Raw genomic sequence first — 57,671 nt, 5'->3', positions numbered from 1 at the left:
AGCCGCCGAGGCGCTCGGTGCGGCCGAGATGGTGCTTTACGATCCGGACCCGGAACGCCTGCAGGTCATGGTGGACCTCGGCAAGGCCATCGTCCGCCGCGGCGGCGGCCAGCTGCGTCTGCGCGGCGCCACGTCCATCGAGGACACGATCGAGGGCGCGGATTTCGTCCTGAACAGCATTCGTATCGGTGGCATCGCCGGCCGTGCCGCGGACGAGCGCGTGGCGATCAAGCACGGTTACTCCGGGCAGGAAACCACCGGCCCCGCCGGCGTGGCCATGGGTTTGCGCACTATCCCCATCGCCATCGAACAGGCCCGTCTGGTCGAACGGCTTTCGCCGGATGCGTGGCTGGTGAACTTCACCAACCCCGCGGGCCTGATTACCCAGGCCGTGAGCGACCATAGCAAGGCACGCATCGTCGGCATCTGCGATACGCCCACGGAGCTCTTCCACAATATCGCCCGTGCGCTCGGCGAACCGTTCGACGCGGTGGAGTGCGATTACGTCGGCCTCAACCACCTGGGCTGGGTGCGCAGCGTGCGCGTGCGGGGCGAGGAGAAGATCGACACGCTGATCGACAGCGATGAATTGTTGCGCAGCCTGTACCTCGCACCGTTGTTCGACACGGACATGATCCGCACGTTGCGGCTCATCCCCACCGAGTACCTGTTCTTCTACTACGAACGCCAGCGCGCGCTGGCCAACCAGCGCCGGCAAGGAGGGAGCCGTGGCGCCGAGATCGCCACGTTGAACGACGAATTGTTCGCCACGTTGAAGTCGCGGCTGGCGGCCGGGCAGGGCGACGAGGCGGTGGATATCTACGCGGCCTACCTCAACCAGCGCTCGGGTTCATACATGAAGCTGGAGGCGGAAGGCGGCTCGGCCTTCGACGACGGCGTGAGCCTGGACGTGGATCCGTTCCGCGTCGCCACCGGCTACCACCGCATCGCCATCGACGTGATGAGCGCGCTGACCGGGGCGAAGCCCGCACCCATCGTGGTCAATACACGCAACCGTGGCGCCGTGCCGGACCTGCCGGATGCCGACGTGGTGGAAACGTTGTGCGACATTTCGCTCGACCGCATAGAGCCGCGCCCGATTGCGCCGCTGCCGGATGCCGTGGCCGGCCTGGTGCGTGCCGTGAAGGCCTATGAACGGGCCGCCATCGCCTCGGTGCTCGACGGTAGCCGCCTCGGTGCGCGCAAGGCCATGTTGATCCACCCAGCGATCGGCGAGTGGACCCCGACCGCCAGCCTGCTCGACGCGTTGCTCGGCCACGCGAACGAGGACGGCGAGTGCCTGTGCCAGGGGCCGATGCATCGGCCCCTTTGAGCACGGGCGCCGATAACTCCAATCAGGTGAGATGCGCCTTGAGGAACGCCGAGGTGCGCTCGTTGGCCAGCTTTGCCGCGGCCGCATCGTAATGTGCGCCGCCGTGGCGCGAGAAAGCGTGGTTGCACCCGGGATAGGTGTAGATGGTGACGTTGGGCCGGTCGGCAAGGGCCTTCTTGATGGCGTCCTGGGCGCCCTGGGAAATGTATTCGTCGGCGCCGGCGAGGTGCATCAGGAACGGCGCGGCAATGCGGTCGGCCTCATCGAGGTAGCGCTCCGTATCGCCTCCGTGGAAGGCCACGGCGGCGTCGATCTTATGACGTGCGGCGGTGAGGAACGTCATCAGGCCACCCAGGCAGTACCCCATGACGGCAACCTTTCCGTTCGCGCCCTCCATCGTGCGCGCCACCGCCACGGTGGCGGCTACGTCGTCGACGCCCTTGTCCCGGTCGTAGGCCATGTACAGCGCCAGGCCTGCCTTCCAGTCGGCTTCGGACGTGACACTGAGATCGACCCCTCGCCGTTGTCGCCAGAACAGTTCCGGCGCCACGGCGACGAACCCCTGGGCCGCGAGTGCTTCGCAGGTCTGGCGGATGTCGTCGTTGACACCGAAGACCTCATGCAGGACGACCACGACGGGTGCCCTGTCGTTGTCGGGGCGGGCGACATAGGCCTCGAAGTCACCGGAACTTGTCTTGACGGTCATTGCGTTTCGCATGCGGTTGCTCTCTCGTGGCGTAGTCGGTACAGACAAAAAACCTTGCCCTGACCAATATCCCGGTGTCTTGCAGGGCCATGCTGAGCCGCCCTATCCGGGGGCTCATCAGGAATCCTGACATGACTGCTTTCTCGTGCGCGTACTCCGTTCCTCGCAAGCGGCTGGTCCTGCTGGCAGTCGGCCTCCTGGCTTCGTCGGTGGCCATCGGCCAGGCGGCGAAGCCGGTCAGTCCGGTCATCAAGATCAATGAGGCGGCCGCCACCACGCCGATCGAGAGCACGCCGCTGCGAGGACCATTGACCATGTTGTCCGGGTCCGGAGGGAATATCACCGTACTCAATGGAAAAGAAGGGCAGTTGATGGTGGATGCCGGCATCGCGGTTTCGCGTCCGCGCGTGGAAGCGGCCCTTCGGGCGCTCGGACCCGGCCCTATCAAATACGTTATCAACACGCACTACCACTGGGACCACACCGATGGAAATCCGTGGGTTCATGAGGACGGCGCCACCGTCGTCGGCACGGCGGAGACCGCGAAGCGTGTCTCGACCGTGACGCGCGTGGACGATTGGGACTTCACGTTCCAGCCGCTGCCGGCCGGCGGCGTGCCCACCGACATCGTGACGAAGGACAAGGTCTACCACTTTGCCGGGCAGACGGTTGAAGTGAAGGTGTTGCCGCCATCGCATACCGATACCGACCTCTACGTCATCTTCAAGGAGGCCAACGTCGCGTCGCTAGGCGACCTCTTCTGGAACGGTGTCTATCCGTTCATCGACAACGAGAACGGTGGTGGCATAAACGGCATGATTGCCGCGGACGACGCGATCCTTGCCCAACTGAAGGACGATGTGGTCATCGTTCCAGGACATGGGCCGGTTGGCACCAAGAAGCAGCTGCGGGAGTTCCGCGACATGCTCGCCGGCATCCGGGACAACGTGGCGGCCTTGAAGAAGCAGGGCAAATCGCGCGATGAAGTGATAGCGGCCAAACCCACCGCGAAATACGATGCCGTCTATGGCCATTTCGTCATAGGCCCGGACTTCTTCGCGCGCATCGTGTACGACGGCTTGAAATAAGTGATAAGGAGCGCATCCATGCGGTTGAAATCGTCGTTGGTCCTGGCGGGCCTCGGAGTATGTGCGGTATTCGGTATACGGGCAGCCGAAAAGGCCGCACCGCCCGCTGACGACAATGCGTCGCCGGTCTATGGCGTGACCTTGCCCGCGGACTATCGAGGCTGGCAGGTGGTGAGCGTGGCGCACGAGGCGGGCAACATCAACGACATCCGGGTCATTCTTGGCAACGACATCGCCATGAAGGCCTTTCGCAGCGGTACGTTGCCCTTTCCGGACGGCTCCATCATCGCGCGCCTTGCCTGGAAATATGAGTCGTCACCACGCAACAACGCCATTTTCGGCCGTGAGCAGTCGTTCGTGGCAGGCGATCCGACGAACGTGCAGATATCCGTGAAGGATTCCAAGCGTTATGCCGGTTCCGGTGGATGGGGCTACGGGCAGTTCGAAGGCGGAAAGGCGAACCCGGGCAAGGCGCTGATCCAGACTTGTTTTGCCTGTCACCAGAAACTCCCCCAGGGCGACGATTTCGTGTTCACGAAGTACTCGCCCTGAGGTCTCCCGCGGCGCGGAAGGAGCCCCTATGGGGAGCCAGCCTTCCGCGCCGATGTCAGGTCGCGGTAGTCGGGCGCCTTGACCGCCTGCTGTTTCAGCGGTTTGCGGTAGTTGCCTTGCATCACCAGCGACACCTCGCCAAGCCCGCCATCATGCGCGGTGCTCCATGCGGCAATGGCGATGGTGTTGTCGCCATGCTCGTTCAGCAGGCCCGACGGCAGTTCGAAATCGGTTTGCGGTCCGACATCGCTGATATAGCGACCGATTTGCCAGCCGTTGATGAACACGATCGCCCGGTAATGGTGAGGGGCGAGGTCGTGGATGCGCAACGCGATCGGCACGTCCTGTCCCGCAGGCAGGTCGAGATGGAATGTCGTGCGGTACCAGTCGACGCCTGGTTTGTCGGTGCCTTGCGGCAACGTCGCGGCTTTCCATCCCTTGTCGGCGAACCCGGGTAACTGCCAACCCATGCGCTCGCCGTAGAGGCCACCGGCGTTGAACGGTCCGCGCACGGGATCGGCCAGGTCCTCACCGCCGACGTTGCCCTGGATCTTCCAGTGAATATCCGTGGCAGCGCCGGCGAAGGTCGCGGAGAGCAGGCCGCGCGGCTCGCGGAACGTGCCGTTGTGCTCTTCCTGGAGGTGGCCGTGATTGTCGACCAGTACCGAGATGACGTTGTCGCCGTTCTTGTTCAACCAGGTGGGATCGATGGCGAACTGCTGCGCGCCGCTGGGGTTGTTGCCGAGGAAATGACCGTTGAGCCACGCCGTGAAGATGCCATGGTTGCCCAGGTGCACGCCGGTGTTGGCCGCGAGGCGGATGCCCGTTTCCTTGCCTGTGGCGCGGAAATGCCCGCGATACCAGACATTGCCGTGGTGGAAACCGTAGGCATCGCTGTCGAGGATGGGCAGCCTGTGGTTCCAGTACGGATTGGGTGAGCTCGTGCGGTCGGTGGCGAGCCAGCCGCGGTCGTCGAACGAGGGCGCGATTTCCGGTGCGCCGTCGTTGACGCGCCAATGGTCCAGACGTGGAAGCGTGACGGGTGCCGGCCCGTCGACTGGCGCGACGAGGCTGGCGGATGCGGTCGCCACCGCCTTGGCCGGCGCGCCGTTCCAGGAGAAACCCTTGGTGTCGGGAAAGCCGAACAGCTCCATCTCGCCCGCACGGTCGGTGTCGCCGGTGAGAGCGATGGTGGCGCCCGAGCGCATGGCGCCGCGCACGAGGTACGGACCGCGCACCAGTACCGGGCCGTCTGCCGTGTCCAACTGCCAGAAGCGGACCGCCGCCTCGTTGTCGCCGATCAAGAGCAGCAACGACGTGTCGCCCTGGTCGATAGCCACGCGGGCCAGGCCGTCATGGCGATAGTTGAGCCGCAGGGAACGGCTGGCCGCGTCCCAATGGGTCGCCACCGTGCCTTCGACGACACGGACGGTCGGTTCGGCCGGGTAGCGAAGGACGGTTTCGCCGTCTTCGCCTTGACGACCATAGACAACGGCGAGGTCGCGCGTGCCCAGGCGCAACTGGGTCATCAGCTCGGAAGTGGAATAGGCGAGGTCCTGCTTTCCGAAGCGATAATTGGCGAGCAGGACCTTGGCATCGCGGCCGTCGATATGGATGGCCGTGCCCGACTGCTGCGGGATCGTGGTTTCGCTCCCGTCGCCCAGCGCAATCTTCAGGTGCGTGGCATCGTCTGTCGTGTCCTGGGGTTCCGCATGGCGCAGGAAATAGAAGCGCGTGCCGTCGTCGGGATTGATCCGTGCGGTGACCTGCAGGCGCCGATTGTCCGGTACTGAAGTACCGACCGCATCGGTGCGGGCGAGGGGCGCCACGGCGCGGGTCATGTAACCGATGAGCTTCTGCTGGTCGTACTTGGCCGTGAGCTGTCTGCTTGCGGTGATCGCGGCGCCATAGTCGTACGACGTATAGACACCGGGCGACGACAGCCAACCCCAGTTGATCCCGCCGTGCGTCATGTAGAAATTCTGCATGGTCGAGCCGGCGGCCATCATCGACTCGTAGAACACGCGCTCGAAAGCCGGCCCGGTGAGCTTGCGGCAGGCTTCGTATCCCGGGCCGCCCCACACGTCGAAGGCACCACCCTGGTATTCGGGGAAGAACAAGGGCGCGTGGGTCAGTTCACGACGTTCGGCGCTGAAGTCGTAGATGGCGTTCCAGCGTTCCGGACGCGTGCAGTCGAAGTCCAGCGGATAGGAATCCTGGCCGGGGATGTCGGTGGCACCGAGACCCTCCACGAAGTTGCCGTTGTGGTTGCCCGTGAGCGGTACCGCGATGCCGTCGGCGCGTGCCTTGTCCTCGAGCGCCTGCATGTAGCGGCGTGTGTCGTCGGACTCGTCGTAGAGCTCGTTCTCGACCTGATAGAGCAGGACGGTACCGCGCCCGTCGGTTACCTGGTGCCGCGCGATGATCCGGTTGATCTGCGTCATCCATTCACGGTACGCGTCGGTGTATTCGGGGGAGTCCGAGCGTGGCTTGCCCGACGTGGTCACCAACCAGCCCGGAAAACCGCCGGCGTCGGTTTCCGCGTTGATGTAAGGGCCCGGGCGTGCGATGACGTAGATGCCCACGTCGCGCGCCATGTCGAGCAGGCGGTCGACGTCGCGGATGCCGGTGAAATCGTAGACGCCACGCTTGGGCGAGTGGTAGCCCCAGTCGAAGTAGATTTCCACAGCATTGAAACCAGCGGCCTTCATCTTCTGCAGCACATCGAGCCAGAGGTCGGGCGAGGGCAGCCGCCAGTAGTGGAACGAGCCAGACCAAAGGTAGGTGGGTTTGCCGTCGATGACGAGCGAGTAGCGGTCGTAGGTAACGGTGTGCGCCGGCGCCGCCACGGCGCTCGACGCGCCAAGTACCGCCAGCGCAAGGCCAGCCCAACGAAACGAGACCATCCCACCCTCCGATCGATGCCAACCGCCGTGCGGCATCGGCGAAGGATGGGTGACTTTGGGTAGTTATGCAACTTTGTGGGGTTTTACCCTGTGCCCGGCATTCGGGTCCGGCACGTACAGCGTGCACAGGCCAGCGATGAAGAGACTCGCGCCGCCAAGACCGAGTGCCGCAATGGGCTGGCTGTGGAAGCACAGGCGCAGCAGAAGTCCCAGGACGCTGGCCGCCAGCACCTGCGGAATCACGATGAAGAAATTGAAGATGCCCATGTAGACGCCCATCTTCGTCGTCGGCAGATGGTCCGACAGCAGCGCATAAGGCAACGACAGAATCGAAGCCCAGGCGAAACCTACGCCCACCATGGACACGAGCAACCAGCGCGGGTCGCGGATATACAGGAACGAGAGCAGGCCGGCGCCGCCGAGGCACAGGTTGATCATGTGGCTGAGGCGCAGCCCCCACCGGCGCACCATCAGCGGGATGACCACCGCGGCCAGGGCGCCGAAGCCGTTGTAGGCGGCGAACAGCACGCCCACCCAGTTGGCTCCTTCGTTATAGGCGGACGAGCCGGTATCGGTGGTGGCGTACATCGTCTGCGTGACGCCGGCGGTCGTATAGATCCACATCGCGAACAGTGCGAACCAGGAGAACAACTGCACGCCGGCCAGTCGCCGCATCGACCCGGGCATGCCATAGAGGTCGCCCATCACCTCGCGCAGCATGCCCCGGCTGCGCGTGTGACTGAGCCAGGTGAGCAGCAAGCCGAATGCGATCAGGCCGCCCCCCAGGAGATACACCTCCTTTTCCAGCGCGAAGTGCCTGATGGCGAAGATCACCCCCAGGCCGGCTGCCAGAAGCAGCAGGCCGGGCCGGTCGGCACGCGAAACATCCACTCGCGGGCCTTCCGGCACGTTGTCGGTGAACGAGCGCAACTGTGCCGGTGAGTATTCCCGCGTGGTCACCATGGTCCAGAGCACCGCGCCCAGCAGCACGGCGCCGCCACCGTAGAACGCGTATTTCACCGTATCGGGAATGCCTCCGTCCGGTGCGACGTTGGCCACGCCGAATCGCGCCAGCACCCAGGGCAGGATGGACGCGACGACGGCACCGGCGCCGATGAAGAAGCTCTGCATCGCGAAACCGGTAGGTCCCTGTTGCGTGGGCAGTTGATCGCCCACCAAGGCGCGGAACGGCTCCATCGACACGTTGATCGAGGCGTCGAGAATCCACAGCAGGCCGGCCGCCATCCACAGCGCCGGTGCGTTCGGCATCCACAAGAGCGCCAGCGAGGCGAACACCGCCCCGGCCAGGAAGTAGGGGCGGCGTCGGCCGAGGCGATTCCACGTGCGGTCGGAGTAGTGACCGACGATCGGCTGCACGATCAGGCCGGTCAGCGGCGCGGCGATCCACAGGGCGGGAATGTCGTTCACGTCCGCGCCCAGCGTCTGGAAGATGCGGCTCACATTGGCGTTCTGCAGTGCCAGGCCGAACTGCAGGCCGAGGAACCCGAAGCACATGTTCCATATCTGCCAGAACGACAGAGGCGACCGCTCCCTCATCGGGGCGTGGTCCTCACGCGGGCGATGTCGTGCCGCGTGGCCACGGCGGCCACGCGTGTCGACGGCATGCTCAGCGCGCACGCTGCCGGCCTGCGCTTCGGTTGATCCGGGTCATGGGCCTCTCCTCCAGCGACAGTTATGTCATGGGCCCGGGTATCCCGCATGCTGCGCCCGCAGCATTCGGCGTTTTGGTCGCCCTTGTAAACGGCACGGTTCCGGCGGCATAGTCGATCGACAGTGTGATGAACGCGGAGAATCCATGCGGGTACGCCTCGAAGATGTGGCGCGCGCAGCGAACGTATCGCCCAAGACCGTCTCGCGTGTGCTCAACGACGAGGCCAACGTTACCGAGGCCACGCGCCAACGCGTGCGCGCCGCCATGGAGGCCATGGACTATCGCCCGCATCCGTCGGCACGCAGCCTGGCGGGCAATCGCTCGTTCCTGGTGGCGATGCTGTACGACAACAACGACAACCCGTCGTCAACCTATCTGGCGGAAATCCAGGACGGCGTGCTCGAAGCGTGCGATGCGCATCGCTACAGCATGATGGTGCGGCCGCTCCGCATGCGGGACGGCGATTTCATCCGCCGTTTCGATGCGCTCATTTCCGACCACCACCCGGACGGCGTGGTGTTGACGCCGCCGATTACCGACTACGCACCGCTGTTGAAACGGCTGCGCGAACGCAACGTGCCCTATGCCAGCGTGTCGCCACTGCGGCGGGGCAAGACACTCGGCGTAACGATGGACGAGCAACGCGCGGCTCGCGCCGTCGTGGAGCACCTGTTGGAACTCGGTCACCGGCGCATCGCTCACGTGGTCGGCATTGCCAACCATGGCGCCAGCCGCTGGCGGCTGGCCGGCTATCGGGACGCGATGGCCGCCGCGGGCATTCCGGAAGATCCGGCCCTGGTGGTGCAGGGCGCTTTTACCTTCGCCTCCGGCGTGGAAGCGGCGCGGCAGTTGTTCTCCTTGCCCCAGCGGCCGACGGCGGTGTTCGCCGCCAACGACGACATGGCCACCGGCGTGATGTGGGCGGCGGGAGAATACGGCCTGAAGGTGCCGCACGATCTATCCGTCTGCGGTTTCGACGACACGCCGCTGTCGCGCCAGCTTTGGCCGGCCCTCACCACGGTGCAACAGCCGAGCCGCGAAATGGGCAAGGTCGCCGCCGAACAACTCTTGAGTGAGCTGCGCAACCATGGCACCGGCCGGCTGGTCCAGGTGCCGTTCTCGCTGCAGATCCGCGGTTCCACGGCTCCCGCGCCCTGAGTCCACCGGCTGGTGCGGCAACGGGGCCATGTTGCATAGCAAATTGACAGCGCTGTCATTCCTGCCACTATGCGGCCCGGAAGCGTACCGCCGGTATGCCAGCCTGGAGCTCTCACGTGCCGTTGCTGCAGCGATCGAGCGTGTTCTTGCGAAGCCTTTCCGTGGCCCTGACCCTTGCCGGTGCCTTGCCGATGACCGTTCCAGCCCAGGCTGTCGATGCCACCGCGCACCCCGAAAAATGGCCGAAGGCCAAGTCGCCGCTGCCGGCCGACGCTGCGCTCGAAGCGCGAGTCCGCGCCCTGTTGAAGCGGATGTCGGTGGAAGAGAGGGTCGGCCAGATGATCCAGGCCGACATCAAATACGTGACGCCCGACGATGTACGCGAGTACCGGCTGGGCTCGGTGCTGGCCGGCGGAAATTCGAAGCCGCCCGGACATCCGTACCCGATCGCCTCGCAATGGCAGGCGCTGGCCGATGAGTTCTACCGTGCGTCGATGGACACGTCCCGCGGGGGCAAGGCCATCCCCGTGCTGTTCGGCATCGATGCCGTGCACGGTCACAACAATCTCGTGGGCGGCACGCTTTTCCCGCAGAACGTCGGGCTGGGCGCCGCTCGCGATCCGCAGCTGATCCACGCCATCGGCGAGACGACCGCGCGGGAGTTGCGCGCCAGTGGCATCGGCTGGACCTTCGCGCCCACGCTCACCGTGCCGCAGGACGGACGCTGGGGCCGCGCGTACGAGGGCTACTCGCAGGACCCGGCGCTCGTAGCGAAATACGCTGCCGCGGTGGTCGACGGGCTGCAAGGCAAGCCGGGCACGCCCCGATTCCTCGATACCGACCACGTGATCGCGACGGCCAAGCACTTCCTCGGCGACGGCGGCACGCACAACGGCAAGGACCAGGGCGACGCCCAGATCGACGAGGCCACGCTGCGCGACATCCATGCCGCCGGCTATGTACCGGCGATCGAAGCTGGCGTGCAGGTGGTCATGGTCTCGTTCTCCAGCTGGAACGGGGTGAAGATGGCCGGCAACACGTCGCTTGTCACCGGCGTGCTGAAAGAGCGCATGGGCTTCGACGGCATCGTGCTGGGCGACTGGAACGCGCACGGGCAGGTGCCGGGGTGCACGAACGAGGATTGCCCCGTCGCATACAACGCGGGCCTGGACATGCTGGAAGCACCCGATTCCTGGAAGGGGCTGTACAAGAACACGCTGGCCGAGGTGAAGGCCGGGGTGATCCCGATGAGCCGCGTCGACGACGCCGTGACCCGAATCCTTCGGGTGAAGATGCGCCTGGGCATGTTCGAGGCCGGATTGCCCTCGGCCAACGCGCTGGCGGTGAAATCGGCTGAGGTGGTGGGCAGCGCTGCGCACCGCGCGCTGGCTCGCCGCGCGGTACGCGAATCGCTCGTGCTCCTGAAGAACAATCAGAGTGTGCTGCCGATCGATCCGCGCAAGCACATCCTCGTTGCCGGCGATGGCGCCGACAATATTTCGAAGCAGAACGGGGGTTGGACGCTGAGCTGGCAAGGCACCGGACTGACGAACGCGAATTTCCCGGGAGCCACCTCGATCTGGGGCGGCATCCAGGCGCAGGTGAAGGCGGCAGGCGGTACGGCAGAGTTGTCGGTGGAGGGCGATTTCAAGACGAAGCCGGACGTCGCCATCGTGGTATTCGGCGAGGACCCTTATGCCGAGTTCCAGGGCGATCTGCCGAACCTTGCCTATCGCCCGGGCAACGATCGCGATCTCGATCTGCTGCGCAAGCTGCGCGGACAGGGTATTCCGGTCGTATCGGTATTCCTGACCGGGCGACCGCTGTGGATGAATCGCGAAATCAACGCCTCCGACGCGTTCGTGGTGGCATGGCTGCCGGGAAGCGAGGGGGAGGGCATCGCGGATGTCCTGCTGCGCAACCGCGATGGCCGAGTGGCGCAGGATTTCCACGGCAAGCTTGCCTATGCATGGCCGCGGAGCGCCGTGCAGGTTCCGGTTGCCGCCGCCGCACGCGGGGAGCAACCGCAGTTCCCGTTGGGCTTCGGCCTGACCTATGCCGATCGGCGCGACACCGCGGCGCTGCCTGAGGATCCGGGACTCGTACTGAGCAATGCCCAGGCAGGCGTTTACTTCACCCGGGGCAAGCCCGCACGGGATTTCGCGGTGCGGTTGACCGGCGCAAATGGCGTGGCCATGAATGTCGCCGCCGTACCGGCAGCGTCGCCGGACGGTAGCCTGCGCATCGAAGCGCTCGACTACAAGGCGCAAGAGGACGCGCGCAGCCTGAGCTGGAACGGCAAGGGTGCCGGCGCCGCACGCGTGGAATTGGTGGCCCCCGCGCCGCTCGACGTGGAGCGCGAGACCAACGGCGACGTCCTGCTCGTGACGACGTTGAAGGTCGACGCGATATCGCAGGGAGACACGTCGACGATCGGCATCGGCTGCGGAGCCGGATGCGTCGGTAGTGTTCCCATCGGCGCGCAGCTTTCCGCCCTGCCGAAAGGCGAGTGGTTGCGCGTGGGCATTCCGTTGAAGTGTTTCCGCGATGCCGGTGCCGACATGAGCAAGGTCGACCGGCCCTTTGAATGGGCCAGCCATTCGGGCGCATCGATCGCGATCACAGACGTGTCGCTTGGCACCGTGGCTGACCGGACACTTGCATGCCCGTCGCAGGGAGACAAGCCGTGAGGGCAGTGTTCGTGGAATTTCGCTCGGGATCTGTCTTTGCTTCGCAGCAAAACTCGTCGCATGAGAGCGCATTGCAGGTGGGTAGGTAAGCATTTTTAGCTGGAGCGCCGACGTGCTGCCATGCGGCAAGCATTCGTCGGCCCGGCGCTCTATCATCCAGTAATGACAGCGCTGTCATTTGGATGGATGGCGTGCCGATCGGGGAGTCGGGGAAAGCTTTGTCACGGCCGGCGCATGCGGCGGCAACACACTACGAACGATGGATGGGGAGAGCCAGATGAGTCTGCATCGCAATTTGTTGTATGTCGCCGTAGCGCTCGCGATCGCTCCGGGCACGCTGCTTGCGGCGGATCAGGACACGACCGGGCAAGACACGTCGAAGAACCCGACGGGTGCCGACAGGAAGGTACAGAACCTGGACGCCGTCTCAGTGACCGCGACCAAGCGCGAAACGCCGCTGCAAAAAACGCCGGTAGCGGTAACCGCGATCACGGTCGACACGCTCGACAGGGAGCGCGTCATGACGGTGCAGGACCTGACGAAGCTCGTCCCGGGCCTGCAGGGCACCTCGCAGGGCGACCATGGCGTGGTGACGCTCACCCTCCGCGGCATCGGCAACGACAGCGCGAAGACCGAGTACGCCGATCCTGAAGTGGCGACCTTCGTCGACGGCGTGTACGCGCCGCGTGCAGAAGCCGCCTCCGGCTTGCTGCTGGACATGGAGGGCGTGGAAACGCTGCGCGGACCGCAGGGCACGCTCTGGGGCCGCAACTCCACCGCCGGCGCCATCAGCTTCCAGACGGCCAAGCCGGATATCGGCGCCGGCTTCTACGGTAATGCACAGGTGGAAGCGGGCAACTTCAACCAGACCGGCGCACGTGCGGCGTTCAACCTGCCCATCAGCAACACCTTCGCCATGCGCGTGGCGGCGGTGCACCAGCAGCACGACGGCTACGTGGACTACCAGCGGCCCTCCGGCCAGTTGCCCAGCGTCGCCCAGCAGCAACAGACGTACCTCGCCTCCGGCGGCACCCTGGCCAACTTCCGGCCGATCGACCCGGGCCAGTACGTGCAGAATGGCGACAAGTACAACGCGCAGGACCAGTCCGCCGCACGTGTCAGTGCCTTGTGGCAGCCGAGCGACGCATTCAAGTGGAACCTGTCGTACGAGTATTTCACCGATCGCGGCACTCCCAGCCTCAGCCTGATGCAGACACCGCGACAGGGGCAGGACTTCTGGTCCGCGCTGATCGACACCGCGCCGTACCTGCACCGTACGTCGAACACGGTGCGCAGCCGCATGGACTGGAACATCAGCGACGGCATGCAGCTGAGCTACATCGCCGGCTACAACAAGTACTCCGGCAAGAGCGACTTCGACCAGGACGTCGGTGTCAGCGTGCCCACCAGCTTCACCACCAATGGCGTGTACCAGGACGACCGCACCAACGACTCCAACTACAAGAACTGGAGCCAGGAAATCAACCTGAAGTCGGTCGGCGCGCAGACCGTGGATTGGATCCTCGGTGCGTACTACGGCTACGAAGACAACGACATCCGGTTCGACATCCCCATCATGAACGGCACGCGCTACGGCACCGTGAGCTGGCAGGGGTCCTTCATCCAGCCGAAGGAAACCGTGGAATCGTATGCGGTGTTCGGCCAGGCGACGTGGCACCTCAGCGACCACTGGCGACTGACCGGCGGTGCGCGCTGGTCGCACGACACCAAGGAGAACAAGGGCGGCATCAACTGGGGCTGGGCGTACGACCCGACCGTGCCTCAGGTACCGATTTCTCCCGACGTATATCCGGACCCGTCCAACGGCTTCTCCATCTCGCAGCGGAACACTGCGCGCTACAGCAAGAGCAAGCCGACTTGGTTGCTGCGCCTGGATACCGACGTCAGCGAGAACGGCCTGCTGTACGCCAGCGTGTCCACGGGCTACAAGTCCGGCGGTACGCAGGACGCCGGCACGCTGTACAAGCCCGAGACGCTGACCAACTATGAAGTCGGCAGCAAGTTCTCGTTCCTCGACGGCCACATGACGTGGAACTCGGCTGTCTACTACGAAAACTTCAAGAACTTCCAGCTCTCGGCACCCATCGTCTACCCCGACGGCAACCATGGCCTGGGCTTCTCCAACGTGGGCGGCAGCACCAAGGTGCTCGGCTTCGAGACCGAACTGGCGTACCAGCAGACGGACGACCGCTTCAACCTGATCTTCTCCGCCATTCCGAAGAAGGAACTGGGAAAGCTGGTATATGCCGGTTCCAACGATTACCAGGGCCTGCCGGCGTGCCCGCCGGAATCGAACCTCGCCAACTGCGCCAATGTCACCGGCAACGACCTGCCGCATGCGCCGAACGTATCGTTGACCGGCATCTACGAGCACACGTTCCACCTCGCCAACGGTGGACGCCTCACGCCACGCATCAGCGCGCAGTACCAGAGCTCGCAGTGGCTGAGCTATTTCAACCTGGGCTCGGGCGACCGGCAGAAGTCCTATACGCGTGGCGACGTGTCGCTGCGTTATAGCGAGCCGGGCGACAAGTGGTGGGTGAATGCGTACGTGCAGAACGTGTCCGACGGGAAGATCCGTACCAGTGCCGGCCGCTTCCTGATGTCCGACGGGTCGCTGCAATACGTGTCGCAGTACCTGGCACCGCGTACGTATGGCGTGCAGCTGGGCGTCTGGTTCTGATCCCATAGCTGGCGGCCCCACGACGTGCCGGTCGCCTGAAGTTTGCCGTTCCTTCTCTCCCACTGAATGGCGTTTGCCGGGCCCGCGTGCGGCGGCCCGGCAATTCTTTTATCCATCGTGCGACAGCGGCGGGGACACACCATGGCGCGTCTGAAGAAAGTGCTGATCGTCGGCGGCGGCACCGCCGGATGGCTTGCGGCCTGTTACCTCGCCAAGGCGGTCAATGCGACCGATCCGCGGAGCGTGCAGGTGCACCTGGTGGAATCGCCTGACATCGGTCTGCTCGGCGTGGGCGAAGCCACGTTCCCCTCCATTCGCGGCACGCTGGCGGCCATCGGCCTCGACGAGCGCCGTTTCCTCGTCGGTGCCACCGCAACGTACAAGCAAGGCATTCACTATCGCCATTGGGTGCGGCCGCCGGGTGCCCCCGGTTCGGATCACTTCTTCCATCCCTTCAACGCACCCAGCCAGCGCCCTGGGGGCCCCGAGCTACTGCCGTACTGGCTGCTGGGCGCAGCCCCGGAGGGTATGCCGTTCGCCGACGCCGTGTCGATGCAGTCCACCCTGGTCGACCATTCGCGTGCGCCGAAGCGCGCAAGGGATGCCGACTACCAGGGTCCCATGAACCACGCCTTCCACTTCGATGCCGCCTGCTTTGCGCGCGTGCTCGCCGAGCACGGCCAGGAGGCGCTTGGCGTGGTGCGGCACGTGGCCACAGTGGAGCGCACGGAACTGGACGAGCACGGCGCCATCGCCCGGGTGGTGACGAAGGAGGAGGGCGCGCTTACCGCCGATCTGTACGTGGATTGCACCGGCCTGCGCGGCATGCTGATTGGCAACACGATGCAGTCGCCGTTCCGCAGTCGTGCCGACGTGCTGTTCGCCGACCGCGCGGTGGCCATGCAGGTGCCGTACGCCACGCCGGAGACGCCGATTCCGTCGTATACCATCTCCACCGCCCAGGAAGCCGGCTGGATATGGGATATCGGTCTTCAGAAACGGCGTGGCGTGGGTTATGTGTACTCGTCGCGGCATACCGCCGACGATCGCGCGGAGGAGGTATTCCGACGCTACCTCGGCACGGCCGGCGAGGGCCTGAAGGCCATGCACATCAAGTTCGAAACCGGGTACCGTCCCGAGCACTGGCGCAAGAACTGCGTGGCCGTGGGCTTGGCCGGTGGCTTCGTGGAGCCGCTGGAATCCACGGGCATCGCGCTGATCGAGCTGGCGACCTATCTGCTCACGCACCTGCTGCCCGCCGACACCGACCAGATGGAAGGCGCCGCGAGCCATTTCAACGAGATGATGGTGGCCCGCTACGACCGCATCATCGATTTCATCAAGATGCACTACTGCCTGAGCCAGCGGCGCGACTCCCCCTTCTGGATCGACAACGCCGATCCTGCGAGCATCCCGCATACGCTGCAGGACAAGCTTGCGAAGTGGAAGCAGCGCCCGCCGCACCGGCTGGATTTCGTGAGCGACCTGGAGATGTTCATGACCTCCAGCTGGCAATACGTGCTGTATGGCATGGAGTTCAAGACCGATCTCGAACCCATGCGCAGCGCGTATCCGCACGTTGACGCGGCCCGCCGGGAATTCGCCATGATCCAGCAGGCCGCCATCCGGGCGCTCGACGACCTGCCGGACCATCGGGCGCTCGTCGAGCAATTATGCGACGAGTATGCGCGGCTTGGCCGGTCGCAGGCGCCCGGCTCGGCATCCGCCGTCGGCTGACGGTTGGCCCGCCTAGCCGTCGCTGGAACCGGTCAGCACCTCGACCACGTAATGTTCGTGTCCCTGGTCGTCCACGTCCACCAACAGCCCGTGCACGTCCGATTCGAAGCCGGGGAATAGCCGGTTCTGCTCACGGGCAATGCGTAGCGATTCCATGATGGCCTTGTTCTGGCCACCGTAGCGTTCGCCGGGCATGATGGTCGGAATGCCCGGCGGGTAGGGAACGATCATCGTGGCGGCGATGCGCCCCTCGAGCTCGTCGATGCTGGCGTACTCGACCTTCCCCTGCACGAAACGATCGTAGGCCTCGGCGGGCGTCATGACCGGATCGGGCAACTCGACGTACATGTCGTTCATCACCTTTGCAACGCCCTTCTCCACGTTGAATGCGTGCAGGGCATCGCAGAGGTCGCGCAGCCCCAGCGTTCCATAAACGAGCGGGTAGATGCCGGCAAGCGACGGCAGGGCGTTGCGCAGTGGTTCGTTGCGGTCGTACAGCGTCTTGAACGACAGGAGCTCCGTGGCCAGCGTGCTCCACTTGCCCTTGGTTACCCCCATGGAGAACAGGCAGAGGAACGAATAAAGATTCGTCTTCTCGACCGTGACGCCGCGCTCCCACAGGAACTTGGTCACCACCGCAGCAGGAATGCCCTGGTGCGCCGACGAGCGGCCTTCCAGGTCGAGTCCCGACGTAAGGATGGTGACCTTGATGGGGTCAATCATCATGTAGCCTTCGGGCAGCGCACCGAAGCCGTGCCAGGGCGCATCGGATGCCAGCAGCCAGTCTCGCTGGTGCGTTTCGGCGGGGCCGATCGTGTCCAGTTCACGCTCCAGGCGCCTGCGCAGGGCGTCGGGCTGCCATACCTGGAACCACCACTCGTCCCTCGGCATGCCATGCTCGATATGCAGCATGGCACGACGGAAGGCGATGGCCTCGTCGTGGGTTTCCTGCACCAATGACCGGCCGGCCCGTCCTTCCATCATCTTCGAGGCTACGTCGCACGAGGCGATGATGCCGTAATGCGGCGACGTGGACGTGTGCATCATGAACGCCTCGTTGAAGCGCCTGGTGTCCAACGCTCGCCCCTTGCCGTCGCGGACGTGGATCATCGAGGCCTGCGAGAAGGCAGCCAGCAGCTTGTGCGTGGACTGCGTGGCGAACATCACGGCCTGCTGCATGCGTCCGCGGCCCTTGCCCATGGCGTAGTGGTCTTCATACAGCTCATGGAAGGCGGCGTAGCCGTACCAGGCCTCGTCGAAATGGAGGTAATCGACGGCCTCGCCGATACGTTCGGCGATAACCTCCGCGTTGTAGCAAAGGCCGTCGTAGGTCGAGTTCGTCACCGTCGCCATGCGTGCACGGGTCCCGTCCATGCGCGCATTGCGCGCCAGCGGGTGGTTGTCGACGCGTGCCGCCATGGACGCCGGGTCGAACTGATCCAGACTGATGGGGCCGATGATGCCGTGCGCGTTGCGACTCGGCTTCAGCCATACCGGCACGGCGCCGGTCATGACGATCGCGTGCAACAGCGATTTGTGGCAGTTGCGGTCCACGAACACGACGTCGCCCCGGGCGACCACGCCATGCCAGACGATCTTGTTGGACGTGGAGGTGCCGTTGGTGACGAAGTAGGTATGGTCGGCACCGAAATTCCTGGCGGCTTCCTCCTCCGCGGTTTTGATCGGCCCGCTGTGGTCGAGCAGGGACCCCAGCTCCGGCACGGAAATGGACAGGTCGCTGCGCAGCGTGTTCTCCCCGAAGAACTGGTGCAGCGCCCGGCCGACGGCCGACTTCGTGAAGGCGATACCGCCTGCGTGTCCCGGCGTGTGCCAGCTGTAGTTGCTGCGCGCGGAATGGATGATCAGGCCTTTGAAGAAGGGCGGAAGGAGCCGCTCCATGTAGTCGTCGGCGGCACGCAGCACTTGCCGCGCGATGAAGGCCTTGGTGTCTTCATAGAGATAGATGAACCCGTGTACCCGGCCCAGGAGCCGCGTGGGAAGCTTCTCGATGGTGCGCCTCTCGCCATAGAGGAAGACCGGAAGATCCCCGCGCCTCGCCTCCTGTTCGTCCAGGAAAACGAACAGGTCGTCGAACTGGCTCGGGCCTTCTTCCGTGCCGTCGATGGATACGAGGACGGCCGAGGCCGCCGTGTACGTCCGCCCGGCGGCATGGGCGTCCGCCATGCTCAGTCCGCTGAGGACACGCTGGCTGTGCGTGGCGATTTCCTCGGCAAGGGCACGGATGAGAATGCCGTTGATGCGAGGCGAGTCGTAATCGTCGTCGATAATGACGATGGGGTAGTCGAGGGCATTGAAGTACATCGGTCAGCTCCTGGCAGCCGGCGAGGCGATCTTCGCGGCAAGGGTCTTCTGGCGTCGTTCCTCACTGAAGAACGGATAGAAGACGGTGATGAACAGCATGAACAGGAAGGCCCATGTCACCAGTTCGCCTTCGGTGCCGAAAATGGCCCATAGGCAATAGACCACCACGATGCTGGTAAGCACCCAGTACATGCCGACATGGCTGCTGCCGTGGCCCTGTTCCACCACGAAGTAGCAGGCGACGCACGAGTAGATGTAAGGCAGGAGGGTAAGGACCACCGCCGCCGACGTGACCAGTTCGAACTGCGCGGATGCCGACGAAGACGTGGCGGTGACCAGCACCACGAGCGTCATCAAGAGGGCAACGATCAAGAGGCCCACGACGGGTGTGCCATCGCCATTGGTTCGGCTGAAAATGGCAGGGAACAGGCCGTCGTCGCCCGCCGCTTTCGCCGACAAGGCGGTCAACAGGATCCAGCCTCCGAGCGAGCCCGCCGCGCCCAGCGCCGCGCAAAGGCTGACTATGTTTCCGGCGAAGGGACCGATCGCCATCTGCGCGGCGAGTGCGAACGGGGCGTCGGCAACCTTCAGTTCGGCATTGGGCACCATCCCCATGATGACCGCGGAACTGGAGATATAGACAATGGCCGCCAGCGCGACACCGGCGAGCGTGGCGATGGCCACGTTCTTTTCCGGGTTGCGTACTACGGCCGCGGATACCGAGGCGGACTCCACGCCGATGAACGCCCAGAGGGTCAGTGATGCCGATGCAGAGATAGCCTGGAAGTCCGACTTGCCGGAAACGTTGTAGGCCGCCGAGAACACGTCGCCCTTGAACCAGAACCAACCTAAAAGCGCGACGCCGAAAAGGGGCACGAGCGCGAAAGACGTGGTGATCGACTGGATCCTCGTCACCACGTTGGCACCGGCAATATTGGCGAAGGTGAACGACCAGATAAGCGCGATCACGACGGCGGTGCGTATCCAGGGGTTCGCCAGGGCCGGGATGACATAGCTGAAGTACCCGACGGCCGAAATGGGTAGCGCCACGTTGCCGATCCAGTTGGCGAACCAATAGATGGTGTTGGTCTGGAAGCCGACGTAGGGGCCGAAGGCATCGCGTGCGTAGGCGTACGGTCCACCCGCCTTCGGAGCGAGCCTTCCAAGCTTTGCGAATACGAAGGCCAGCAGCAGCGAACCGACGGTGGTGACGACCCACCCCCATATGGATACCGAGCCGAACTTCGCCAGGTTTCCCGGCAGGAGGAACACGCCGGACCCCATCATGTTTCCGGCGACGAGGAACGTGGCAGGTACTACGCCGATTTTCTTATCGCCCGACATCATGCTGCTCCCTTCTACTTTATGAAGTTGTACTGCACCGACCCCTGGAGGCGGGTGTCGTTGGCGCGCGCCTTGCCCTGCTGTTCGAGCGTTCCCCACAAGAGTTCCACGCCCATCGTCCAGGTTGGGGCAGGGCTCCAGATCATGTTCAACGCGGCGTAGTCGCTCATCCTGAAATCGCCCGCATCCAGGCCTTTGCGCGTGGGCACGCGGGCCTGGCCGTACACGGCATTGGAGCGCCAATGCGGCGACCAGTAATGCGTGTACGCCCCGTACCAACCCCAAGCTTTCAGCGGTCGGAGTTCACGATCGTCGCCTATGAGCGCGTCGAGGCCTGAGCCGCTGGTGTCGGAGAGGTACCGGGAAATGCCGCGGCCATAGACGCCGCTGAACATGAAGAGATCCTGCCCGGCAGCCGCGATGGCGCCACTGACGGCCATGCCCCATCCGTTGGCGTAGCCGCTGCGTTGCCCATTCGTGTAACCCAACCGGCGGAGGAGGGCGCCGCCTTGTATATGCCCCCACGAGCGCTCGGTTCGGAGTGCCACGACGAGGTCCGGCACGCGCGTGGCGCCCTTGGCCTCGGGTGCGTCGACGGGAGCGTCAACTTCCGTCTGCGGGCGCTCGCCGGAAATGGTGAGGCTGTTGCCGTCACCGAAAGGAAACGACTGGTGGATGCCAGGCTGCAGGACGTACATCTGGCCGCCCGGTCCCGCGAAATCCAGCGTGTCGGGCAACGCATCCGCGTCCATGAATGCCGAATATCCGTAGCCGGCATAGGTGTTCCCGATCTGGCCGAATGCATGGCGGACATGGAACTGGTAGCTGTTCGGATCGCTGCCGAAGAAGTCGTTCTCCAGGTAGAACCGTAGGCTTCCATATTCCGTCGGCCGGCGGGCCTCGAAGCTGAAACGGGTCTGCCGGGCGTGCATGTTGAAATGGCTGTGGTCGCGGTCATCCGCGCCGGCGGGAAAGAGCGATGGAATGAATTGCTCGTCGTTCCCGGCTGCATGGTTGTCGGCGATGGCGTCGAGCTTCGCGTAGCCGCCGATACGAACCTTCGTTTCGGTACCGGGAATATCGATGAAACCCTTGAGGTCGGGATCAGTCGGTGGGGGTGCGTTGTCGGGACGCGAGGCACCTGCGCCCGGGTCGGAGACCGAGTTCTGCGCTGGTAACCGGCCAGGCGGAACACCTACGGCCGTCGCTGTCGAAACCGCTTCTTTCTGGGGTCCGACTTGTGTTTGGGACCTATCAGCGGGTTGTCGTGGGTTGGCGAGTGCCGGAGAACGTGTGTGCTCGACAGCGTCCAGGCGCGACTCCATGCTTTGCACCGCATGACGAAGTGCATCCACCTCGACACGAAGCCGCGCATTTTCGGCACGAAGCGAAGCGGTATCGGCATCCTGCGCATGCGCGGACACGGCAATCGACAAGCCCAGCAAAAGTGCCAGCCAACGGTTCACACGTGTTCCTCCTGCTACCGTCCGGTGGAGAGTAACTGTCGTATGTGCGGCGATGACTCATGTCCCCAGCGCGGCATCCTAAGAGGCGAATTGTTGGTGTCGCGCTATCGCCAAGTGACGAGGCGAAGACACGTGGAAGCCTGGAGAACGGGCATGTTTCGGTGCATGGCAGGCGAACGCCTGCCATGGTTCGATAAACGAACTATCGCTGCTTCTTTTCGGCACGAAGCCGTCGAAGGGAACGACCGAATGGCTTCCCCGGCACGGCGATTGCCGCGATATCGGTATTTCTATCCCTCGGCTTGAACGAGAGTTTCCGGACAACCTCGCAAGCAGCGCAGCGCCGGGCGCTTATCGGTTCGCCGGCGCTGCACCGTTACGTAAGGACACGCACCGGTTCGAAGGAGCAGTTGCCGGATTTGTCGAACGGTGCGATGAGAGCAAACACTTATTTCGGCATGAGGTGATACAGGCCGCCCGGCGAGCCGTCTTCCACCATCCAGAGCGAACCGTCGGGTGCTTCTTCGATATCGCGCACGCGCCTTCCGACACTCCATCGCTGGACCACCGTGGCTCCGCCCTTGTGGTCGAACGTGACGCGGACGATACCCAGGCTGACGAGGCCGCTGAGCAAGGCGCTGCCGTTCCAATTCGGGAACAGGTTGCCCTTGTAGAACATGATATTGCCGGGCGCGATGACGGGGTCCCAGTAAATGACCGGCTTGACGAGGTCGGGCCGCGTATCGGGTTTGGGAATGGGCACGCCGTTATAGTTGATGCCGTACGAGACCAGTGGCCAGCCGTAGTTCTTGCCGCGCTCGATCAGGTTCAGCTCGTCGCCGCCGCGAGGGCCGTGCTCGAGTTCCCACAACCGGCCGTCCGGTGCAAAGGCGAGGCCGTAAGGCGTGCGGTGACCGACGCTCCAGGTTTCCGCGGGCGTGAGGTTGGGTCCTTTGAAGGTATAAGTGCTGACGACCGGCGCCGTCTTGGCCTGTTCCGTGTCGCGTGGCGGGTCGATCAAGGGAATGGTGCGAGCGCCGACCTTGCCTGCCCATGGATTGCCCGGCGCGGGCTTACCGTCCAGCGTCAGCCGCAGGATCTTACCGACCGGCTGGTTGGGGTCCTGGGCGGGAGTGAATCGCTGGCGGTCGCCTAGCGTGAGGAAGAGGTACTTCCCGTCCGGCGAGAACGCGATCTGTCCGCCGGGCTGGCCACCTTTACCCGTGGGTACTTGGCGCCACAACACCTGGAAGCCTTCCAGTCGCGGCTGCTTGTCGTCGAGCACGAGTTTCCCCCGGCCCAGCGCCACCCCGCCGCCATACTCGCCCGGTTCGACATAGGTGAGGTACACGTTGTGATCGGTGGCGTAATGGGGCGAGAGGAAGACGCCCAGCATGCCGTTCTGACCTTCGTAGTAGCTCGCGGGGACTCCGCCAAGATCGGTCTTGACGCCGTCGGGAGTTACCAGGGCGACACGGCCGACCTTCTCTGTCACGAGCATTCGGCTGTCGGGCAGGAAAGCGATGCGCCAGGGTAGGTCGAGGCTTGCCACCTTCTTGATGGTGAAGGGGAGGTCGGGATCGTCCTTCTGGTCGCCGGCGTTGGTTTGCGCGTGGGCGGCGTTTGCGAGCAAGGCCGCAAGAAAGAGTCCAGTTCCCAGCTTCATCATGCCCACGTTTCCCCGCGCCATAGTGATGCGGACATCTTAGCGTCCGGATGATTGATCGCGAGTGACGGTTTCTTTAATTCGGGGCCGTCCCGGCATGGGCTGAAGGCCTCAGGCCCGATCACCTTGCAATCCGCTCCAGCGGGGCATACAGTGAACCACATGGTTCACTATCAGGCTTCGCTCGACACGACGTTCGCCGCGCTGTCCGACGCGACCCGGCGCGGGGTGCTGGAGCAACTCGGGAATTCGGAGGCCTCCATCTCGGATCTGGCCCAAAGGTTCCGGATGACGCTCACGGGCATGAAGAAGCACGTGAGCGTGCTGGAACAGGCGGGCCTGGTGGTCACCGAGAAGGTGGGGCGCGTGCGCACCTGCAAGCTCGGCCCCCGCAAGCTTGAAGAAGAGGCCGCATGGATCGAGCAGCAGCGCCACCTTTGGAACGCACGCTTCGACGCACTGGACGCGCTGGTCCAGCACATGAAACGCGAGGAGAAAGCAAATGGCCGTAAACCAAAGTAGCGCCGCCGCGGGGAACCGCACCGCGGTGGAACGCAAGGCCGACCGGGAGCTCGTCGTCACACGTACCTTCGATGCGCCCGTGCGCATCGTTTTCGACGCATGGAGCAAGCCCGATCTTTTCAAGCAGTGGTGGGTGCCGAAATCGGCGGGCATGTCGCTGATCGAGTGCACCATGGACATTCGCACCGGCGGCAGCTACCGCCTTGTGTTCCGCCATCCCGCCTTCGACCAGCCGATGGCGTTCTTCGGCACGTACAAGGAAGTGACACCGCTGAAGCGCATCGTGTGGACGAACGAAGAGAGCGAAGAGGGCGCCGTGACCACGGTGACATTCGAGGAGCAGGGCGACAAGACGCTGGTCACCCTTCATGAGCTCTACCCCACCGAGGCTGCCCGCGACGAAGGCATCGCCGGCTCGGCGGAAGGCCTGCCGGAGCAGTTCGCTCAGCTCGACGAGTTGCTCGCTGGCCTGTCGTAAAGATACGCTACGGCACGATGTGGCGAAGGAGAAATGTCCTTCGTCGCTCGTGCCCGGTACGTATATATCAAGGGGAAAACATGCGCGCACTTCCGCTTACCGTGACGGCGGCCATCGGTGTGCTCTCGGCTGGCACCGCGCCATGACCCATCAGGAGCCGGGCCGCATGACTTACTTACGTCTTAAAGCCGTTTGGGACTTGGGGGGGGTACTACCCTTGGCCACTTCAACCTGAGTCGGGCCAGGTGACGGCATTGGGGCGCGCGAATTCGCCAGCGGCTCGCGGTCCTCACTTTGCGTTCGTCGGTCGGCGAGGATGCGTTATCGCCAGGCGACTGCCCATCATACTTTGGTGTCGGTTTTGGCAGCATACCGATGAACCGGCCGACACCATGGTGCAATAGTGGCCGAGCCGACCTTCTGGTCAGATCGCTCCTGCAAAAGCATGTGTCGCGGATGCGCCACGTTACTTGCAGCAGCTTTCCCTTCCAGGAGATCGATCAGCATGCCTTCAACGTTCCCGACCTTGCCGCATCGGATCGCGCCTGCGCTTTCCGCGATGGCGATAGCTTTTGGCCTTTCTTTTTTCTCCACAGTCCATGCTGCCGAGTCCCCTGCGGTCGCTGGAACATCGCATACGTCCAGTAAGGACGACACCAGCATTCGGCCGTTCAAGATCCACGTGCCGCAAGCGCAGCTCGTCGATCTCAAGAAGCGCATCGCAGCCACACGCTGGCCGGACAAGGAAACCGTCGGGGACACCTCACAAGGCGTGCCGTTGGCGACCATGCAGTCGCTGGTGAAGTACTGGGGCACCGGCTACGACTGGCGAAAGGTGGAGAAGACCCTTAACGCGCTGCCTCAGTTCGTCACCACGATCAATGGCGTGGACATCCAGTTCATCCATGTGCGTTCGCGCGAACCCAACGCGATGCCGCTGATCCTCACGCACGGCTGGCCGGGGTCGCCCCTGGAGTTCGTCAAGGCGATCGGGCCCCTGACGAACCCAGTCGCCTACGGCGGCCGAGCCGAGGATGCATTCGACGTCGTGATTCCGGCGATCCCCGGCTATGGCTTCTCCGGCAAGCCCACCGAACCGGGATGGAATCCCGATCGCGTGGCGAAGGCCTGGGACGTACTGATGAAGCGCCTGGGTTATACCCATTACGTGTCGCAAGGCGGTGACCATGGTTCTGTGATTTCCGATGCACTGGCGCGCCAGGCACCAGCCGGCCTGCTGGGGATCCACCTCAACATGCCGGCCACGATCCCTGCCGACCTCGTGAAGGGGATCAACAGCGGCGATCCGGCGCCGGCTAGCCTGTCGGCCGACGAACGCCGGGCATACAACCAGTTGAGCGGCTTCTTCAGCCGCAACGCCGCCTATGGCGCGATGATGGTGACGCGCCCGCAGACCATCGGCTATTCGCTCGCCGACTCACCCTCGGGCCTCGCTGCATGGATGTACGAAAAGATCGCCGAGTGGACCCAGAGCGACGGCCAGCCCGAGCGAGTCCTGGGCCGCGACGGCATTCTCGACGACATCACCCTGTACTGGCTGACCAACACGGGGGCATCGTCGTCGCGTTTCTACTGGGAAAACAACAACAATAACTTCAGCTCGTCGGCACAGAAGACGGCCACGATCAAGGTGCCGGTGGCGGTCACGGTGTTCCCTGCCGAGATCTATCGTGCGCCGAAGAGCTGGACCGAACAGGCGTATCCGTCGCTCTACTACTTCCATGAAGTGGACAAGGGTGGCCACTTTGCCGCGTGGGAGCAACCGCAGCTCTTCAGCGAAGAATTGCGCGAGGCATTCCGTCCCCTGCGAACAGCCGGCGCGAAGCCCCAGCCGCTACGCTCAGAACAATAACGCCCCGTTACCCGGACAACGGGCGCATCTGTCCACGACATTCCGGTATTCGCCGGTCACGGAGAACTTCCATGTACTTCCCGAATGCAAAAGGCAAGGCGACGCGCCGGCTACTGGGCGCATCGATCCTTCTGGTTGCGACGATGCCCATGGGCATCGCCGGCGCGGCCGAGCGAATGCCGACCACGGCACCGGAAACGCAGGACTCGCTTGGCACGCTGAAGCACGTTCGCGCCGGCGTGCTTAGCGTGGCCTACGCGGAACTTGGGCCTGCCGAAGGCCCCGTGGTGATCCTGTTGCACGGCTGGCCTTACGACATTCACAGCTTCGACCGCGTTGCGCCCGCGCTTGCGGCGAAAGGCTACCGCGTACTGGTACCGTATGCGCGCGGATACGGCGGCACGCGTTTTCTGTCGCCGGACACGCCGCGCAATGCCGAGCCCGCGGCCCTCGCCCAGGATGTCGTCGATTTCATGGACGCATTGCACATCGAGCGCGCGGAGTTGGCGGGCTTTGACTGGGGTGCACGTTCGGCCGACATCGTGGCGGCCCTGTGGCCGCAACGGGTGAAGGGTCTGGTGTCGGTCAGTGGCTATCTCATTGGCAGTCAGGCGGCCGGCAAGACGCCCCTGCCGCCCAAGGCCGAACTGACGTGGTGGTACCAGTTTTACTTCGCCACCGATCGCGGCCGCGAGGGTTACGACAAATATCGACATGACTTCGCCAAGCTGATCTGGCAACTGGCATCGCCGAAGTGGAATTTCGACGATGCCACGTTCGAACGAAGTGCGGCGGCGCTCGACAATCCGGACCAGGTCGCCATCGCGATCCACAACTACCGTTGGCGGCTGGGGCTCGCCGACGGGGAAGCGAAGTACGCGCCGCTGGAGAAACGCCTGGCCGAATTCCCCGCGATCACCGTGCCGACGATCACCATGGAAGGTGACGCCAACGGCGCACCTCACCCGCCGGCTGAGGCGTACAGGAAGTACTTCACCGGCAAGTACGAATATCGGCTGGTTACCGGCGGCATTGGCCACAACTTGCCGCAGGAAGCCCCGCAGGCGTTCACGCAAGCGGTCATCGATGTCGACCACCTGTAATGGGTGACATGGAGAAGATCGCTAGGTTGCCAGCACGTAGCGTTCTAGAGCGATGCTGTGGGGCGCCGCGGCCAACTCATATTCCATCAGCAGTGGCGACGGCATCCGGCACGCCGGGTGCATCCGGGTCAACTGCAAGATGGACCCGGAAACGCCGCTCATCAGACCCGGGGTGAACGCATCGCGCGCCAGGCCGCCGACGATGCCGTGCTCCTCGATGCTGGATAGCACGATGGCTGCCGGCGGCAGCCCGGTATCGGGCACGGGGGCAGGGTCCAGGTGTGCCGCACGCGTCAGCAATTCCCAGGTGCTGAGGTCGCCGTGGCAGAGGGTATGGCTATGCCCCCAGCCGCCCTCGGCCGCGGCGCGCACCGCGCGGCGTAGCGTGTCGAGGTGGCGCGGGTGCCCTGTGCGTTCGTAGAGGTCGCATGCCGTCAGCCCGATGCCGACGCTGCCGTGGCACCAGGTATTCGCGAAGTCGCCGCTGTCGGGCTTGCGGACGTCGATCCAGTTGCCTGCCTTCGCATCGTAAAGAGATTCCTCGAAATCGAAGGCCCGCTCGGCGAGGCCGAGCCAGCGGTGGCGATCGATGGCGTTTCCGGCTCCGCTGAGCCCAAGGCGCGTCAGCGCCCAGCCAGTGCCCGTCGCGCCATGTGCAAAGCCGCCAATTGGCTCGCTGAAGATCGACGCGGGCCAGCGAGCCCCGCGCTCGTCGACGATGGCTGTGGCCTCGAGGTGCCTGCCCGCGCGCGCCGCCAGTGCCAGCCAGCGCGGGTCGCCGGTGGCCTCGGCGAGGTTGAGGAGGGGGACGATCGCGCCGCCCACGCCTTCCAGGATGTCGAGCACGCGCTCGTTCTCGATATCCCAGCGCTCCATGTGCACCCCTTGCGCCACCGCACGGGCAAGGAAGCCTTCTTCGGGGCGAAGATGATCGAGCGTCAGCCACGTCTGTACCTGCGAGCCCAGACCGATGAAGCCCCCGATGGCCTCGGCTTCGTCGATGTCTTCGGCGACTCGCAGAATGCGGAGCACGCCGTCCAGCGCCTCGATGACGCCAGCCACTTCGTCCACGCGACCATGCCGCATTTCCTCGGCGTATCCGGCGAGTGCCAGCGCGATACCGCCCAGACCAACGTAGAGGTTCGGTTGCAGCGTCCGCATCGTCCAGCCACCGCGGCCAAGGATCGGGCTGATCCAGGTCATGGTGCCGTCGTTGCCGCGCACCGAGAGGCGAAGGAGCTGTTCAAGCGTCTCCCGGGCCATCGATCGGCGCCGCCGGTCCAGGTCCTCGGCATGGGCGCGCCGGGCCGAGAGATCGTAGGGCGACCGCTTGTCGTCGTTCAGCCTTACGTTGAGGTGAGCGGTAACGAGGGCGCCCCGAATGGTCAGCTCCTCGAGCTCGATGCGCATGTCCAGCCAGGAGCGAAACACCTCGTCGCGCTGCGCCTCGTCCAGCACGTTGGCGAACACTGGCACATCGCCATGGCGCATGTCGTCGATTTCACTGACGATGATGGATGGATCGGACGGGGCGACCGGCGACACGGCGGCATTCCGGGCCAGGAGGTCGCGAGCCCGTTCGATGGCGGCCGGTTCGTCGTGCAGGGACGCGGGATGCCAGAGCATGCGCATCACCTCGACATAGGCCTGCGTGGGCCGCCGGATGCGCCGTATGCGGCACCCGACAAAGGCGTCGAGCAACGGAGCGAGCTCGCCATGGCGATGCCGTTCGACGAGCGCCTGGGTCATCGTGCGGAAGCCCGTGACGATGTCTTCCCAGAAGCGGGAGATGTCTGGGTTACTGCATGGGTGGTTCTTTCCGGCCTCGATCTCGACGCTGACGAGCCCGACGCGGGCATCGGTCGTTCCGGCATCGAGGATCTCCGGCACGCGGATCCTGGGCTGCTCGCCCTGGAGCGCACCAATGGCGGAAATGTCGACTCCGTCCAGCCCGAGCACGGGCGCACGAAAGGGTACCAGCCCCGTGCGCAGCACCGAGGACCGGATGAGCGCTTGCGCAAGGTCGACCGCTTCGCCCTTCTGCGAAGGTGGGACGGGTATCTCGGTGACGAACAGGCTTTCCACGTCGACTACATAAGGGATGGTGGACGACGCGATCAGGTTCTCGTAGTGGATATCGGTGCCGCCGAGCAGGCGCATGACCGCGAGCCAGTGCCCGATGTTGCGATAGAAGATGGCCAGTTGCGTGTCGTCGGTGCAGTAGACATGGTCGACATGGCGGCTCCAGCCATAGTCGCCCCGGTCGAGCACCGCGGGTACGCGTATGCGCGACGGGTCGCCGTGGAGCACGGTGTCGAGGAAGCGATCCAGGGTTGCGTCGACGCGCAACGACCTCGGCTTGTACATGACCGTTCCGCCGATGAACGTGAGGCGTGCTACCGACTGCCCACCTTCGTGGACGTCGCCTTCGCCGAGGTCCAACCCGCGCAGTTCGCCAAGGTCGGTACCGACGAAGTGGGCCAGGGATTCCCGGTCGGTTGCCAGCCGCGAGAGCATGGAGACTATGGCGCGGCGCTGCTGGTCCAGCGCCCGGGCGAGGCGCCCGATCAGGATGGGGTAGCGGCCATCGATTGCATCGATGAACGCTGGAGTGATGGCCCGCGCCACGAAAGCGGCGAAGCGAGAGGCTTCGGTTCCCTCGGGCAGATCGCCGGATAGCTTCGCCGCATGCAGTTCCAGCAGGAGCACGCGGTTGAGCTTTCGTTCCGCATTCTCGAACAAGGCGCGTTCCGCGGTCGTGGCAACGAGCTGGCGTTCCGCGTCAGTGAGCCCGGGTTGGCGGGCGATGTCCTCAGCCAGCTGCTGGCGCACGTCGCGTGTAAGGAAGGCGATGATCGGAGCGAAGGCGTTCTGCGAGGCGGATGCGTCCATGGGCGGTCCCGGCGATACCCTTGTGGTTTGGGATGGCGAAGAGATAGCCGTGGTGTTGGCCACGGCTATCGCGGCTACCGCGTGTCAGCAGCAGACGCCGGGCCGGGAGGCCGTACAGGAACTACAGTTGGAAATCAGTGCGATGTCCGTGCTGGTCAGCGACATCACCGTCTGGGCATGGCCCTCGGTGTAGAGGGAGCCAGCCGGATTGTCATATCCACCTACGCTATCGGCGCCACTCAGCCATCCCGCCAGGATCTTGTCGGTCTGCATACGAGTACTCCTCAGGTGTTTCGGGTGTGCGCCCGGACGTTGAGAAGCGCGTCATGGCGGGCGCGTCCACGACGACGCTGCCGAAGCATTCTGCTGACTTCCCAACGAGGATTAGCAGCATTTGCCGAATCCGCTTGCAATAGATGGCACGTGGTCGCTATGCATATCTGGCACCATCCCGTGACGTCGCGCTACCGGGTGGAAGGGTGCATCGATGATCCTCAAGCGCTTCATCCTCCAACACCGTGCCCTCGTCGTCGGGGCCGTGATCCTCTCCGCCGCAAGCGCGGTCTCCACCATGGTCCTGCTGTCACATATCAATGACCTGGCAGCCGGCGGCCTGCATGCCAACCGCATGGGACAGCTGTGGGCAGGGGCGGGCTGGTTGATGGCCGTGCTTGCCACCGGTGCGATGTCGCAGTTCATCCTTGCCCGTCTTGGCGGCGACCTTGTCGCGCAGCTGCGACTCGTGCTCTCGCAGCGGTTCATCGACCTGGAGTACGAGAAGCTCGCCAACGAGAAGCACGCGATCTTCGGCTCGCTCATCGAGGACGTGGCAAGCATCGCTCCGCTGGTGCTCGTCGCACCCTTGCTCGCGTACAACGTACTCCTCGTCGTGCTTTATGCGAGCTATCTGGCCAGTGTTTCGCTACCACTCCTGAGCATCCTCGCCGTTTTCCTCTGTGCCACGGTGGTAGCCTCGCTGAGCCTGGAGAGGTTCCTGCGGCGACGCTTCGACGCCTTGCGCGATGCGAACGAGAAGGTCTTCGAATACTTCCGCTACCTCAGCGAGGGCAAGAAGGAATTGGCACTCAACGCCGCGCGCGCCCGGCATGTCGCGAACGAACTCATCCGCCCGGCTATTGGCCGATCTCGCCGCCTGATGATTCAGGTGCATACGGGCCTGGGTTTCAACGAGGCGTGGTCGTCGGCAGTGGTCTATGCGTCGGTATTCGTCATCGTTTATGTGGGCTATGCGAGCCTGGCATTGCCGCAGGCGACGATCGTGCGCTTCGTGATCGGTGCATTGTTCCTCAGCGGACCGGTGGCGTTTATCGTGAGCGCGGCGCGGCAGGTGGGCGTAGGTACCGCGAGCTTGCGGCATCTCCAACGTGTCGGCCTCGACCTTAAGGGCGAGGCCGATCCGCCCGAGCATGGGACGCAGGGGGAGGAGGGCATCGACGCATGGCGGACCATGGTGCTCAGGGGTATCACCTATGCCTACGCCGGCGACGAAGAGGGACGGATAGCGCTCGGCCCGGTCGACATGGAGATCAGGCATGGCGAGCTTCTCTTCATCGTCGGAGGCAATGGCAGCGGCAAGTCGACCTTGCTGCTTCTGATCGCCTCACTCCTCACACCTCGCACGGGCGAACTGCTCGTCGACGGCAAGCCGCTGGATTTGGATAAACGTCGGCACCGCCAGCGTTTCACCGGCGTGTTCGGCGATTTCTTCCTCTTTCCGCATGTGCTCGATGCGTTAGGGCGTCCTCTTTCCGACGAACGCGTGCGCACCATGTTGGAATCGATGGGCCTGGGCTCCCAGGTGCAGGTGGAGCAGGGGGAACTGTCGAAGCTCACGCTGTCCACCGGACAGCGGAAACGCCTGGCACTCTTACAGTGCTATGCGGAAGACCGTGAGATTTTCTTCTTCGACGAATGGGCCGCCGACCAGGATGCGCACTTTCGGGACTATTTTTATCGCACCTTGTTGCCGGAGCTGAAGGCGCGGGGCAAGACCGTGGTGGCAATCACCCATGACGACAGGTATTTTGGGCTTGCGGATCGTGTGGTGAAGCTGGAGGCTGGACGTATCATCTCGGATACGAGGCGGCGCAGATCCGTCTCTTGAAGAGAAGATGCTGTCGCCCGTCACTTGCCTCCCGGCGCGGAGATACGCTGCCTGGCTGCCGCGATCAGTTGCGCGCGGGAGGCGTCGTTCAGTGACGGGTCCTCGTCGACCAGCGCCAGAACGCGCTTGGAGGCTTCCACCGCCTGATCTTTCTTGCCAACCGCAAGGTATCCGTCTGCCAAGCTGTCCTGGGCGTTGGCGGATCGAGGGTGCGACCAGGCGACAAGATCAAAGAGCACCAAGGCAATGTCGGGTTGCTTGGCCCCCAGAAGCGCATAGCCACTGTTATTGAAGGCTTCTTGATCGACGCATTCCGAGAGCGGGCGCTTGCCGCACGAGACCACGAAGCGTGGCTTGAGGCCCGCCGTCTTTCCCGCCTTGGCCCAGGCAATGGCATCGCTCGGCGTGGGCGGGAAAGGAAGCGCGGTTCGCCGTTCCGCGGATGCCACCTGGGCATCTTGCATCAGTGTGGCGAATCGCTTTTTGCCCTGTGCATCCTGCTTGACGTGGATGTCGAGAAACGAAAGCACGATGTTGGCCGATAGCATATAGCCGCGACGGGCGGTGGAGCGGTCCCAGCCGGTACCGTTATAGACCGGCTTGATGGGCACGTGCATCGCCTCGCCAGTCACTGCAAACGACGTGAAGTCGCTGTGGTGCATGTTCTTAAGCTGCACCATGTCGCGATCCGCGTACTGAAGCTGGTCGATGGCTGAAAAGTCCAGGTCGGCGGACTGCATGCCCTGTTGCCGGCGGAGATCCAGCAACGCGTAACGGGAGTTGCCGGGATCGAAGCCCTGGGCGCCGGTGAGTGTTGATTCGCTTCCCTTGAAAGCATAGGTGCCATCAAGACCGACCACGGCAATCACGTTGCCGTTTCGCTGCCCCAGGAGTACCGCCTGTACGGCACCGATACTGTGACCGATTACCGCCATGCGGCGGCAGTCGACGCCCTTCGATGTGCAAAGTAGCGAAGAGGCATATTCCATGTCGCGGGTGCTGGCCTCGATGTCGGCCGCACTGAGGGACGGAGCAAGTTGGTCACCGGATCGACCAAGCAGGGACACACTCGCTATCACGTAGCCGTGACTGGCAAGAAATTCGGCCATCACCACATTTACGTTGATGTCCGCCCCCGAGCCGCCGATCAGGATGACCAATGGGAAGCTTCCTTGGGCCGGCGGCGCGTCTCGCACGGCGGCCATTGGCATCGCGAGCAGCTTCGTGGACGACGTCTCATCGAAGCTTCCGTCGATGCTCTCCCGATTACGGCGCATCATTTCCGCGTTGAACCGATCGAACCCCGCCGGCGCGGTCTGGACGACGTAATCGCTCAGTTTCATTCGCGAAGCGGACGTGCGCGCGGCGGGATACCAAACGTTCACCTGTATCGGGCGGCCATGGGTATCGGGAGTGAAGACACCTTCGATGTTCCTCGTGGACATCCACGTACGGCTTCTGTCGTAGGCGAAGACCTGGCGGAAGCCCACCTGATGGCTGCCTTGGGCGAGTGTTCCCCAAAGTTCGGGCGGGGACGTACCTTCGTAAGTTGCGGCGGCGCGCCCGGTCATCAAACCAAGGAACAAAGACAGCACGAAGCGACATGAGCGGCTCATTGCTTTGCCCCGAGAAAGGATGATCATCCAAGGGCAGTCTTTCATATGGCGACCTGAAGCCGAATGTGCCGATCGTCGTGCCAACTCGAGCTGCACTAGAACCGATAGGCGTAGCCGACCCGGACCATCGTCGAGTTCGATCGGTCGACAATGGGGCTGTCGCGGATCTCGCTTCCGTAGCGCGTGCCACTCACGTCCAGGAAGAGCGCATGGCGCTGGGCGAAGGGATACTCGGCGCGAACGCCTGCCGAGAGGTTCACCGTCGCGTCCGCCTCGTAGGCGGGACGGCCTGGCCGCGCCTCGGACGCACGGACGCCGAAATACCAGGTGGCATAGGTCCGGTCGACCCATCCGGCGGCGACATACGGTGTGATCCGCAGCGGACCCGCCTGAAGCGGCACGGCGAGGGTCAGGTTGGCCTTCTTTCCCTTGGCGCTGCCCAGGCCCGCCAGCCAGTCCAGCGACATTTCCACCGGGCCAGGCCGCCAGACCACCGCGGCGCCAGCGCGGAACCCGCCTTTTCGGTCGGCCATCCCGCGCAGGAATGAGGAATCGCTGGCGTCATAGCCGTCGCCGAAGTCGTAGCGAGCACGCAGGCGGAACGAGAAGGCGCCGACCGGAGCGAACTTGAAGTCGGCACCGGTGCCCAGGATGTTGAGCCGTTGACTCTCGTAGCGTACGAAAGGAAACGCCAGGGTGTCGTTGTCCATGCCCTTGTAGGGCCGGCGTACCACGCCGAAGCCCGCCCCCAGTGCCCATGAGGAACTGGTGTCCTCAGCGGCGAGTGCTACGGCCGGCACGGCAAGCAGGCCACTCACCGCCACGGAAAAGAAGCGGCGCGTCATCGTCCGCGCCTCCCGGCTTCGATGGAGCGCAAGAGGCGCACGAGCTCGCCGGCCTTGCCCGAGGCGATGGCCCGCTCCGCGGTCATGCCGCGAAGTTCGCGTATGGGATCATGATGGAACCAATCGTCGCGGAGCGCGGGATCGGGCTCGAGGCGCGAGGCGATCGAGACCGCCTCGATGGACGGATCGCGTGGACGGCCGCGCAGGCGGGAACGAACGAGGACGGGCAGACGCATCGTGGCACCTGATGGGGGAGGTGCGGCAAGCGTGCCCTTCGACGTTTGCTTCGATTTGTCTGTATTCCTGCACCGGCGACACATTGTTTCAGCCGTGAAATAAATGACTTGGCGTACGCCAGAGGCTATAACGACGGCTATAACCACGTTGTTTTTGCTGAATGAGACCGACGCTTGAGACGCATCCTGGTAGTGGACGACGACGAGGAAATCGGTGCCCTTCTCCGGCGCTTCCTCGAACGCAATGGCTTCGAGGTGGACGTGGCCTCGTCCGGCGTGGCAATGGACGAACGGCTGGCACGTGGCACCTACGACCTGATGACCCTGGACCTGATGCTTCCGGGTGAGGACGGCCTGTCGCTCTGCCGGCGCGTGCGTGCGAAGTCCGCGTTGCCGATCATCATGGTGACCGCCACCAGCGCTACCTCCGAACGCATCGTCGGCCTGGAAGTAGGCGCCGACGATTACCTGGCGAAGCCGTTCGATCCACGCGAATTGCTGGCACGCGTGCGCGCCATCCTGCGTCGCGCGGATGCCTCGTCGGCGGGCCCGGCAACGGGTACGCGCGTGGCCGTGCGCTTCGCGGGCTGGCAGCTGGACGTCGCGCGCCGCGAGCTTCGCGCGGGCGACGGCACCCTTGTCCCGCTGTCCGGGGGTGAATTCGATCTCCTGCTGGCGTTCGTCGAGCATCCGCAGCGCGTGCTAACGCGCGAGCAGCTGATCGACCTGGCGCGCGGCAATCGTCACGAGGCCTTCGACCGCAGCATCGACGTGCAGGTGAGCCGCCTGCGCCGCAAGCTCGGCTACGACACGACGGCGCCGGAATTGATCCGCACCATCCGCAATGCCGGCTACATGTTCGCCGTGCCTGTGGAGAGCACATGAGCGTCTTCAACTGGCGGCTGAACACACTGGCCGGCTGGATGATGGTGAACATCATTTCCGCCATCCTCATGGTGGTGTTGCTCAACGCCGCCGTCCTCGCCTTCGCCAGCGTCTGGGCCCGTCCCGACAACATCCAGAGCGGGCTTTTCAAGCAGCTGGGCATCGCGCTGAAGGCCGTGAGCGCCACTCCCGTCGCCGACCGCCCACGCATGGCCGCCGTGATCTCGGAACGCGAGGAGTACGGCGTGCACTGGTACGCCATGCGCGACCAGGTGCCGATGCCGCCGTCGGACCAGGACGCGACATCCTTCAAGGGGCCGCTGGTGGAGCTACTCGGGAACCGCAGGATGGAGGCGTTCAATCCTCATGAGGACGATCCCGAGGGCCGCTCCGGACAAACCCATTACATGCTCGCCGTGCAACTGGACGACGGTAGCTGGCTGACGTTCGACACCGCCACGCGCATATGGGGCGTCCACCCCCACACGCGCTATCTGGTGATCGGCCTCTTCGTGGTGTTCTCCTGCGTGCTCGTGGCCGCGGTCGCCAGCCGCCACCTGTCCCGGCCCATGCGCCGGCTGGCCGCGGCCGCCGAGCGTTTCGGTGCCGACGTGAAGGCACCGCCGATACGCCCGGAAGGTCCGATGGAGCTGCGGGTGGCCATGCGGGCTTTCAATGAAATGCAGGGGCGCATCCAGCGCTTCGTCCGCGACCGCACCGACATGCTGGCAGCGATTTCCCACGACCTGAGGGCGCCACTCACGCGTATCCGTCTGCGCGGCGAATACATCGACGACGCCGAACAGCAGCGCAAGTTGTTCGCCGACGTGGACGAGATGCGCTCCATGATCGACGCCGCGCTCGCGTTCTTCCGTGGCGACGGCGAGGAAGAAGCCCCGACCCGTTTCGATCTCGCCGGGCTGGTGCAGACCGTCATCGACGATGGCCGGGACGAGGGTGGCGAGGTGACCTACAGCGGTCCTGCCCGTTTGATCTACGAAGGCCGCCCGATCGCGCTCAAGCGGGCCATCGCGAACCTGCTAGGGAACGCCATGCGCTACGGCGGCGAGACCCACGTCGAACTCGATACGGATACGGCGCACGTGCGACTGCGCATTCTCGACAACGGACCGGGTATTCCCGAGCAGTTGCAGGAAATGGTGTTCCGCCCCTTCTTCCGCGGCGAGAGCTCCCGAAACCGGAACACCGGTGGGGTCGGTCTCGGCCTGCCCACCGCGCGCAGCATCGTGCGCGGCCACGGCGGCGACGTCGTGCTGGGCAACACGGGGCAGGGGCTGGCGGCAACCCTCCTGCTGCCCATCGATTCGGCGCGGACCTGAGCGCACCTCAGGCGTGCGATCCGAAGCGGCCGGCTTCGGCGGCGACGAAATCGGTCAGCAGTTTCACCCGGACGGGCGTCAGCCGCCCGAACGCGTGCAGGGCGTGCAATGGTAACGACGGCAGCGCCTGCGTCGGAAGCACCGGTACAAGTCGACCCGCGTCGATATCCGCCTGTACCGTGCAACGCATCAGATAGGCGACGCCAATGCCTTGAAGCGCGGCTTCGCGCAGGCCTGCGCCCGTGTCGACACCCACCGGCCCGTGCGGCACGAACGTCGTTCCGTCGTCGAACGAGAGCGGGTACGAACGGCCTTTCATGAGGTAGCGCACGAAGGGCAGTTCGCGAAGCTCGTCGACGGTGAATGGTGCGCCATGCACCTCGAGCAGTGCGGGCGATGCGACGAGGGCCATGTCGAGTTGCGCGAGCAACCGGGAGCGAAGATCGCTCTCGGCCGGATGGCCCACGCGGAACACCACGTCGAAGCCTTCGCTGACCACGTCGACCGAACGGTCCACGAGCACGAGGTCGATTTCCAGCCCGGGATGCCGGGGAAGGAAGCGCGACGCGAGCGGTTGCAACAGCAGGCGCCCGAGGTCACTGGGCATGCTCACGCGCAGCCGACCTCGCGCATCGCCATCGGGACGGATCGCGTCGGCCGAGTCGTCCAGATCGCGAAGCAAGGGTGCCACGCGGTTGAAGAACACCAGACCGTCGGGGGTGAGATCGAGTTGCCGCGTGGATCGCCGGAACAGCTTCACGCCGAGCTCGCGCTCCAGCCGGGCGATGCCTTTGGAGACGGCAGACGGCGTCGAGCCCAGGATGCGGGATGCCGCGCTGAACGAACCGGACTCCACGGCACGAACGAACGCGATCAGATGGGGCGCCTGGAGGAGTAGATGGGACATCTGGGAGTTCCTGGCACAAGTGAAGTGCCCGCGTGCGGCCTACCGGCCCTGCGGATGCGCCGCATATCGTGGCGATCATCATCGTAACGAGGCAACCCCATGAAACGCTTGGACGGTAAGATCGCGCTGATCACCGGTGGCAACAGCGGCATCGGCCTGGCATCCGCGCAGCTCTTCGCGCGCGAAGGCGCACAGGTGATCGTGACGGCGCGGCGCAAGGCGGTCCTGGACGAGGCCACCGCATCGATAGGCCATGACGCCATCGGCATCGTCGGCGACGTCGCCGATCTTGCGCACCATGCACACGTCGCCGACGTGGTGCGCGAGCGCTTCGGCGCGCTCGACATCTACATGGCCAACGCCGGCGTCATCACCATCCAGCCGTCCGCCGACGTCACGCCCGAGGTCTACGACGCGCAGTTCGGCGTGAACACGCGCGGCGTGTTCTTCGGCGTGCAGGCCATCGCTCCCGTGATGCGCGACGGCGGCAGCATCATTCTCACCAGCTCGCTGGCGGCGACGCGCACGCTCGACGGCCATGCCGTCTATGCAGGCAGCAAGGCGGCCATCGCGGCGTTCGCGCGTCACTGGACGATGGAATTCCGTGCACGCCGGCTGCGTGTGAACGTACTGAGCCCCGGTCCGGTGGATACCGCGATCCTCGCGAAGCTCGGCGTGTCGGAGGCCGATCGTCCGGCGTTCCTCGAAGCCGTTTCCGCGCAGATCCCGGCGGGGCGGATGGGCACGGCGGATGAGCTCGCCGAGGCCGCCTTGTTCCTTGCCTCCGACGCGGGTGCCTTCGTCAATGGCATCGAGTTGAATGTGGATGGCGGTATGTCGGCGGCATGAATTCACGTCGATGGGAACCGGCCTGCCGGGCGATGGGCGCTTGCCGTGAGGCCCCATCGGCAAGCAGGCTGGCTTCCCCAAGTCGGCGGCCCAGAACGCTGCCGGAATGACGAACCACACTTGCCAGCGGTTGCGTGGCCGCCTATCGTGCGGCCTTCAGCAGGCCGCTGACAGGGGAGGGGACGCTGTGGAAACTGTGCTGCTTCGTGCGTCGACGTTGCTTTGTGTCTTGGTTCTCGCGAGCGTTCCGCTGCAGCCTGCCGCTGCGCAAAGTGCTCCCGCGGCAGTAGCTCCAGCCGCCACGAGTACGACGGAAACGCCAGCGGCGAATCCCTCGGATGTTTCGTCGATGGGCGCGATCATCGAAGCGGTCTACGACGTGATTTCAGGTCCCAAGGGACAGGAGCGCGACTGGAACAGGATGCGCTCGCTGTTCGTGCCAGGCGCACGCCTGATTTCGGCGCGTACGGGAAAAGATGGCGTCACCTCGGCGCATGTAATGAGCGTCGACGATTACATCCGGCTGGGCGATCCCTTGCTGAAGAAGGAAGGATTCTTCGAACGCGAGGCACATCGCACCGAAGATCGCTTCGGCAACATCGCCCAGGTATTCAGTACCTACGAGTCGCGCCACGAGAAGGATGGCAAGCCATTCCAGCGCGGTATCAACAGCTTCCAGCTTTTATTCGACGGCAAGCGCTGGTGGGTCGTGACGATCTACTGGCAGGGCGAACGGCCGGAGTTGCCGATTCCGAAGCAGTACGGCGGTTGATCGCACAGGATTTCATACCCCGGCACAGGAGAGCGTAATGGCGACGAAGCTGTTTTCGAAAGGTGGATTTTTCGGGTTCGCCCTTGCGCTGACGGGCACCCTCGGCGCCATGGCCCAGGCGTCGACGGCACCGACGGAAACACGGGTCTGGCGCGAAGCCTACCAGTCCAGTCCGGCTCACTACGATCCATTGGCGCCGGCATTCGTAAAGATGCTGGTGGAGAAATTCAAGATGCCGCCGGCGGCAGTCGAGCAGATGCGGCCGCAAACCGCGAGCGGTACCCAGCGAGTCCGCCTCGCCGTCTCGGCAGGGGGGCCGCAGATTCGCATCCGCGTTTCGAACGAGGAGGGGACGGAGCCCTTGGTTCTTGCCGCCGCGAGCGTCGGTCTCGCCGGGGATGGGTATGTGTCCAAAGCGGGCGCGTTTAAACCCGTCACCTTCGGTGGTCGTCGCAATGTCACCGTCCCTATGGGCGCTCCGGTTCTGAGCGATCCCATCGCGCTCCCGGTGACGCCCGGCACCGAACTGATCGTTAGCACCTATGCCACAGGTTCTTTCAAACTCGATCCGTTGGGAGGCAGTGCGATCGTGGTGGCGGCCGGCGACCAGACAATGAAGAACGAACTTGCGGGCGGGAAGCCCATGGTGGGCAGGCCTGCCGTCACGGGCGTCGCCGTGCTTTCGCCATCTTCCCGACGAGTCATTGCAACACTTGGCGACTCCATCACCGACGGAAATCGTCCTGCGCCAACGGATACCCGCAGCTGGCCGGAAGTGCTGGCGAACAGGCTCGCGGCGCGGCGGAATGCCGACGATTATGCCGTCGTGAATGCGGGCATAGGCGGCAACCGTGTCCTGGGGTCTGGTTGGGGACTGTCAGCGCTCGCCCGTCTGGACCGCGATGTTCTGCGGATCGACGGACTATCGCACCTCATCGTCCTCGAAGGTACGAACGATATCGGCATGTCGGGGCATTCGGTGTTCGGCAACCAGCCCGCGGTGACACCGGAAGACCTGATCGCCGGTTATCGGCAGATCATCGCCCGGGCTCACGCGCGCGGAGTCCGGGTGATCGTGGGAACCATCATGCCGTTCGGGTCGTCCATGACCCACTATTCGCTGGAGAACGAGCGGACGCGGCAAGCGGTCAATCGTTGGGTACGGACGTCCCGCGAACCGGATGGCGTGATCGATTTCGATCAAGTTGCGAGGGATGCCGCCAATCCCGTGAACATGCGTGCGGAGTTCGGATCGGAGGATGGTTTACATCCGGGCGCTGCGGGATACAAGGCGATGGGGGAGGCGGTCGATCTTTCCATGTTTGAGTAGGCTTGGATGCAGCAAAGCAAGTCAAGCCGTTACTGTCGGGCTCGGTCATCACGGGGGAAGGGAATGCGCGCATGGATATGGGTGGCAGGCGTGACAGCGACGATGGGTACCGGCCTTCACGCGCGGACGGTGCCCGATCCGGCCCCGGTCGAGGCGAGGGTGCCGTGGGCACCCACCGTGTTCACTGGCAGTGACGGCGAGAGGCACTTCGCCTACGAACTGCACCTGACCAATTTCTATGGCGACACCGGCCCGTTGACCCTCGACGACCTGGACGTCTTCGCGGACGATTCGAGCCAGCCCTTGTTACACCTGGACGGCGCGGGACTGGCCGCCGTAACCAAGCCCGTACCGAAAGAAGGTACCTCTGCCGTCATCGATTCCGGCAAGAGCGGTATCGTCTATCTGTGGCTCACGCTGCCCGCGGGAACGCCGGTGCCGAAACATCTGCGGCACCATGTGGACATGACGGCGAATGGCCACGTCTATGTGGTGAACGGTGTCGATGTAGCGGTGTCGCCGGCGGCGGTACCGGTGATCGGTGCGCCCCTTCGTGGTGGCCATTGGCTGGCCCATGAAGGTCCGGGCGCATTCCGCTCGCATCACTGGGGCAGCATGGTCGCGGTCAACGGCAGCCTGACCGTACCCCAGCGCTACGCGATCGATTTCGTCGGCGTGGATGCGTCGGGACGCGCGATCAAACCGAGCGTGAAGGACCTGCAAGCGACACGGTATGCGGACTGGATCGGCTACGGCGCGGAGGTCATCGCCGTCGCGGATGGCGTTGTCGCCGGCGCTAGGGACGGCGAGGAAGAGCATGCGCCGCTGAAGCCGCAGCCGGAACCGGCCTCGCTCACCACCGACGGCCTGTTCGGCAACTACGTGGTGTTGTCGATAGGGCCCGGGCAGTACGCCGGTTACGCCCATCTTGCCAAGGGCAGCGTGCGGGTGAAGAAGGGCGACCACGTGCGCCGTGGCCAGGTGATCGGACGATTGGGACAGTCGGGCAACTCCGCCGCGCCGCACCTGCATTTCCAGTTGGCGAACGCTCCAGAGTTCCAGGGTTCGGAAGGCATTCCGTATGTCTTCGATCGGATCGATCTCTATGGCGAGGAAAGCGAGGCGCAGCTTTTCGGACAGGGCGATCCATGGAAGGCGGCACCGCCGAGCGAGCGCCAGGCGCAGTTGCCGCTCGATGGCATCGTGGTGGGCTTTCCGGATAAATAGCCCTTACCTTCATTGTCAAGGGGAAGGAACAGCCGAAAGAGGGTAGGCCGCAGGCCGGCTCATCGACAGCGAGTCGGCGCGGTGACCTTGGGCATAGCTTTTGATTCAAGGCTGCGACGCAGGCGTCGCCATGGGCTTGCCTTTGTCCACCACCCAGGTGGAAACCTCGCTGCCGCCCTCGTCGCCGGGGCCGGCCAACAGTTCGTGCACCATGCCGCTGGGATTGAAGAAGTGATCGCCGGCATGCAGGGTGCGGTCGGGTTGGCCCTTCTGTTTCAGGATCAAGGTCCCGCTGAGCACGTAGCCGGCTTCGTCGCCCGGGTGGGTGTGCCAGGACGCTACGGCGCCGGGCGGCATTTTCACCGTGCCGAGCACCAGCTGCTTACTCGGCACACCCGCGACATCCCGGGTTTCGAGTAATGCGCGGATGGGCGCCGGTTGTGCGCTGGACGATGCTGGTGCAGTGGCTTGTGCCAAGGCGAGTAACGGCATCGCCGGAGTGAAGACGACGGCTGCAAGGACGATCGAACGGAAGCGTTTCACGGCGTGCTCCATGCCGGCGAGGACATCCGGCGAATGATGTCACGGGGATGGGCGGCGATCATGGCTGGTCGCCTGAGTTGTCGGTAAGCCGCACGTTAACCAGATCGAGTTTCTTACGCAGCTCGGCCACCTGATGCGCCTTCACAGGCGATCCGCGGTTGCCCCAGCTATTGCGCACGTAGGTCGTTACGTCCGCTACCTGCTGGTCTGTGAGCTTCCAGGCGAAGCTGGGCATCGTGAGCGGCGAGGGACGGGTTGGCGATGGCCCAACGCGCATGCCGGCCAGGATGATATGCAGCACGCCAGTGGGGTCGTTCTGCTGGACCACGGCGTTGTTACCCAGCGGCGGGAAGAAGGTCTTCTGGCCGACGGCGTTCTCTAGGTGGCAGGCAGTGCATGCGTCGGAGAATATCGCTGCGCCGCGCTTCATCGACGCCCCACCGGCGGGTGCGACGTCGACATCCGGGCTCGCGGGAAGCGATTTGAGGTACACCGCAATGGCGTGGCGGTCTTCATCGGTGATCAACGAGGTTGAATAAGTCACCACGTCACCCATCGGGCCGCCGGCAGACGAATGCTCGTTACGACCCGTCTTCAGGTACTCGGTGATATCGTCCACGCTCCAGCGTCCAAGGCCGGTGCGCTGGTTCCCGGTGAGGTCCGGGGCCACGAAGGCATCGAGCACGCCACCCTCGAGATCATGTCCCTTCTTGTCGGCGCCCAGCATGTTGCGCGCGGTGTGGCATGCGCTGCAGTGTCCGGCACCGCGCACAAGGATCTCGCCTCGGCTCCAGTCAGGCGGTGCGCCGGCGGGAGCTTGCGACTTGGGTGCGTCGCGCAAGGAAACTACGTTCCAGAACGACACCATGAACCTGATATTCATGGGAAAGATAAGATCGTTTTCGGGAGGCTTGTAAGCCACCGGCTTCGTTGTCTTGAGATAGGCAAGCAAGGCGTCGTCATCGGCGCGCTCGAGGTTGCGAAACCACGGGTAAGGGAAGGCCGGATACAGATGCTGCCCACGCCCGCCGATGCCGTCGTGCATGGCTTTGTAGAACTGGTCCGGCGTCCAGTTGCCGATGCCATTGGTGGGGTCGGAGGTGATGTTCGAGGAGTAGATCACGCCAAAGGGCGTGTTCAGGCCCAGCCCGCCTGCGAATGGCTCACCTCCCGCGCGTAGGTGGCATGACAGGCAGTCGCCCATGCGCACCAGGTACTGCCCGCGCCGCAACTGTTCGGCGTTGGGCCCGTCGGCGATGGGTTGGGTGATGATCTTCGCGGCCGCCACGGAGGTGACGGGCCCTGAGGGCAGCGCTGCGGCACGGCCAAGGTTCCACAGCATGAATGCGCCGCCAACGATGCCCAGCACGATCAGTACCAGTACGATGCGGATAAGGGTTCGCATGACATCTACGCCTGTACCAGGGGGCCAGGGTCCTTCAGGTATTGCTGCACGATCGCCTGTGCCGAGTAGTACGCCAGCGCGGCCACGGTGCCCGTGGGGTTGTAGCCTGCGTTCTGCGGAAAAGCCCCCGCGCCCATCGAGAACACATTGGGCACGTCCCAGCTTTGCAGGTATTTGTTCACCACGCTGTTGGCCGGGCTATCGCCCATGATCGCTCCGCCCGTATTGTGCGTGGTCTGGTAGGGCACCACGCTCCATGAACCGGTACGTCGGTTCAGCTTGATCTCGCGCGGGTTCATGGCCCTGGCGATTTCCGCAGCCCGATCGGTAAGGTAGTCGGACATCTTGTGTTCGTTGTCGGTGAAATCGAACGTCATGCGCAACATCGGCCGGCCATGGATGTCGCGGTAGGTTGGATCCAGGTCCAGGTAGTTGCCGCGATGGCTCATGCACGAGCCATGCACGCTGAGGTTGAAGGAGCGCAGGTAATTCTTGGCCGCTGCATGTTTCCAGGCTTTGCCCCACGCAGGCGTGCCCTGTGGGGTGTAGATCATCTCAATGGGGCGACCGCCTGTGATCATGCCGGCGATATAGGCGCCGCCGATGAAACCCAACCCCGAATGATCGAAGTTGTCGCCGTTGAAATCATCCACCACCGTGGCCAGCGCACCGGCACCGATGAAGGGATTGATCAGCTTGTCGTCGAAGAACACATTTACCGACGACATTGTCTGGTAGGCGTAATTCTTTCCCACTACGCCCTTGCCGGTGACCGGATCGTACGGCGTGCCGATGCCTGACAGCAGCAGTAGACGCACGTTCTGCAGGATGTATGACGACAGGATCACGATGTCCGCGGGCTGAAAGAACTCCTCGCCGGCACTGTTCACGTACGTAACGCCGGTGGCTCGCTTCTGGTCCGGCGACAGTTCCACTTTCAGCACCTCGCTCTCCGTGCGCAGGGTGAAGTTGGGTTTGGCCATCAGGTAGGGCAGCAGGGTGGTCTGCGGGCTGGCCTTGGAATAATTGCCGCAGCCGAATTTCTCGCAGAAGCCACAATAGGTACACGCACCCAACTGCGCACCGAAATTGTTCACATAGGGCTGGCTCAGGTTACCCGTGGGGTGGGGGAATGGATGTCGTCCGAGTTCGGCCGCTGCCTTGCCGAACAACGTCGGCCCATACGTCTGGGGCATCGGCGGCGTGGGATATTCCGCGGAGCGGGGGCCCTCGAACGGGTTGCCGCCTGGCTGGATCTGGCCATTGAGGTTGCCAGCCTTACCGCTGGTACCGCAGAGAACGTCGAACGTGTTGTAGTGCGGTTCGAGGTCTTCGTACGTCACGCCCCAATCCTGCACGGTGAGGTCGTAGTCGGTGACGGACTTCTTGCCGTAGCGCTGCTCGTTGTGGCTTTTGGTCAAGAAGTCCGATGGCAGGAACCGCCAGATCTGTCCGTTCCAGTGCACCCCGCCACTGCCTACGCCCGTTCCCAGCAGGAACGAACCCAAGTGGCGCATCGGTAGTGCCGTCTGGCTGGTGTTGTTGCGAATGGTGAGCGTGTCGTCGGCTACGTTCTGAAACAAGTGGTGCCGCCACATGTAGCGCAATTCGTCCTGCGCGAAGCCGGTGGCGAAATCGGTAGGAGTGTCGCGCCAGGGCCCGCGTTCGAGCGCGAGCACTTCAAGCCCGGCATCAGCCAGCTGCTGGCCCATGATGGCGCCTGTCCAGCCGAAGCCGACGATCACCGCATCGACGGGTTTGAGAGTGGTTGCCATGCTCAGGTCTCCGAATTCCACCCAGGACGGCCCTTGAAACCTACGGGCGGGAAGGGCACCGGCTCGCCATGGCGGCTGACCCATTCACGATAGTCGTAATGCGCGCCGGGAAAGCCGATCATCTTCCAGGCGCCCATGTCCTTGTTGCCGCCGTAGATAGGATCGGAGAAATATCCCTCCTTGGTGTTCTGCAGCAGCATGGTGAAGAAGGCCTTGGCATCAACACCGTCTTCCAGTTGCACCTTGCCCGCTTCCAGGTCCTTGAGCAGCGCGTCCCGCTCGTCGTCGGACAACTTGGCGAAGTCCGCGCCGTTATGGTTGGTGTGCGCGTACTTGTTGATGGCGCCGATCGCCGCGCGATACATCTGCGCAGGCGAAAACCGACTCTGGTAACCCTGCTCGGGCGCACCCTTGGCCCATGGGCCGCCGAGGTAATAGTGATCCCCACGGCCGAAGGGCCCTGCCAACTGCCGGTCGATGAAGAACGGCACGTTGGCTTCGACGGCGCCGGGGCCCACTTCGTCGTTGGGAATCAAGCGGCCCACGGCGGCCTCGATAAACTCCCGTTCGACCGGCGTGAAGAACTTGAAGTCGGTGCCGGATACACCCGGCGGTGCATCGGCCAGGCCCTCTTGCCATGGCATCCCTCCCTGGTAAGTTCGAGGCGGTGCACCCAACTCGCCGTCGTGGATCTTCGCCCCCAGGGCGCCGGCGACACCGGCAGTGGCGGCAACGGCACTTCCCAGGAGGAATTGCCTGCGGTCGAGCTTGGGCCTGTCCATCGAACGTTCTCCGGAAGTTTCGCTCCCTGCATGGGGAGTACGAGTGTCGCGGTGATGCGTGCCCCTGGCGCTTGTTTGAACGTATCTAGAATCTATTCCTAACTATTATCAGACTCCGTGTAGCCTGAATTGGACGTTCCTACACTTTGTTTCAGTGACCTGCCGATGGCCGGCATGATCAATCTCTCTCAACGCTCCAGTCCGTCGTGAGCCGAGCCTCGCCTGACAAATGCCGGCGGGTGCCATTCGCTTACGCGGGTTGTCGCCGGCAGCGTCGAATCATGGAGGATCAGCGCGAATGCGCGCCGCGGGACGGTGCCAATGGCCATTAAGACGGTGCGGAGAGAATTAACTAGGTTTCGACAGGTGCGGCCGATAGTCCCTACGCACGTATACATGCGCGCATAATGTATATTATGTCAACTTTTTCTATCGGGAATACCGCGACTGCTCCGATCTGTACTCGGAAGCGCAAAAGCTGAACGTGTACGAGGACCTGCAACGCCACATCGACGCTTTGCTTGCCTTAGGCATTTCGCTTTGCCACGGTAGCCGTAAAGTACGGTTTGCCCCAGCGGCTGCCGGCGGCGAGCCCCGGACCGCGGCCGTGCTGTACGTCGTCGCGTTTCGCTTGGGCCACGAGCCGACGCAGATTGCGATGCCCAGAGCGGCCCGCATCGGGTAGCAGCGAAACACCGTCGCGACACGGAGGCCTATTGGTTAGGCTCATGAAGTTACTATCAGTTAACGCTGGCACCTTGAAGAAGAAACGCCTGCGGTAGGAAGAAGCCACGGTTTGCATCGGCCAACAGTTCAGGGGACGACAATGACGAATGATCCTACCGGCTCGACTTGGAAAAAGTGGGACTTGCACGTTCACACGCCGTCGTCGGTTGTCCACAGCTACCCCGGCGCCAGCCAAGACGATGCGTGGGAAGCTTTCCTTCAAGACCTCGAGGCCCTGCCGCCTGAATTCAAGGTCATCGGCATCAATGACTACATCTTCATTGATGGCTACGAGCGAGCGCGCAAAGCCAAGCTCGAGCAAGGTCGTCTCAAAAACATCGACCTGCTGTTACCCGTCATCGAGCTGCGCTTGGACAAATTTGCTGGGGTGGTCAAGAAGGAGAAGGACGGCACCTACTCGCAGTCCGGCTGGAACCGCATCAACCTGCACGTCATCTTCGACGCGATGGACCCTGAGGTCATCCAGCAGCAATTCCTAAATTCGCTTACCCCGAGTTACCAGCTGATCCCCGACTCCAGCGACTGGAACGGAAAGTGGAAAGGCGTCATCACCCGTGACAGCTTGTCCGAACTCGGGAAGATGATTGTAGAGTCGGCGCCGGTTGACAAACGAGCGGACTATGCCCCGCACCTGCAGGAGGGCTTCAACAACTTATGCGTGAGCCTGGAGAAGGTTCTCGAGGCGCTCGACAAGCACTACTTCGCCGGGAAATACCTTATCGCGGTAGGCAAGACGGAATGGGACAACCTCAAATGGGATGATCAGTCCATCGCCGAGAAGCGCAACATCATTAATCAGGCCGACTTGGTTTTCACTGCCTCCGCCAATCCGGCCGCATACGACGCGGCGCGTAAGAAGCTCTTAGAGTCCAACGTGAAAGCTACGCTGCTCGACTGCTCCGACGCACACACGCCTAGCAGCTCGGAGAACAAGGACCGCGTCGGCAACTGTTTCACCTGGATCAAGGCCGATGCTACCTTCGACGGCCTCGTCCAAGCCACCACCGAATTCGAGGACCGCGTGTTCATCGGCGACACGCCGCCCAAGCGCCTGCTTGTCGAGGCCAACCGCACCAAATACGCCTCCAAAATCCGCATCGGCCGTAAGGCCGGCTCCACGCTGGCAGATACTTGGTTCAACGTAGACATGCCGCTTAGCCACGATTTGGTCGCCATCATCGGGAACAAGGGAAGCGGTAAGAGCGCAATGGCCGACATCGCCGCGTTGGCTGGCGACACCAAGAATTTCAGGAGCTTCTCGTTCCTCAAAGACACGCGCTTTCGAAATCCAAGGAGCAGGCTCGCTCAGCACTTCCTCGGCGCGCTGAGCTGGCACGACGGCACCGAATCTGAGCGTTCGCTCGACCAAGATCCTTCCGAGACCAGCGTGGAGCGGGTGAAGTACTTGCCGCAGAGCTACCTTGAGACGTTGTGCAACGAGCTCGGCGACGGCGGCTCGGCGACCTTCGACACCGAGTTGCGCAAGATCATCTACACGCACGTCCCGGAAGAGGCTCGACTGGGCTACACCTCCATGAACGAACTGCTCGATTTTAAGGTCGCAGAGATTGACAGCGCACGGGAGCAGGTCATCAAGGAAATTTCGAAGACCAACGCCGAAATTTTGCAGGCCGAGCGTCGGCTCACGCCGGAGTTCAAACAGTCGCTGCAAGAGCAGCTCGACGCCAAGGTCGCCGAATTCAACTCCCTCGTGGCCTCGAAGCCCACCTCGGTGGAAGACCCCACAGAGTCGGAGACAGCACAGGAAGAATCGAAGGCCGCCACCGAAAAGATTCAGGCGCTCGAGGACGACCTCAAAAAGCTGCTAGAAGAAGAGAAGCTGCTTCGCGACAAGAAGGCCGCCGAGGCCAAGCGTCAAGCTGTCCTGAGCCGAATTTCCCAGGCTGTCACCAACCACAAGAAGGCCCACGATCAATTTTTGGCGGAGCTGGTTCCCATGCTGGCCGAGGTTGGCCCGGACTTGAAGGCCTCTGAGGTGGTCGAGTTGAAGATCGACACCACGAAACTCGACGCGCTGACCAAATCTGCCAAAGAGTCGATTGCCGGCGTGGACGCTGCACTCGCCAATCAAGAGCCCACGGGCCTCTCCAAGCGTCGCGAGGCGACCGAGGCGACGATGGCTGAAATCAAGAGCAAGCTCGGCGAGAAGCAGCGCTTGTTCATCCTCTTCAAGGATCAGGTCGCCAAGTGGGAGCGTGCCAAGGAAGTGCTTGTTGGAAACAAGGATAAGCCGCAGTCGATCGAGTGGTTCAAGGCCGAGATCGAGTCCTTAGGCACCCTGCCCGTCAAGCTCGCGGCCCTACGCGCGAGCCGGGTGGAGCTGACCAGGGCGGTCCATGAGCAGATCGGTAAGACCGTCGAGGAATACCGCCGTCTGTATGAGCCGGTGCAGCAGTTCGTCAAGTCCGCTGCCCAGATGGAGATGCACCTGCCGCTGGACTTCAACGTGCGCATCGAAGAGTCGAACTTCCAGGAGCAGTTCTTCTCCCGCATCAATCGGCAATCGCGTGGTAGCTTCTCAGGGGTGGACGAGAGCAACCAACTCGTGCGCGGGCTGCTCAAAGAGGTCAACTTCGGAGACGTGGACTCGACCCTGAAATTCCTCGAGACCATCGACGACATGCTGCACTTCGATCGACGCGAATCCGGTGCCGGCCGCGAGACCCGGATCATCGATCAGCTCCGCAAGGGCGGTGAGCCCCAAGACATTCTCGACTACCTCTACGGCATGAGCTATTTGGCGCCGAGGTATTCGTTGACGTTCGATCAGCAAGAGATCAGTCAGCTCTCGCCCGGCGAGCGTGGCCTACTCTTGCTCGTCTTCTACTTGCTCGTAGACAAAGACGACATCCCGATCATCATCGACCAGCCCGAGGAGAACCTGGACAACCAGACCATCTTCAAGGTGCTTGTTAAGTGCATCAAGGCGGCCAAGCAGCGGCGCCAGGTCATCATGGTGACGCACAATCCGAACTTGGCCGTGGTCTGCGACGCCGAGCAAATCATTTACGCGACCTGCGACAAGGCGACGAATACTTTCAGCTACGTCTCTGGCGGTATCGAGTCGCCGGTGATCAAGAGCACCGTCGTTGAAATTCTTGAAGGCACCGAACCTGCCTTTAAGAATCGGAAGCGCAAGTACGGCCTTTGATGACGGTATGCTAGTGCGCTAAGGCCTTAAAGTCACCCTCGCTTGGACGAGATAGATAGCCGCGATCACAAAGCCTAATCCCCTGCCTCTGCGCTGTCTGCTTCCAGTCCCAAAAGTCGTTCAGTATCGCGACGTGGTACAGACACCCCGGCTCCATCGACTGAAAGAACCCGAGCTACTCGCCAGAGGACTGATGGCACCAGCCATCGACCTTACGTGCCGACCGCAATGGCCCTGAACTGTGAGATGTCGCCGAACGCCAATACGTAGGGGTTCTGCGTTGCGATGGGAAAGCGGCTCACAACGAAGTGCTTAATTTCGGTCAGGCCCAACTCCGCCAAAAGTGTTTGCTCGCGCGCGCTCTTTCTCGAGGGCCTTCCTGTAGGCCAGGTCGAGGTAGCGGTTGTAGCGAACGAACCTTCGTACGTCGAACTCGATCCGATTCAAGTTGACGAGGTTGTTCTTGCACTGAACGTTGTAGATCACGCCGCCGAGCTTCGCAACGACATCGAACTCCGCGCGCCCCACTCTCTTGATCTCCGTGACGTCGAACCCTTGAGCCCGCAGCGCTGCTTTGACCGAATTCTCGAAGATGAATCCGGAGCGTATCTGGTATCGACGAACTCGGTTCAGACAAACATTCTTCCAGTGGTTTGCAAATCGAGTGAGCAGGGTAATCGAAGTGATCAGGTCGCCACCGACTCGCGTGAACGGCGCGTAGGTACTGGTGTTGTCGATGTAGTCGGCGCCTTCAACAATTAGCGCCTTTTCGAGGGTCTCGGGAATCTTCTGTTCGGAACACAACTCGTCGAATCGCCTAACTGTCAGCCGAACGAAATACTCGTTATCAACGATAGGGAGCATACTGCGAATGAACGCGGCCAACTGACCATATGACGTCTCGTGGAGGTTGAACTCCATGTACGCCGCGGCGATTAACGCGAGATCGTTCTCCAGCGCGGCCTTGGAAAAAATCAGTCGGCGGTTCACTGAAACACGCTTCACCCCACTGAAATCGATATCGGTCATTTCGGTGATAGCTGTTCGCTCGGGCTCCAGAGACAACGAGTCCAGCCCGTTGAAGCTGTGGCTTGCCAAGATCCCCACCTCGTCGACGTCTAAGGCGAAGTCAGGGTACACCTGGGCCAGCATCAGGTTGTGATGCATCGACGTTGTTCCCAGACAGGCGGTCTCGATGAGGTAGAGGAACTGGTTGAGGCCGTCCAGCTCGTGCAGTCGCTTACTTCCCCGGCAGACACCAGGAATGGTGTGAAGGAGAGCCAGCAGATGCCTTCGGCGGGATTGCAGGTAGCCGATGGCCGCGCCGACGGTTGCCATTTCTCCAGCTGCAGGCAGCTGATTTGTCGCAAACGATGCTGCGATTGCGTGCAGCTGCATGAGCGTTTTCACCAGCCGCTGTGCTACCAATCGGGAGAAGCGCGACTCCAGTCCTGCTTTGATGGATAACAATGCCTGGATCACGCAGCTCACGTCAAGCAGGGCCAAGTCCACAATCTCTTCGAGGAGCGGCTCGCCACACATTTCTACCGGCAGGTTGATCAGCTCTTCGATACCGCGGAAGGTCGAGAACCAGACCTCGAATGTGCTTCTCGGCTCGAAGGGTGCCAGAGACGATTCGATGGCGTTTCGCGAGAGGGAAAGCGCCCGCATAACCTCGGCCTGCGCGGCCGCGCCTGTCAATCGTTGTCCTACCATCCGCTGGCCCCCTTGGTAAGGCGCTGAATCATTGTCCCGCGCTATCTTTGATTTGAGGCTGCATAATATAAAGTAGAACCGCCACCAGGGAGGTGGCCCTTGATCGCATCGCTTCGGTGTCCGCAGGTAGGCCCCAGAATCACTTGTATGCTCGTTCCGCCGCTATCAGTGGCCAGGATGGGTATTACATCCCAAACGGGGCGATCAGCTGTCGCTGGCGAAAGCAGCCCGAGAGGCCAAAAACCAATTCCCCTTGCTCATATGACCCATACGCAAACACTCGATCCAGCCCAAGAGATCCGCATTGAGGCGGTGCACCGAGGCTTCCTGTATCAGCATTTATATGCCGCCGCGTGTCTTCTTACTTCAGGGCAGATCGACGCAACTTCCGTGATGGTCGAGCGTGACGAAGACATTGAACTCATTACATCGGTAGGACGAACCTACATCCAGGTCAAGACGCGTAGCCAGGCAATCATGCCGGCGGATATCAAATCGGCTCTGGAACGGTTCGACGTGCTGCGGCAGGAGCACGTGCAGGGCCGGCGGCCGGGCCGAGCGACGTTCGTAGTGGTGGTCAACCGGGTCTTGGGACCGTCGTTGATTGAGCAGGTCGAGGCTGGAAAGCTGGCGGGCGACGTTGAAATCCTATGGCCAGGCCGCGTTTGTTCTGGCGACCTTTGTCAACTTCCGCCAGCTTGGGCAGATATCGATGAGGCAATCTCATGGTGCGTCGATCAAGCCGCGACAGTGCCACTCGCGATGCTAGCGCCTGACTCCCTCGTGTGGAAACTGGCTGGACGCGTCCAAGTCGCGGCCGCCGGGGAGGCGCCCCATGCGGATCACACCTTCGTGCTCGCCGATTTGCCGTCGCTATTCGACCAGATCCTGATTCAGCTGCAGGACTTCCCTGCGCCGCCTGAGCAGTACCGTCCCCAGGAGAACGAACCTCAAATCGACTCGAGCTCCCGGGTCCGGATCGTTTCCGGCTTCTCAGGCGCGGGAAAGACCGCATGGGCGTCACAGGCGGCCACCTTTATCAGCCACAACTGCGCGTACTTCGACTGCTCGGAGACGCCGGGGGAAGCCCTCGCCCTATCGCTGGTGCGTGAGCTGGCTGCCAAGTTGGCCGGCGCCGGTTCGGACGCCGCGCGGAAGATTTTGTTACCGGGCGCCACTGGCACCGAGTCACTGCGCCAGCTGGATATCTATTTCAAGCGCGAGGGACTCTCACCGATCGTTGTGCTGGACAACGTGCATCGTGTTTCGGCTGAGAGCCTCAAACGTATGATCGATGTCACGTCGGCGCTGAAGTTCGTGCTCCTGGCGCAGCCGCTTGGAACGTTGCCCGAGATCGAAGCCCTTCTGGGGGTGACACGAGAGCCGCTCAAAGGGTGGGGTGTCGACGATGTTGCGGCTGCGGCTGTTGGATGGGGATGCCGCGGAGATGCGCCCATTATGGGGCGTCTGAAGACGCTGACGGCTGGCATGCCTCTGTTCGTCAGGAGTGCCACCACGATTGCACGCGAAGAGTATGCAGGTCGCATCGACCAGATGTGCGACGCCGTCGACGGGTTGACTAACCTTACCCAAACCGCGCAAGAGGTCATCTTGGCGAAGGTTTTCGACGCGTTCCCCCTTGCCGCGCAACAGACGATCGCGGTTCTGAGCCTGTCCGATATTGGCATGCTGCCAACCGAGATCAACAAGCTGCTGGATGCGGCCCTAGAGATGAATGAACCAGCGGTTGCCGCCGTGATCCGCGCATTGCGAGCGGCTGGGGTAGTGGAGATCTATGGCAACAAGGAGATCCGACTGCATGACGCCATCCGTGTTGTGGGGAGCCAGCACCTCTCCAGCATGCCTGCAGAGGTCGCGTTACGGGCTCGCGTTGCCCTCAAGAACCTGATGGTCGAGGCGTTCGAGCGTGATCGCAACGCTGCACGCTTCTCGCTATACACGCGGCTGCTGCTGGCCACTGGGGACATCAAGACGCTGGTAGACCTCATCGGTGAAGAGATGTTCCACGAGATGGGCGTTGCCGTAGAGGTTTGGCACGGCTTAGAGGCGCTGGTCGCCAAGGTCGGATCGGACCCGGGTCAGCGGTACTGGGCTCTCGATGGTCTTGTCTTCTCGGACATGAAGCTCGGGCACGTGGATCGTCTGGCGCCGAGGTTGGAGGCAATGGAGCAACTGATCGATAGTGGCGCGCTAGGTGAGGACGAAGTTCTATCCTTCCTGATGAAGCGCATGCTCTATTTCGCGAACCAAGGTGACGAGGAGGGGGTTCGGCGCGCCATTATCGAGCTGGACAGCCGATTGCCGAACAAGCCTGTCCACCGGCGCGTCTTCCTCTACAACGCGGCAGCAGCGTTATTTCGCCTTCAGCGCTACAAAGACGCGATGGGGATCGTCGAACAGGTGATCGACGAGACGTTCGCGGTTCTTGGCATTCGGCCCGAGCAGGTTCTCGGTGCGAAGCAAGCCGCGCTCTGGGCGCTCATCAACAACCCGGAACTTGATCACGCGGACATCAAACGACTCGCCGATGCGCTCGAACTCAAGGCGATGGTGGCCGACAAGTTGAACGTGCTCACGCCTTTCTCGCGAATCCACGCCATGAAGTTCTATGACATGGCCGGCGCCATCGACTCGCTCATACGTGTCGGGCAAGACCTCACTGACGAGTTCGTCGCACGACGTGATTTCGTGGGCGCACGTGAGGTTCTTGAGAAGTACGTCATGCCAGTTGTCGTGGACAACCAACTACTGAATCGCCACTTGGATGTCCGTGCGCAGTACGCCGTCGTTCTGGCCTACTGCGGGTTGTACTCAGAGGCCGAGCGGGAGATGGAGCGGCTTCAAGCTTACGAGGCAGGTCTGACGCCCGGGGCCAGCATGACCCTTGCGAACCAGCGCCAGCTTATCGCGGAAATCAAGGCCAATCCGATACCGTCGTGTCGCCCGGGAACGCATCCTCTGGTAATCCAAAGGAGTAAGCCGATTTCCGCCGCGGTCAAGATCGGACGCAATGAACCCTGCCCTTGCGGTTCTGGCAAGAAATTCAAGAAGTGCGGCTGCGGTCTTGCCGGATAAGCGTGGTGTGCTCACGAGTGCCATCGTCAACCGCCTACCCAGAATACTCCCGGTGCCGGACCACCCTCTAGTTAAGCTTTCTCCATTCCGGACCATATCGACGCAGGTTGCTCGTGATGCGGCCTCTACATACGCTTACTGACAAACTGACGGCGCGCGCTAGCGGAGCCGCCGAACGACGTTTAACCCTGCAAAGGAACGCTTCCTGCGGGTGCAGAGTACTTGTTATGGGTCACTCCTACCCCCGATAACGACGTCTAATCGCCCTGCCCTGATGCCCGTTTTCGGCCAGTGGCGCCCCCTGTCGCAACGCGCCGCGCTGCGCCGTGCGGGAACGGGTAGAATCTGTCAGGGCGACAGGCATCTTTAACAGGAGCGATTGGGTGAGCCGTGATCGGGATATCGAGCGCACGATCCGGAACGGCGAGCGCAACCAGTACGCCAAACACCTAGTCCACAATTGGTGCCGTCATGCCCGCGTGCAGAAGTTTGGTGGCACCGGCCTGATCGAGATGCAAACCGGCCTGCCCATCGGACACCACGCCATGCTGTGCGATTTCGCCGCGGCCTCGGGAATGGCAACCTGGCTGCTGGAAGAATCCGCGGTGCGCTTCCATGACGCCAATTGCGTGAGCTGCCCGCATCGTGTGCCGGTCGGGTTGCCCAACCTCGCCATGCTGGTCGCGCAACGCGACGCTGATCGCCAGGACGCACAGCTGCGTGCGCAGGAAGCACAACGCGTCAAGGAGGCGGCCCTGCGTGCCCGCGCGGCCGTCCGCGCCGAGCTGCGCACGATTTTGCCGGTCCTTGCCAAGACCTTCATGGACGATCTGGACCGGCTCGATGCCGATCGCAACGATCAGGCGGCCACCCGCGTGATCGAAAGCGCCCGCTTGGCACCGGAAGTGCTCGTGCCAGCGCTGACCGAATACCTGTTCTCGGTCCTCGAAGGCGATGACCACTGGTTGGAGGCGGTCGGGCTGACCCTTCTGGCCGACACGCCGGACCAGCCTCGACTGGTCCGCTGCGCGATGAAATGTCTGCGACAGGGGTATGCTCTCGACCTCGCCGCCGCGACGGTGATGCAGCGACTGAACCACATCGATGTCGCTGATGTCGCCGAGGCGGTCATCGGCCTGGCGTACGTCGCGACGCCACCACGTTCGGAGTTTGGTCGCCCCCACCACAACGACGGCGATCCGAATCCGCTGACCCAATTGGCGGATCGTTTTCCCGAGGTCGTCGAACGAGGCCTGCTCGCCTTGCTCAACCGCCGCGATCAACTCCGGGTGGGCGTGACCATCCGGGCCATGGGCCTGCTGATCACCAGGAACGAGCGTTGGGTCCGCCCCTTCTTGCGCCCTCTCGCGGGGCACCTGTCTCGGCTGGACGTTCTGGTCGAGATTGAGCGCGACTCCGAAATCCGCCAGATTGCCCATGACCTACAGGCGGCTTTGGCCGATGCTTTCCTGGCGGCCCCCGACCTCGCCGATGTAGAACTGATGCGCCAGTTCGAGAGTGCCTCGGATGAGGGCGAAGGCCGCGTGGCGGGTGTCTACGAGCACGTGCTGCGCCACGCGCATCGCGATCGTGACGCCGCGCCCGTTGTGGAGCCGGTCCACACCCATGCGTTCATCGTGGCGATTCGACGGCTGGCGACGCTGTCGGCGACCTCGGACAACAGCGCGGTCACTCAGCAGGTCCTGGACGCGTTACGACGTCCGGATGCAGCGCTGGTACCGGCCGCGAAAGCGGCGATGGACGTGTTGCTGGGCACTGCCGCGCTTCTCGATTCCAAACTGCAGGCGCCAGAGCCAGAGCCCAGGATCCTGGCGCCGCTTCATCCGCTGGCAGAAATGGAAAAAGCCAACCGCCGCTCGAGCCTATGGTATCTACGAGCGGCGCTGCTTGAGCTGGCCACCCACGGCGCGCTCGCCGATGCCGAGGGACTGGCCCGCTTCGAGGCGTTTCTCAGCCAGCGCCGCCTGCTCGGCGACTCGTTCGAGGCGGCGATCATGCGGGAGATCTCGCCGCTGCTCGCGACCAGCGCCGGACTCAAGGCTATGCTGCCTCTGTCTCTTATACACATCT

40 protein-coding genes (1 of these 40 running past the window's edge) are annotated in these 57,671 nt (G+C 63.3%); 21 read left to right on the top strand and 19 right to left on the bottom strand.

Features of this window, described 5'->3' with window-relative positions:
* Window positions 1-1,333, top strand: the 3' portion of a protein-coding gene (locus ACPYOD_RS09155; protein ID WP_481301430.1) for a family 4 glycosyl hydrolase. It extends 83 nt beyond the left edge of the window; the window shows 1,333 of its 1,416 coding nt (coding positions 84-1,416); its start codon lies off the left edge, out of view; it ends in the stop codon at window positions 1,331-1,333.
* A 22-nt stretch (window positions 1,334-1,355) separates the two neighbouring features.
* Here ACPYOD_RS09155 and ACPYOD_RS09150 read toward each other — a convergent pair whose 3' ends face one another.
* Complete coding sequence (locus tag ACPYOD_RS09150; protein ID WP_481301429.1) at window positions 1,356-2,039, bottom strand: dienelactone hydrolase family protein; 684 nt, start codon at window positions 2,037-2,039, stop codon at window positions 1,356-1,358.
* 131 nt (window positions 2,040-2,170) lie between these two features.
* Between ACPYOD_RS09150 and ACPYOD_RS09145 the strand changes: the two genes are divergently transcribed.
* Together ACPYOD_RS09145 and ACPYOD_RS09140 are read left to right on the top strand one after the other, a co-directional pair.
* Complete coding sequence (locus ACPYOD_RS09145; protein WP_481301428.1) at window positions 2,171-3,127, top strand: MBL fold metallo-hydrolase; 957 nt, start codon at window positions 2,171-2,173, stop codon at window positions 3,125-3,127.
* 18 nt (window positions 3,128-3,145) lie between these two features.
* On the top strand, window positions 3,146-3,679 hold the full coding sequence (locus ACPYOD_RS09140) for a cytochrome P460 family protein (protein WP_481301427.1): 534 nt from the start codon (window positions 3,146-3,148) through the stop codon (window positions 3,677-3,679).
* 26 nt (window positions 3,680-3,705) lie between these two features.
* Here the strand turns inward: ACPYOD_RS09140 and ACPYOD_RS09135 are convergent, their stop codons facing one another.
* Together ACPYOD_RS09135 and ACPYOD_RS09130 are read right to left on the bottom strand one after the other, a co-directional pair.
* Complete coding sequence (locus tag ACPYOD_RS09135) at window positions 3,706-6,585, bottom strand: beta-galactosidase (protein ID WP_481301426.1); 2,880 nt, start codon at window positions 6,583-6,585, stop codon at window positions 3,706-3,708.
* A gap of 63 nt (window positions 6,586-6,648) precedes the next feature.
* Complete coding sequence (locus ACPYOD_RS09130) at window positions 6,649-8,142, bottom strand: MFS transporter (RefSeq protein WP_481301425.1); 1,494 nt, start codon at window positions 8,140-8,142, stop codon at window positions 6,649-6,651.
* Between the two features lie 259 nt (window positions 8,143-8,401).
* On the opposite strand from ACPYOD_RS09130, the gene ACPYOD_RS09125 reads away from it, so the two are divergent.
* From ACPYOD_RS09125 to ACPYOD_RS09110, 4 genes are all read left to right on the top strand, one after another.
* Complete coding sequence (locus tag ACPYOD_RS09125; RefSeq protein ID WP_481301424.1) at window positions 8,402-9,415, top strand: LacI family DNA-binding transcriptional regulator; 1,014 nt, start codon at window positions 8,402-8,404, stop codon at window positions 9,413-9,415.
* 95 nt (window positions 9,416-9,510) lie between these two features.
* Entirely contained in the window at window positions 9,511-12,105 is a 2,595-nt protein-coding gene (locus tag ACPYOD_RS09120; protein ID WP_481301423.1) for a glycoside hydrolase family 3 protein, read from the top strand.
* 277 nt (window positions 12,106-12,382) lie between these two features.
* The gene (locus tag ACPYOD_RS09115) at window positions 12,383-14,809 is read left to right on the top strand and encodes a TonB-dependent receptor (RefSeq protein WP_481301422.1); all 2,427 of its coding nucleotides are present in this window, start codon (window positions 12,383-12,385) and stop codon (window positions 14,807-14,809) included.
* 141 nt (window positions 14,810-14,950) lie between these two features.
* On the top strand, window positions 14,951-16,546 hold the full coding sequence (locus ACPYOD_RS09110; RefSeq protein WP_481301421.1) for a tryptophan halogenase family protein: 1,596 nt from the start codon (window positions 14,951-14,953) through the stop codon (window positions 16,544-16,546).
* 12 nt (window positions 16,547-16,558) lie between these two features.
* On the opposite strand, the gene ACPYOD_RS09105 is transcribed toward ACPYOD_RS09110, so the two are convergent.
* The 4 genes from ACPYOD_RS09105 to ACPYOD_RS09090 form a co-directional block, all read right to left on the bottom strand.
* Complete coding sequence (locus ACPYOD_RS09105; protein WP_481301420.1) at window positions 16,559-18,868, bottom strand: Orn/Lys/Arg family decarboxylase; 2,310 nt, start codon at window positions 18,866-18,868, stop codon at window positions 16,559-16,561.
* A 3-nt stretch (window positions 18,869-18,871) separates the two neighbouring features.
* A complete protein-coding gene (gene adiC / locus ACPYOD_RS09100; protein WP_481301447.1) occupies window positions 18,872-20,212 on the bottom strand; it encodes an arginine/agmatine antiporter in 1,341 nt (446 codons plus the stop codon).
* A gap of 14 nt (window positions 20,213-20,226) precedes the next feature.
* On the bottom strand, window positions 20,227-21,678 hold the full coding sequence (locus ACPYOD_RS09095) for a DcaP family trimeric outer membrane transporter (protein ID WP_481301419.1): 1,452 nt from the start codon (window positions 21,676-21,678) through the stop codon (window positions 20,227-20,229).
* 448 nt (window positions 21,679-22,126) lie between these two features.
* Window positions 22,127-23,347 carry a PQQ-dependent sugar dehydrogenase gene (locus ACPYOD_RS09090; protein WP_481301418.1) on the bottom strand — a complete coding sequence of 407 codons (1,221 nt, stop codon included), beginning with the start codon at window positions 23,345-23,347 and terminating at the stop codon, window positions 22,127-22,129.
* Window positions 23,348-23,506: 159 nt separating this feature from the next.
* Between ACPYOD_RS09090 and ACPYOD_RS09085 the strand changes: the two genes are divergently transcribed.
* The gene (locus tag ACPYOD_RS09085; RefSeq protein WP_481301446.1) at window positions 23,507-23,866 is read left to right on the top strand and encodes an ArsR/SmtB family transcription factor; all 360 of its coding nucleotides are present in this window, start codon (window positions 23,507-23,509) and stop codon (window positions 23,864-23,866) included.
* Window positions 23,847-24,344 (top strand): SRPBCC family protein, encoded by a 498-nt coding sequence (locus ACPYOD_RS09080; RefSeq protein ID WP_481301417.1) that lies wholly within the window; start codon window positions 23,847-23,849, stop codon window positions 24,342-24,344. The genes ACPYOD_RS09085 and ACPYOD_RS09080 overlap by 20 nt, the downstream gene beginning before the upstream one ends.
* A gap of 342 nt (window positions 24,345-24,686) precedes the next feature.
* Here the strand turns inward: ACPYOD_RS09080 and ACPYOD_RS09075 are convergent, their stop codons facing one another.
* Window positions 24,687-25,007, bottom strand: coding sequence for a hypothetical protein (locus ACPYOD_RS09075; protein ID WP_481301416.1), 321 nt, complete (start codon window positions 25,005-25,007; stop codon window positions 24,687-24,689).
* Between the two features lie 19 nt (window positions 25,008-25,026).
* On the opposite strand from ACPYOD_RS09075, the gene ACPYOD_RS09070 reads away from it, so the two are divergent.
* Entirely contained in the window at window positions 25,027-26,217 is a 1,191-nt protein-coding gene (locus ACPYOD_RS09070) for an epoxide hydrolase family protein (protein WP_481301415.1), read from the top strand.
* Between the two features lie 71 nt (window positions 26,218-26,288).
* Window positions 26,289-27,320: an alpha/beta fold hydrolase gene (locus ACPYOD_RS09065; RefSeq protein WP_481301414.1), complete on the top strand. Its 1,032-nt coding sequence runs from the start codon at window positions 26,289-26,291 to the stop codon at window positions 27,318-27,320.
* A gap of 21 nt (window positions 27,321-27,341) precedes the next feature.
* Here ACPYOD_RS09065 and ACPYOD_RS09060 read toward each other — a convergent pair whose 3' ends face one another.
* Both ACPYOD_RS09060 and ACPYOD_RS09055 read right to left on the bottom strand, forming a co-directional pair.
* Window positions 27,342-30,212, bottom strand: a complete 2,871-nt coding sequence (locus tag ACPYOD_RS09060) for a type 2 lanthipeptide synthetase LanM family protein (RefSeq protein WP_481301413.1) — start codon at window positions 30,210-30,212, stop codon at window positions 27,342-27,344.
* An 84-nt stretch (window positions 30,213-30,296) separates the two neighbouring features.
* On the bottom strand, window positions 30,297-30,485 hold the full coding sequence (locus tag ACPYOD_RS09055; RefSeq protein ID WP_481301412.1) for a DUF6229 family protein: 189 nt from the start codon (window positions 30,483-30,485) through the stop codon (window positions 30,297-30,299).
* A 214-nt stretch (window positions 30,486-30,699) separates the two neighbouring features.
* Between ACPYOD_RS09055 and ACPYOD_RS09050 the strand changes: the two genes are divergently transcribed.
* Window positions 30,700-32,337, top strand: coding sequence for a cyclic peptide export ABC transporter (locus ACPYOD_RS09050; RefSeq protein WP_481301411.1), 1,638 nt, complete (start codon window positions 30,700-30,702; stop codon window positions 32,335-32,337).
* A gap of 20 nt (window positions 32,338-32,357) precedes the next feature.
* Here the strand turns inward: ACPYOD_RS09050 and ACPYOD_RS09045 are convergent, their stop codons facing one another.
* From ACPYOD_RS09045 to ACPYOD_RS09035, 3 genes are all read right to left on the bottom strand, one after another.
* A complete protein-coding gene (locus ACPYOD_RS09045) occupies window positions 32,358-33,980 on the bottom strand; it encodes a hypothetical protein (protein ID WP_481301410.1) in 1,623 nt (540 codons plus the stop codon).
* 68 nt (window positions 33,981-34,048) lie between these two features.
* The gene (locus ACPYOD_RS09040) at window positions 34,049-34,798 is read right to left on the bottom strand and encodes a MipA/OmpV family protein (protein ID WP_481301409.1); all 750 of its coding nucleotides are present in this window, start codon (window positions 34,796-34,798) and stop codon (window positions 34,049-34,051) included.
* Window positions 34,795-35,034: a hypothetical protein gene (locus tag ACPYOD_RS09035; protein WP_481301408.1), complete on the bottom strand. Its 240-nt coding sequence runs from the start codon at window positions 35,032-35,034 to the stop codon at window positions 34,795-34,797. Before ACPYOD_RS09035 ends, ACPYOD_RS09040 begins: the two co-directional genes overlap by 4 nt.
* A gap of 174 nt (window positions 35,035-35,208) precedes the next feature.
* On the opposite strand from ACPYOD_RS09035, the gene ACPYOD_RS09030 reads away from it, so the two are divergent.
* Together ACPYOD_RS09030 and ACPYOD_RS09025 are read left to right on the top strand one after the other, a co-directional pair.
* Window positions 35,209-35,919, top strand: a complete 711-nt coding sequence (locus tag ACPYOD_RS09030) for a response regulator (protein WP_481301407.1) — start codon at window positions 35,209-35,211, stop codon at window positions 35,917-35,919.
* Complete coding sequence (locus ACPYOD_RS09025; protein ID WP_481301406.1) at window positions 35,916-37,259, top strand: ATP-binding protein; 1,344 nt, start codon at window positions 35,916-35,918, stop codon at window positions 37,257-37,259. Before ACPYOD_RS09030 ends, ACPYOD_RS09025 begins: the two co-directional genes overlap by 4 nt.
* A gap of 7 nt (window positions 37,260-37,266) precedes the next feature.
* Here the strand turns inward: ACPYOD_RS09025 and ACPYOD_RS09020 are convergent, their stop codons facing one another.
* On the bottom strand, window positions 37,267-38,166 hold the full coding sequence (locus tag ACPYOD_RS09020; RefSeq protein WP_481301405.1) for a LysR family transcriptional regulator: 900 nt from the start codon (window positions 38,164-38,166) through the stop codon (window positions 37,267-37,269).
* A gap of 99 nt (window positions 38,167-38,265) precedes the next feature.
* On the opposite strand from ACPYOD_RS09020, the gene ACPYOD_RS09015 reads away from it, so the two are divergent.
* The 4 genes from ACPYOD_RS09015 to ACPYOD_RS09000 all read left to right on the top strand — a co-directional run bounded on the left by ACPYOD_RS09015 (window position 38,266) and on the right by ACPYOD_RS09000 (window position 42,344).
* On the top strand, window positions 38,266-39,015 hold the full coding sequence (locus tag ACPYOD_RS09015) for an SDR family oxidoreductase (RefSeq protein ID WP_481301404.1): 750 nt from the start codon (window positions 38,266-38,268) through the stop codon (window positions 39,013-39,015).
* A gap of 106 nt (window positions 39,016-39,121) precedes the next feature.
* Complete coding sequence (locus ACPYOD_RS09010; RefSeq protein WP_481301403.1) at window positions 39,122-39,787, top strand: hypothetical protein; 666 nt, start codon at window positions 39,122-39,124, stop codon at window positions 39,785-39,787.
* 37 nt (window positions 39,788-39,824) lie between these two features.
* The gene (locus ACPYOD_RS09005) at window positions 39,825-41,117 is read left to right on the top strand and encodes an SGNH/GDSL hydrolase family protein (RefSeq protein WP_481301402.1); all 1,293 of its coding nucleotides are present in this window, start codon (window positions 39,825-39,827) and stop codon (window positions 41,115-41,117) included.
* Between the two features lie 63 nt (window positions 41,118-41,180).
* Window positions 41,181-42,344, top strand: a complete 1,164-nt coding sequence (locus tag ACPYOD_RS09000; protein WP_481301401.1) for a M23 family metallopeptidase — start codon at window positions 41,181-41,183, stop codon at window positions 42,342-42,344.
* Window positions 42,345-42,449: 105 nt separating this feature from the next.
* Here ACPYOD_RS09000 and ACPYOD_RS08995 read toward each other — a convergent pair whose 3' ends face one another.
* Genes ACPYOD_RS08995 through ACPYOD_RS08980 form a run of 4 tightly spaced genes read right to left on the bottom strand, consistent with a single transcriptional unit; the run spans window position 42,450 to window position 46,849 of the window.
* Window positions 42,450-42,887 carry a cupin domain-containing protein gene (locus ACPYOD_RS08995; protein WP_481301400.1) on the bottom strand — a complete coding sequence of 146 codons (438 nt, stop codon included), beginning with the start codon at window positions 42,885-42,887 and terminating at the stop codon, window positions 42,450-42,452.
* A 58-nt stretch (window positions 42,888-42,945) separates the two neighbouring features.
* A complete protein-coding gene (locus ACPYOD_RS08990; protein ID WP_481301399.1) occupies window positions 42,946-44,292 on the bottom strand; it encodes a c-type cytochrome in 1,347 nt (448 codons plus the stop codon).
* A 5-nt stretch (window positions 44,293-44,297) separates the two neighbouring features.
* Window positions 44,298-46,067, bottom strand: a complete 1,770-nt coding sequence (locus ACPYOD_RS08985; RefSeq protein ID WP_481301398.1) for a GMC family oxidoreductase — start codon at window positions 46,065-46,067, stop codon at window positions 44,298-44,300.
* A 2-nt stretch (window positions 46,068-46,069) separates the two neighbouring features.
* Entirely contained in the window at window positions 46,070-46,849 is a 780-nt protein-coding gene (locus tag ACPYOD_RS08980; RefSeq protein WP_481301397.1) for a gluconate 2-dehydrogenase subunit 3 family protein, read from the bottom strand.
* Window positions 46,850-47,675: 826 nt separating this feature from the next.
* On the opposite strand from ACPYOD_RS08980, the gene ACPYOD_RS08975 reads away from it, so the two are divergent.
* Window positions 47,676-50,768: a TrlF family AAA-like ATPase gene (locus tag ACPYOD_RS08975; protein ID WP_481301396.1), complete on the top strand. Its 3,093-nt coding sequence runs from the start codon at window positions 47,676-47,678 to the stop codon at window positions 50,766-50,768.
* A 312-nt stretch (window positions 50,769-51,080) separates the two neighbouring features.
* On the opposite strand, the gene ACPYOD_RS08970 is transcribed toward ACPYOD_RS08975, so the two are convergent.
* Window positions 51,081-52,469, bottom strand: coding sequence for a hypothetical protein (locus ACPYOD_RS08970; RefSeq protein WP_481301395.1), 1,389 nt, complete (start codon window positions 52,467-52,469; stop codon window positions 51,081-51,083).
* Between the two features lie 276 nt (window positions 52,470-52,745).
* On the opposite strand from ACPYOD_RS08970, the gene ACPYOD_RS08965 reads away from it, so the two are divergent.
* Window positions 52,746-55,580 (top strand): SEC-C metal-binding domain-containing protein, encoded by a 2,835-nt coding sequence (locus ACPYOD_RS08965; protein ID WP_481301394.1) that lies wholly within the window; start codon window positions 52,746-52,748, stop codon window positions 55,578-55,580.
* A 383-nt stretch (window positions 55,581-55,963) separates the two neighbouring features.
* The coding region (locus tag ACPYOD_RS08960) for a hypothetical protein (RefSeq protein WP_481301393.1) at window positions 55,964-57,671 on the top strand (1,708 nt) is incomplete at its 3' end.

The sequence above is a fragment of the Luteibacter sp. HAY1-4A genome, assembly GCF_056755355.1.
This window is presented reverse-complemented; position numbering and strand designations above follow the sequence as displayed.

Excerpts from the sequence above, each read along its gene's own strand:
- ACPYOD_RS09150 (WP_481301429.1), bottom strand. The coding sequence starts at position 2,039 with ATGACCGTCAAGACAAGTTCCGGTGACTTCGAGGCCTATGTCGCCCGC.
- ACPYOD_RS09145 (WP_481301428.1), top strand. The coding sequence starts at position 2,171 with ATGACTGCTTTCTCGTGCGCGTACTCCGTTCCTCGCAAGCGGCTGGTC.
- ACPYOD_RS09140 (WP_481301427.1), top strand. The coding sequence starts at position 3,146 with ATGCGGTTGAAATCGTCGTTGGTCCTGGCGGGCCTCGGAGTATGTGCG.
- ACPYOD_RS09135 (WP_481301426.1), bottom strand. The coding sequence starts at position 6,585 with ATGGTCTCGTTTCGTTGGGCTGGCCTTGCGCTGGCGGTACTTGGCGCG.
- ACPYOD_RS09130 (WP_481301425.1), bottom strand. The coding sequence starts at position 8,142 with ATGAGGGAGCGGTCGCCTCTGTCGTTCTGGCAGATATGGAACATGTGC.
- ACPYOD_RS09125 (WP_481301424.1), top strand. The coding sequence starts at position 8,402 with ATGCGGGTACGCCTCGAAGATGTGGCGCGCGCAGCGAACGTATCGCCC.
- ACPYOD_RS09120 (WP_481301423.1), top strand. The coding sequence starts at position 9,511 with ATGCCAGCCTGGAGCTCTCACGTGCCGTTGCTGCAGCGATCGAGCGTG.
- ACPYOD_RS09115 (WP_481301422.1), top strand. The coding sequence starts at position 12,383 with ATGAGTCTGCATCGCAATTTGTTGTATGTCGCCGTAGCGCTCGCGATC.
- ACPYOD_RS09110 (WP_481301421.1), top strand. The coding sequence starts at position 14,951 with ATGGCGCGTCTGAAGAAAGTGCTGATCGTCGGCGGCGGCACCGCCGGA.
- ACPYOD_RS09105 (WP_481301420.1), bottom strand. The coding sequence starts at position 18,868 with ATGTACTTCAATGCCCTCGACTACCCCATCGTCATTATCGACGACGAT.
- adiC (WP_481301447.1), bottom strand. The coding sequence starts at position 20,212 with ATGTCGGGCGATAAGAAAATCGGCGTAGTACCTGCCACGTTCCTCGTC.
- ACPYOD_RS09090 (WP_481301418.1), bottom strand. The coding sequence starts at position 23,347 with ATGATGAAGCTGGGAACTGGACTCTTTCTTGCGGCCTTGCTCGCAAAC.
- ACPYOD_RS09085 (WP_481301446.1), top strand. The coding sequence starts at position 23,507 with ATGGTTCACTATCAGGCTTCGCTCGACACGACGTTCGCCGCGCTGTCC.
- ACPYOD_RS09080 (WP_481301417.1), top strand. The coding sequence starts at position 23,847 with ATGGCCGTAAACCAAAGTAGCGCCGCCGCGGGGAACCGCACCGCGGTG.
- ACPYOD_RS09075 (WP_481301416.1), bottom strand. The coding sequence starts at position 25,007 with ATGCTGGTGTCGTCCTTACTGGACGTATGCGATGTTCCAGCGACCGCA.
- ACPYOD_RS09065 (WP_481301414.1), top strand. The coding sequence starts at position 26,289 with ATGTACTTCCCGAATGCAAAAGGCAAGGCGACGCGCCGGCTACTGGGC.
- ACPYOD_RS09060 (WP_481301413.1), bottom strand. The coding sequence starts at position 30,212 with ATGGACGCATCCGCCTCGCAGAACGCCTTCGCTCCGATCATCGCCTTC.
- ACPYOD_RS09055 (WP_481301412.1), bottom strand. The coding sequence starts at position 30,485 with ATGCAGACCGACAAGATCCTGGCGGGATGGCTGAGTGGCGCCGATAGC.
- ACPYOD_RS09050 (WP_481301411.1), top strand. The coding sequence starts at position 30,700 with ATGATCCTCAAGCGCTTCATCCTCCAACACCGTGCCCTCGTCGTCGGG.
- ACPYOD_RS09045 (WP_481301410.1), bottom strand. The coding sequence starts at position 33,980 with ATGATCATCCTTTCTCGGGGCAAAGCAATGAGCCGCTCATGTCGCTTC.
- ACPYOD_RS09040 (WP_481301409.1), bottom strand. The coding sequence starts at position 34,798 with ATGACGCGCCGCTTCTTTTCCGTGGCGGTGAGTGGCCTGCTTGCCGTG.
- ACPYOD_RS09035 (WP_481301408.1), bottom strand. The coding sequence starts at position 35,034 with ATGCGTCTGCCCGTCCTCGTTCGTTCCCGCCTGCGCGGCCGTCCACGC.
- ACPYOD_RS09025 (WP_481301406.1), top strand. The coding sequence starts at position 35,916 with ATGAGCGTCTTCAACTGGCGGCTGAACACACTGGCCGGCTGGATGATG.
- ACPYOD_RS09020 (WP_481301405.1), bottom strand. The coding sequence starts at position 38,166 with ATGTCCCATCTACTCCTCCAGGCGCCCCATCTGATCGCGTTCGTTCGT.
- ACPYOD_RS09015 (WP_481301404.1), top strand. The coding sequence starts at position 38,266 with ATGAAACGCTTGGACGGTAAGATCGCGCTGATCACCGGTGGCAACAGC.
- ACPYOD_RS09010 (WP_481301403.1), top strand. The coding sequence starts at position 39,122 with ATGACGAACCACACTTGCCAGCGGTTGCGTGGCCGCCTATCGTGCGGC.
- ACPYOD_RS09005 (WP_481301402.1), top strand. The coding sequence starts at position 39,825 with ATGGCGACGAAGCTGTTTTCGAAAGGTGGATTTTTCGGGTTCGCCCTT.
- ACPYOD_RS09000 (WP_481301401.1), top strand. The coding sequence starts at position 41,181 with ATGCGCGCATGGATATGGGTGGCAGGCGTGACAGCGACGATGGGTACC.
- ACPYOD_RS08990 (WP_481301399.1), bottom strand. The coding sequence starts at position 44,292 with ATGCGAACCCTTATCCGCATCGTACTGGTACTGATCGTGCTGGGCATC.
- ACPYOD_RS08985 (WP_481301398.1), bottom strand. The coding sequence starts at position 46,067 with ATGGCAACCACTCTCAAACCCGTCGATGCGGTGATCGTCGGCTTCGGC.
- ACPYOD_RS08980 (WP_481301397.1), bottom strand. The coding sequence starts at position 46,849 with ATGGACAGGCCCAAGCTCGACCGCAGGCAATTCCTCCTGGGAAGTGCC.
- ACPYOD_RS08975 (WP_481301396.1), top strand. The coding sequence starts at position 47,676 with ATGACGAATGATCCTACCGGCTCGACTTGGAAAAAGTGGGACTTGCAC.
- ACPYOD_RS08965 (WP_481301394.1), top strand. The coding sequence starts at position 52,746 with ATGACCCATACGCAAACACTCGATCCAGCCCAAGAGATCCGCATTGAG.